At 60.0% G+C, this 47,017-nt stretch carries 43 protein-coding genes (1 of these 43 only partly in view); 13 read left to right on the top strand and 30 right to left on the bottom strand.

Translation table 11 applies throughout. The annotated features are described in order from the left end of the window. The coding region (locus WBQ96_RS00480) for a hypothetical protein (RefSeq protein ID WP_337035865.1) at positions 1-196 on the bottom strand (196 nt) is incomplete at its 3' end. Here WBQ96_RS00480 and WBQ96_RS00475 point away from each other — a divergent pair. The 5 genes from WBQ96_RS00475 to WBQ96_RS00455 all read left to right on the top strand — a co-directional run bounded on the left by WBQ96_RS00475 (position 150) and on the right by WBQ96_RS00455 (position 5,736). Next, on the top strand, positions 150-1,241 hold the full coding sequence (locus WBQ96_RS00475) for an ABC transporter ATP-binding protein (protein ID WP_336547160.1): 1,092 nt from the start codon (positions 150-152) through the stop codon (positions 1,239-1,241). The genes WBQ96_RS00480 and WBQ96_RS00475 overlap by 47 nt on opposite strands. Continuing rightward, the gene (locus WBQ96_RS00470; protein WP_165117665.1) at positions 1,238-2,137 is read left to right on the top strand and encodes an ABC transporter permease; all 900 of its coding nucleotides are present in this window, start codon (positions 1,238-1,240) and stop codon (positions 2,135-2,137) included. The genes WBQ96_RS00475 and WBQ96_RS00470 overlap by 4 nt, the downstream gene beginning before the upstream one ends. After that, positions 2,134-2,922 (top strand): ABC transporter permease, encoded by a 789-nt coding sequence (locus WBQ96_RS00465; protein WP_165117666.1) that lies wholly within the window; start codon positions 2,134-2,136, stop codon positions 2,920-2,922. The genes WBQ96_RS00470 and WBQ96_RS00465 overlap by 4 nt, the downstream gene beginning before the upstream one ends. A gap of 106 nt (positions 2,923-3,028) precedes the next feature. After that, complete coding sequence (locus tag WBQ96_RS00460) at positions 3,029-4,066, top strand: extracellular solute-binding protein (protein WP_165117667.1); 1,038 nt, start codon at positions 3,029-3,031, stop codon at positions 4,064-4,066. A 62-nt stretch (positions 4,067-4,128) separates the two neighbouring features. Then, complete coding sequence (locus WBQ96_RS00455) at positions 4,129-5,736, top strand: GMC family oxidoreductase (protein WP_165117668.1); 1,608 nt, start codon at positions 4,129-4,131, stop codon at positions 5,734-5,736. A 312-nt stretch (positions 5,737-6,048) separates the two neighbouring features. Here the strand turns inward: WBQ96_RS00455 and WBQ96_RS00450 are convergent, their stop codons facing one another. The 10 genes from WBQ96_RS00450 to WBQ96_RS00405 form a co-directional block, all read right to left on the bottom strand. Next, complete coding sequence (locus tag WBQ96_RS00450) at positions 6,049-6,291, bottom strand: aminotransferase class I/II-fold pyridoxal phosphate-dependent enzyme (protein ID WP_337035863.1); 243 nt, start codon at positions 6,289-6,291, stop codon at positions 6,049-6,051. A 145-nt stretch (positions 6,292-6,436) separates the two neighbouring features. Continuing rightward, entirely contained in the window at positions 6,437-8,023 is a 1,587-nt protein-coding gene (locus tag WBQ96_RS00445) for a GMC family oxidoreductase (RefSeq protein WP_165117669.1), read from the bottom strand. Between the two features lie 21 nt (positions 8,024-8,044). Next, entirely contained in the window at positions 8,045-9,472 is a 1,428-nt protein-coding gene (locus WBQ96_RS00440) for an NAD-dependent succinate-semialdehyde dehydrogenase (RefSeq protein WP_336547161.1), read from the bottom strand. A 95-nt stretch (positions 9,473-9,567) separates the two neighbouring features. Next, on the bottom strand, positions 9,568-9,900 hold the full coding sequence (locus WBQ96_RS00435; protein WP_165117671.1) for a cupin domain-containing protein: 333 nt from the start codon (positions 9,898-9,900) through the stop codon (positions 9,568-9,570). A gap of 4 nt (positions 9,901-9,904) precedes the next feature. Further along, positions 9,905-10,669 carry an HpcH/HpaI aldolase family protein gene (locus tag WBQ96_RS00430; protein WP_165117673.1) on the bottom strand — a complete coding sequence of 255 codons (765 nt, stop codon included), beginning with the start codon at positions 10,667-10,669 and terminating at the stop codon, positions 9,905-9,907. A gap of 1 nt (position 10,670) precedes the next feature. Then, positions 10,671-11,591, bottom strand: coding sequence for a DUF6282 family protein (locus tag WBQ96_RS00425; RefSeq protein WP_336547163.1), 921 nt, complete (start codon positions 11,589-11,591; stop codon positions 10,671-10,673). A gap of 14 nt (positions 11,592-11,605) precedes the next feature. Beyond that, a complete protein-coding gene (locus WBQ96_RS00420) occupies positions 11,606-12,670 on the bottom strand; it encodes a hypothetical protein (protein WP_336547165.1) in 1,065 nt (354 codons plus the stop codon). Positions 12,671-12,848: 178 nt separating this feature from the next. Further along, on the bottom strand, positions 12,849-13,856 hold the full coding sequence (locus WBQ96_RS00415) for a TRAP transporter substrate-binding protein (RefSeq protein ID WP_165117679.1): 1,008 nt from the start codon (positions 13,854-13,856) through the stop codon (positions 12,849-12,851). Positions 13,857-13,998: 142 nt separating this feature from the next. Continuing rightward, the gene (locus tag WBQ96_RS00410; RefSeq protein ID WP_336547167.1) at positions 13,999-15,276 is read right to left on the bottom strand and encodes a TRAP transporter large permease; all 1,278 of its coding nucleotides are present in this window, start codon (positions 15,274-15,276) and stop codon (positions 13,999-14,001) included. Then, on the bottom strand, positions 15,273-15,794 hold the full coding sequence (locus WBQ96_RS00405; protein ID WP_165117682.1) for a TRAP transporter small permease: 522 nt from the start codon (positions 15,792-15,794) through the stop codon (positions 15,273-15,275). The genes WBQ96_RS00410 and WBQ96_RS00405 overlap by 4 nt, the downstream gene beginning before the upstream one ends. A 342-nt stretch (positions 15,795-16,136) precedes the next feature. Here WBQ96_RS00405 and WBQ96_RS00400 point away from each other — a divergent pair, with 342 nt between their 5' ends. Then, on the top strand, positions 16,137-16,928 hold the full coding sequence (locus WBQ96_RS00400; RefSeq protein WP_165117684.1) for an IclR family transcriptional regulator: 792 nt from the start codon (positions 16,137-16,139) through the stop codon (positions 16,926-16,928). A gap of 346 nt (positions 16,929-17,274) precedes the next feature. Here the strand turns inward: WBQ96_RS00400 and WBQ96_RS00395 are convergent, their stop codons facing one another. From WBQ96_RS00395 to WBQ96_RS00350, 10 genes are all read right to left on the bottom strand, one after another. After that, positions 17,275-18,639: a Xaa-Pro aminopeptidase gene (locus WBQ96_RS00395; protein WP_337035850.1), complete on the bottom strand. Its 1,365-nt coding sequence runs from the start codon at positions 18,637-18,639 to the stop codon at positions 17,275-17,277. 77 nt (positions 18,640-18,716) lie between these two features. Next, complete coding sequence (locus WBQ96_RS00390) at positions 18,717-19,775, bottom strand: ABC transporter ATP-binding protein (protein ID WP_336547170.1); 1,059 nt, start codon at positions 19,773-19,775, stop codon at positions 18,717-18,719. Continuing rightward, entirely contained in the window at positions 19,776-20,795 is a 1,020-nt protein-coding gene (locus WBQ96_RS00385) for a dimethylarginine dimethylaminohydrolase family protein (protein WP_336547171.1), read from the bottom strand. A 31-nt stretch (positions 20,796-20,826) separates the two neighbouring features. Then, a complete protein-coding gene (locus tag WBQ96_RS00380; protein WP_165117692.1) occupies positions 20,827-21,651 on the bottom strand; it encodes an ABC transporter permease in 825 nt (274 codons plus the stop codon). Further along, positions 21,648-22,487, bottom strand: a complete 840-nt coding sequence (locus tag WBQ96_RS00375; protein WP_336547172.1) for an ABC transporter permease — start codon at positions 22,485-22,487, stop codon at positions 21,648-21,650. Before WBQ96_RS00375 ends, WBQ96_RS00380 begins: the two co-directional genes overlap by 4 nt. A gap of 48 nt (positions 22,488-22,535) precedes the next feature. Further along, positions 22,536-23,555 (bottom strand): ABC transporter substrate-binding protein, encoded by a 1,020-nt coding sequence (locus WBQ96_RS00370; RefSeq protein ID WP_336547173.1) that lies wholly within the window; start codon positions 23,553-23,555, stop codon positions 22,536-22,538. A 181-nt stretch (positions 23,556-23,736) separates the two neighbouring features. Then, the gene (locus tag WBQ96_RS00365) at positions 23,737-24,771 is read right to left on the bottom strand and encodes a LacI family DNA-binding transcriptional regulator (protein ID WP_336547174.1); all 1,035 of its coding nucleotides are present in this window, start codon (positions 24,769-24,771) and stop codon (positions 23,737-23,739) included. 119 nt (positions 24,772-24,890) lie between these two features. Beyond that, positions 24,891-25,604: a GntR family transcriptional regulator gene (locus WBQ96_RS00360; protein WP_336547175.1), complete on the bottom strand. Its 714-nt coding sequence runs from the start codon at positions 25,602-25,604 to the stop codon at positions 24,891-24,893. A gap of 77 nt (positions 25,605-25,681) precedes the next feature. Further along, positions 25,682-26,611, bottom strand: coding sequence for an NAD(P)-dependent oxidoreductase (locus WBQ96_RS00355; RefSeq protein WP_336547176.1), 930 nt, complete (start codon positions 26,609-26,611; stop codon positions 25,682-25,684). 3 nt (positions 26,612-26,614) lie between these two features. Continuing rightward, positions 26,615-27,382: a class II aldolase/adducin family protein gene (locus WBQ96_RS00350; protein WP_337035862.1), complete on the bottom strand. Its 768-nt coding sequence runs from the start codon at positions 27,380-27,382 to the stop codon at positions 26,615-26,617. A gap of 419 nt (positions 27,383-27,801) precedes the next feature. Between WBQ96_RS00350 and WBQ96_RS00345 the strand changes: the two genes are divergently transcribed. Beyond that, positions 27,802-28,887, top strand: coding sequence for a sugar ABC transporter substrate-binding protein (locus tag WBQ96_RS00345; protein ID WP_337035849.1), 1,086 nt, complete (start codon positions 27,802-27,804; stop codon positions 28,885-28,887). A gap of 30 nt (positions 28,888-28,917) precedes the next feature. Here WBQ96_RS00345 and WBQ96_RS00340 read toward each other — a convergent pair whose 3' ends face one another. Next, positions 28,918-30,726 (bottom strand): ABC transporter substrate-binding protein, encoded by a 1,809-nt coding sequence (locus WBQ96_RS00340; RefSeq protein WP_336547178.1) that lies wholly within the window; start codon positions 30,724-30,726, stop codon positions 28,918-28,920. A 145-nt stretch (positions 30,727-30,871) separates the two neighbouring features. Between WBQ96_RS00340 and qhpR the strand changes: the two genes are divergently transcribed. The 3 genes from qhpR to WBQ96_RS00325 all read left to right on the top strand — a co-directional run bounded on the left by qhpR (position 30,872) and on the right by WBQ96_RS00325 (position 33,571). Then, positions 30,872-32,014, top strand: a complete 1,143-nt coding sequence (qhpR, locus tag WBQ96_RS00335) for an AraC-like transcriptional regulator QhpR (protein WP_337035848.1) — start codon at positions 30,872-30,874, stop codon at positions 32,012-32,014. A gap of 79 nt (positions 32,015-32,093) precedes the next feature. After that, positions 32,094-32,816, top strand: a complete 723-nt coding sequence (locus WBQ96_RS00330) for an SDR family NAD(P)-dependent oxidoreductase (protein ID WP_336547180.1) — start codon at positions 32,094-32,096, stop codon at positions 32,814-32,816. Between the two features lie 8 nt (positions 32,817-32,824). Next, positions 32,825-33,571 (top strand): SDR family NAD(P)-dependent oxidoreductase, encoded by a 747-nt coding sequence (locus WBQ96_RS00325; protein ID WP_165117712.1) that lies wholly within the window; start codon positions 32,825-32,827, stop codon positions 33,569-33,571. A gap of 166 nt (positions 33,572-33,737) precedes the next feature. Here the strand turns inward: WBQ96_RS00325 and WBQ96_RS00320 are convergent, their stop codons facing one another. The 8 genes from WBQ96_RS00320 to WBQ96_RS00285 all read right to left on the bottom strand — a co-directional run bounded on the left by WBQ96_RS00320 (position 33,738) and on the right by WBQ96_RS00285 (position 44,131). Next, on the bottom strand, positions 33,738-36,095 hold the full coding sequence (locus WBQ96_RS00320; protein ID WP_337035847.1) for a penicillin acylase family protein: 2,358 nt from the start codon (positions 36,093-36,095) through the stop codon (positions 33,738-33,740). 79 nt (positions 36,096-36,174) lie between these two features. Further along, complete coding sequence (locus WBQ96_RS00315) at positions 36,175-37,044, bottom strand: polysaccharide deacetylase family protein (RefSeq protein WP_165117716.1); 870 nt, start codon at positions 37,042-37,044, stop codon at positions 36,175-36,177. A gap of 29 nt (positions 37,045-37,073) precedes the next feature. Beyond that, positions 37,074-38,060 (bottom strand): ABC transporter permease, encoded by a 987-nt coding sequence (locus WBQ96_RS00310; RefSeq protein WP_336547182.1) that lies wholly within the window; start codon positions 38,058-38,060, stop codon positions 37,074-37,076. Between the two features lies 1 nt (position 38,061). Next, positions 38,062-39,672, bottom strand: coding sequence for a sugar ABC transporter ATP-binding protein (locus tag WBQ96_RS00305; RefSeq protein WP_336547183.1), 1,611 nt, complete (start codon positions 39,670-39,672; stop codon positions 38,062-38,064). Then, positions 39,656-40,705, bottom strand: a complete 1,050-nt coding sequence (locus WBQ96_RS00300) for a sugar ABC transporter substrate-binding protein (RefSeq protein ID WP_336547184.1) — start codon at positions 40,703-40,705, stop codon at positions 39,656-39,658. Before WBQ96_RS00300 ends, WBQ96_RS00305 begins: the two co-directional genes overlap by 17 nt. 113 nt (positions 40,706-40,818) lie before the next feature. Continuing rightward, positions 40,819-41,595 (bottom strand): ethanolamine ammonia-lyase subunit EutC, encoded by a 777-nt coding sequence (gene eutC, locus WBQ96_RS00295; RefSeq protein ID WP_336547185.1) that lies wholly within the window; start codon positions 41,593-41,595, stop codon positions 40,819-40,821. Next, entirely contained in the window at positions 41,592-42,992 is a 1,401-nt protein-coding gene (locus WBQ96_RS00290) for an ethanolamine ammonia-lyase subunit EutB (RefSeq protein WP_336547186.1), read from the bottom strand. Before WBQ96_RS00290 ends, eutC begins: the two co-directional genes overlap by 4 nt. Before the next feature lie 224 nt (positions 42,993-43,216). After that, complete coding sequence (locus tag WBQ96_RS00285; RefSeq protein WP_336547187.1) at positions 43,217-44,131, bottom strand: LysR family transcriptional regulator; 915 nt, start codon at positions 44,129-44,131, stop codon at positions 43,217-43,219. Positions 44,132-44,372: 241 nt separating this feature from the next. Between WBQ96_RS00285 and WBQ96_RS00280 the strand changes: the two genes are divergently transcribed. The 3 genes in view from WBQ96_RS00280 to WBQ96_RS00270 are tightly spaced (at most 12 nt apart) and all read left to right on the top strand, a layout consistent with a single transcriptional unit that may run on beyond the window. Beyond that, positions 44,373-45,965 carry an ABC transporter substrate-binding protein gene (locus tag WBQ96_RS00280; RefSeq protein ID WP_336547188.1) on the top strand — a complete coding sequence of 531 codons (1,593 nt, stop codon included), beginning with the start codon at positions 44,373-44,375 and terminating at the stop codon, positions 45,963-45,965. A gap of 4 nt (positions 45,966-45,969) precedes the next feature. Beyond that, positions 45,970-46,947, top strand: coding sequence for an ABC transporter permease (locus tag WBQ96_RS00275; RefSeq protein ID WP_336547189.1), 978 nt, complete (start codon positions 45,970-45,972; stop codon positions 46,945-46,947). Between the two features lie 12 nt (positions 46,948-46,959). After that, positions 46,960-47,017: the 5' portion of an ABC transporter permease gene (locus WBQ96_RS00270; protein WP_165117730.1), read on the top strand. It continues 818 nt past the right edge of the window; the window shows 58 of its 876 coding nt (coding positions 1-58); it begins with the start codon at positions 46,960-46,962; its stop codon lies off the right edge, out of view.

The raw sequence follows: 47,017 nt of genomic DNA, 5'->3' as shown, positions 1-47,017 counted from the left end.
TGTGTTGTTTAAGATCGCCGGTTCTGTTGCACGCAAAGGCAGGTGGGAAAAGATGGACTAAAAAACTTTGTGTTTTTCCTCTCCTCCCTTCGGTCGCCTCGGCATCGTTTTGGCAAGATGCCGAATAGTCCCGCGCCGGAGCATTGCCCATGACCGACAGCAGTTTGCACAAGCCAGGAAAGGCGGTGGAGATCAAAGGGGTCTCCAAGATTTTCGGCAACTATCAGGCGCTGAGGCCTGTCACCTTCGACATCTATGAAAATGAGTTCTTTACGCTGCTCGGACCGAGCGGCTGCGGCAAGACCACCCTGTTGCGGATGATTGCCGGCTTCGAACAGCCTTCCACGGGCGAGATTTCGCTGCACGGCGCAGATATCCAGCGCCTTCCGCCGCACAAACGGCGGGTCAATACCGTCTTCCAGAGTTACGCCCTCTTCCCGCATATGACGCTCGAGCAGAACATCGCTTTCGGGCTGGAAAATCTCGGCTGGGCGAAAGACCGCCGCGAGGCGCGCGTCACTGAGATGCTGCGTCTCGTGCATATGGACAAGTTCGCAGCGCGCAAGCCGCAGCAGTTGTCCGGCGGCCAGCGGCAACGCATCGCGCTGGCACGGGCGCTGGCGCCGGAGCCCGAGGTGCTTCTGCTCGATGAGCCGCTTTCGGCACTGGATCTCAAGCTCCGGCAAGCCATGCGCGACGAGCTCCGCACCCTGCAGCGCCAGACTGGCATCACCTTCGTATTCGTGACCCACGATCAGGAAGAAGCGCTCGATATGTCGGATCGCGTCTGTGTGCTGGGCGACGGCGAAATCCAGCAACTGGGAACGCCCTCGGCGATCTATGAAGAGCCGTCTAACCGTTTCGTGGCCGATTTCATCGGCGAAACCAATTTCTTCGAAGTCGATGTGATTTCGCTTGATGGCGAGCGCGCAACCGTTTCGATCCCGCAAGGAATGAAGTTTACTGCGCCGCAAAAGCAGGCTTTGGTTGGCCGGAAGGCGACCATGTCGATCCGGCCGGAGAAGATCAGTCTTCCAGCGCTGGCCGACCAGATTCCGATCGACGGAACGATCGTCGGCACGAACTATCTCGGCGGTTACACCTATTATCTCGTCGAAACCGGCGTCGCCAAACTGCGCGTTTCCAAGCGCAACAGCGTCACCAGAAGCGAGATGTTCGAGGTCGGCCAGCCTATCAGCGTGAGTTTCGCGGCGGAATCTGCAAGGATACTGGGCGCATGACGCGGCGCGTCAAGATCCCGGGCTGGAATGTTCTGGGGCTGTTGCCGACGCATGTGATCATGCTTCTCACGCTGATCATACCGGTCGGCATCATCATCCTCGTATCGTTCTCGACACGCGGACCTTATGGCGGTTTCGAGTATGTCTTTACCACCGCCCCTTACAAGCAGATCCTGTTCAATGAGGGCTGGACGGGCGAGCTTGAATTCAATCCGCAATATCTGATCGTCATCGCCAGAACGCTTTTGCTGTCGGCTATAACGACGGTGATTTGCCTGCTGCTCAGCTTCCCCGTCGCCTATTTCATCTCGCTGCAGAAGCCGTCGCTCAAGATCGCGTTGATCTATCTCGTGACCCTACCGTTCTGGGTTTCGATGATCGTGCGCGTCTACTCCTGGATCATCATTCTCGGCAAGGAAGGCGTTATCGAAAAGACGTTACGCGCGCTCGGCCTGATCGACAGCATGGACAGTCTGCTGTTCGGCGACACGGCGATGCTGATCGGTCTCGTCTACAGCTACATTCCGCTGATGATCCTGCCGATCTTCGCATCGATCGAGAAACTCGACCCGGCGCTTGTCGAGGCATCCCACGATCTTTACGGAAGCCGTCTCGTCACGCTGCGCCGCGTCATCCTGCCTCTTTGCCAGCCGGGCATGCTTGCCGGGGCAATTTTGGTGTTCGTTCCCTGCCTCGGCGCGGTGCTTGAGCCAACGCTGCTTGGCGGCGGCAAGACGATGATGATGGGCAATCTGATCCAGCTGCAGTTCGGCGCCGCGCGCAACTGGCCGCTGGGCGCCGCCATCTCGCTGGTATTGATGGCCGCGGTACTGATCTTCCTGGTTGCGAGAGGGCTGCGGTCCGTGCGCAAGGAGACGAGGGAGTTGACGCTATGAAAAGCGGTTCCGACGTCAGGCGCTATCCCGGTTTTGGCCTCTTCAGCATTCTTTTCTTCGTCTATCTCTACCTGCCGATATCGGTGGTGATTTTCTACTCATTCAACGCCAATCGCATCGTCTCCAACTGGGGCGGTTTTTCGCTGCATTGGTACACGACAGCTCTGTCGAATTCGGCGCTGGTCTCGGCTGTGAAGACGTCCCTCCTGATCGCCGTCATCGCGACGACAATCTCGACGATCGTGGCGTTGATGGCCGCACTCGTCATCGTTCGCGGCAGAGATGTTCGCTTCCGGCGCATTTCCGAAACGATCGTCAACCTGCCCTTGCTCCTGCCCGAAATCGTCGTCGCGGTGGCGTCGCTGATCCTGTTTTCCCAGCTCGGCCTCGTCAACGGCATCATGAAGCTGGCCATCGCGCACACGACCTTCTGCATCCCGTTCGCGTTCCTGCCCATACGTGCCCGCCTGCAAGGCATGGACGCCAATCTGGAAGAAGCCGCGCGCGATCTCTACGCTTCGGCCTGGGTCGCGTTCCGCCGCGTCACGCTGCCGCTCATTCTGCCGGGGGTATTCAGCGGCGCGATGCTCGCCTTCGTCATTTCCATGGACGACTTCATCACCAGCAATCTTTTGAATTCCGGCGGCGCAACCACCCTGCCCGTCTACATCTTCTCGCTGATCAAGCAAGGCGTTTCGCCGCAGTTAAACGCGATATCGACGTTGATAATGCTGGCCTCCGTGGCATTGGCGACGATCGCCTTTCTCGTACAGCGGCAGAAATAGCGAAGCGAGTTTTTACCTAATCACCGCATCGGGGAATTCAAATTTATCGCCGGGGGATGTCGGCTATCGTCACCCTCGGGAGAACAAAAGATCAAAGGGGAATATCATGTCCACGAATCCGCGTATCGCATCACTCATCGCAGCCAGCGCGCTAAGTCTGGTTTTCAGCGTCTCGGCCCACGCCGAGGGCAAGCTTTCCATCTATGCATGGGCGGATTCCATCGCCCCTGACGTCGTCGCGAAATTCGAGAAGGAAAGCGGCATCGACGTCACCGTCGATGCGTTCTCTTCAAACGAGGATCTGCTCACCAAGCTTCAGGCCGGATCTGCGGGTTACGACATCGTCACGCCGTCGCAGCATTTCGTGAAGATCATGGTCGACAGCGGCCTGCTCGAGGATTTCGGAGCCAGCAGCCTGCCGGCCTATCAGCAGGTACTGCCTGAATGGCAGAAGCAGTGGTGGGACCCGACGGGCAACTACTCCGTGCCCATGGCCTTCGGCAATGCCGGCTTCACCGTCAACCGCGACGTCTACAAGGGACCGGTCGACAGCTGGAAGATCTACTTCGAGCCATCGGCAGAACTGCAGGGCAAGATCGCCAGCCTTGCACAGCCCGACGAGGTCATCCCGGCGGCACAGAATTATCTCGGCATCAAATATTGCAGCGAAGACCCGCAGGAAATGAAGCGCGTGCTCGACCTTCTGGTGGCGCAGAAGCCTTATGTTGCGGCCTATTCCAGCGACAACATCGAAAACCGCATCGGCAGCGGCGAAGTGGCCGCCCATTTCTGGTGGGACGGCAATACGATGCGCGTGCGCCGCAATGACAAGGCGAATGTCGAATACGCGATGCCGAAGGAAGGCCTGGTCGGCTGGCTCGACTCCTATGCCGTGCCGAAGAATGCGCCGAACCTCGAGAATGCGAAGAAGTTCATCGACTTCATGACCAAGATCGAAAACGCGACGGCGCAGTACAATTATTATGGCCACTCCTCGCCGGTGAAGATCGACGAGAAGGAAGCGATCTACACGAAGGAAAACGCCCCGGAATTGTTCCCGACCGTTCCGGTGAAAATGGGCGAAGCCTGTTCGCCTGCAGCGCAGGAACTCGTCACGAAAGTCTGGACACAGCTCCTCCAGTAAGTTCGGCGGGCCGGAATCGCTCAAGGATTCCGGCCCGTTTCATTTCTTCGAAAGGGCTGTGAATGTCGGCTGATACTTATGATTACGTTGTGGTTGGCGCAGGTTCGGCTGGCTGCGTCGTTGCCAATCGCCTGAGCGCGAACCCCTCCGTGCGGGTCTGCCTGATCGAGGGCGGCGGAAGCGACAGCAGCGTGCGGGTGAAGGTGCCGGCGGGAATTCTCTCGCTCTACGGCAATCCGAACTACGACTACCGCTATGTCGGCGTGCCGCAGCCGCATTTGAACAACCGCAGAATTCCCGTCAACCGCGGCAAGGCCCTGGGCGGTTCTTCGTCGATCAACTCGATGGTCTACATTCGAGGCGCAGCCAGCGACTACGACGAGTGGGCGCGGCTCGGTTGTGCCGGCTGGGGCTATGAAGACGTGCTTCCCGTATTCAAGAAGCTGGAGCGTAATCGGCTGGGGCAGAACCAGCACTATCACGGCACCGACGGGGAACTGCTGGTCGACAATCCGCGCGATCCGAACATCCTCTCGAAAATGTTCGTCAAGGCCGGCCGGAATGCGGACCTGCCCAGCAACGACGATTTCAACGCTGCAAGCCAGCTTGGCCTTGGAATCTATAATGTCACGCAGGATCGCGGGCAGCGCTTCAGCAGCTACTCGGCGTTCATTCGCCCGGTACTCGATCGCAAGAACCTAACTGTTTTGAGCGAATGCGAAGTGCTCGACCTCGTCATTTCCGAAGGCCGCGTGACCGGCCTGCGAACGCTGCGCAACGGCGAACGGAAAACCATCAACGTCAACCGCGAGATCGTACTGTCGGCCGGAGCGATCAATTCCCCCAAGATTCTGATGGAATCGGGCATCGGTGAAGCAGAAGCTCTTCGCCAGCAGGGAATAGAGCCCATCATAGATCTTCCCGGTGTCGGCAAGAACCTGCAGGATCATGTCGACGGAATGATCACCGTCCGCTCCTCGAGCGCCAAGACGCTCGGCCTTTCAGTGGCGAACCTGCCGCGCATGCTGGCTGCTCCGTACCAGTATTTCGTGAATCGCAAAGGCATGCTCACCACGAACTATGTGGAAGCCGGTGGATTTGCCCGCACGAAATATGCCGGTGAATTGCCCGACGTCCAGTTTCACTTCGTGCCGGGCTACCGAAGCCATCGCGGGAAGCTGGTCGAATATGGCCATGGCTATGCTATTCACACCTGCGTGCTTCGGCCAAAAAGCGTCGGCGAAATCAAGCTGACGACCGATGGCTCACGTCGCGACGTATTGATCGACCATCGCTTCTTCTCGGACGAACGGGACGCCGCGGTTCTGGTCGAAGGAATCAGGATCGCTCGCAGCATCTTTGCGTCGCCGGAATTCGACGGTGTTCGCGGAGAAGAAATGCTGCCGGGCAAAAACGTCCGCAGCGACGATGAAATTCTCGCCTATCTGCGGGCCGAGGCGCTTACGGTCTATCACCCCGTCGGAACCTGCAAGATGGGAACCGACGCCATGTCGGTCGTCGATCCGCAGACACTCAAGGTCAATGGCGTCGAAGGTTTGCGCGTGGCGGATGCCTCGGTCATGCCTACCCTGATAGGCGGCAACACCAACGCACCGAGCATGATGATCGGAGAGCGCGCAGCAAGAATGATTTTGAATACGCCACACTAGGTCTGTGGCCGATTAGAGTCGGCTTTGTCGCAAACTTGCCAATTGGATGAACAAGCTGATCAGATGCGGTATTCAGGCAGCGAGGCTTTCAAATTGCTCGGCGAGCGATGGTGTCGGATTGCAGGCGTACCTCGACCGCGCGCAGATCATCACCCGCTTTTCCGCTCCACAGCGCCAGACGGGAAACCGCGTCCTCCAATGTCGCCAACTCCTTGGCGAAGCAGAACCGAACGTGGGTCGCAACCTCCCGATTCTCGTAAAAAAAAGGACATCGGAACGGTTGCTACACCGGCCTCCATTGTCATTCGGCGACTATACCAGGTCATCCTCGCCAAACCGGTTCTCACTGATATCAGCCACGGCAAAATAGGTAGCGGACACGTCCACTACCTTGAATCCGGCGGTGCGCAGGCCGCCGAGCAAAAAGTTGCGACGCTGTTCGAGACGTTCGCGCAGGGCACTGAAGTAGCCGTCAGGCATGCCAAGCCCTACGGCAACGGCTGCCTGAAGCGCCGGGGGCGTCGAAAAGTTCACATACTGATGAGCACGCGATATCGGACGCAGGAGCCTGTTATCGGCTGTGACATAGCCGACTTTCCAAAAACATATTCACCGCCTGCAGGCCATGGCGGAATGGAAAGCCGTGACCGTGGTCAACTGACGTCAGCGGCCGCAGATCTAAACGCGTTCATATGCAGAATCATCCCTGCGCTAGAATGAAATCTGCGCAGCGCTCGCCGATCATTATCGACGGTGCATTGGTATTGCCGCTGACCAGGGTTGGCATGACGGAGGCATCGGCGACCCGCAGGCGGGGAACTCCGCGGACCCGCAGCTTGGCATCGACGACAGCATTGTCGTCGGAGCCCATCCGGCACGTGCCCGAGGGATGGAAAACCGTCTTGGCGAACTGACGACAGTGATTCTCAATCGCTGAACGATCGAGAATATCCGCCTCTCCCGGCGCGAGTTCTTTAGCGATCAGCTTCTTGAGTGAAGGAGCACGAAGAATCCTTCGGCAGAGTTCGACGCCGCGTACCAGCGTATCGATGTCCTGTTGCGTCGCCAGGTTGTTGGCGTGGATCGCCAACGGCGTTGCCGGATCGCGATCCTTGAGGCTGATCGTTCCGCGCGAGGTGGGCCGCAAGACACATGGATTTAGTGAAATGCCATGAATTTGCGGTGGGGCGCGATCTGCGTCGCCGACAAGTGCGGGCACGACATGCAGTTGAACATCCGGCCGCCCTGATCCTGATGTATCGACGAAAGCGCCGCTTTCCACGACATTCGAAGTGAGCAAGCCGGTGCGCCATAGAAGATACTGTAAACCGTTGCGCGCAGCGCGTAGGCCCTTATCGTTACCGAACAGGCTGATCGGATCTTTCGTCGCACCATAAACGGAAGCGCTGATGTGATCCTGGAAATTCTCGCCGACGCCGGGAAGATCGCGAATGACCGGAATGCCAAACCGGCTTAGTTGTTCGGCAGGACCGATTCCGGACAGAAGCAACACCTTGGGCGAGCCGATGCCACCGGACGAGACGATGACCTCTTCACGGACACGGGCGCTTTTCACTTCGCCATTGGCATGGCGGTAGAGCACGCCGGACGCTGCACCGTTTTCCAGGATGAGGCCTTCTACCATCGCCTGTGTATGCAGTGTCAGCAGTGGGCTCGATTTGACCCCAGCGAGAAAAGTCGCCGCCGTCGAGCCACGACGCCCGTTGAATGTCGTGGTCTGGTAAAAGCCGGCGCCTGCTTGTTCCGCACCATTGAAATCGTCGTTGTAGTCGATGCCGGTTTCCTGTGCGGCGCGCAAGAAGGCATAGCTCAGCGGGTGGCGATAGTGCGTATCCGAAACGCGAAGCGGTCCGTCTGTTCCATGATAAAACCCGGCCAGGCGCTGGTTGGCCTCGGAACGCCGGAATACGGGCAGGACATCCTCATAGCCCCATCCTGGGCAGCCGGCATCGCGCCATGCATCATAGTCCTCCGCCTGTCCGCGAATATAGATCATGGCATTGACGGACGAGCTTCCGCCAAGCGTCTTGCCCTGCGGCACATGCATGACGCGACCGTTTGCGCCCGGCTCCGGCTCGGTTTTGTAGTTCCAAGTGCGCTTCGTTCCAAGGACCCGAACGAAGGTGGCGGGAATATGGATGAACGGCGTGTTGTCGGCATGTCCCGCCTCGAGCAGAAGAACGCTCTTGCCGGCCCGGATCAGCCGGTTGACGATCACACAACCTGCCGAACCAGCGCCAACGACGATATAATCATAGCTGTTCATTTGTCCGCCCGACCTGTCATGTCAGGCGTTCAACTGGCTGACGAACTTCGTCGTCAGATAGGCCTGGATACCTTCGCTCCCGCCTTCGCTGCCATGGCCGGAGTCCTTAATGCCGCCGAAGGGCGTTTCAGGTGCTGCAAGACCGAAGTGATTGATCGACATCATGCCGGTCTCAATGCCGCGCATGAGGCGGTCGGTGCGGTCGGTGCGCTTCGAGAACGCGAAGGCGGCAAGGCCGTAAGGCAAGCGGTTTGCCTCGGCGATGGCGTCTTCCAGATCATTGAAACGGTTGACGACCGCGATCGGGCCGAACGGTTCCTCGTTCATGACGCGGGCGGAAAGCGGCACATCAGCCAGAACGGTCGGTTCAAAGAAGAAACCTTCATTGCCGATGCGGCTTCCGCCTGTCTTCAGCTCGGCGCCCTTCTCAACCGCATCACGCACAAAGCCTTCCATAGCGTCGAGCCGGCGGGCATGGGCGACTGGTCCCATCTGGACGCCTTCCGCAGAACCCTCCCCAACCTTGAGATTCTTTGCGCCGGAAACGAACGCATCGAGGAACGCGTCATAAATACCGTCCTGTACGAGGAAGCGCGTCGGCGAGGCGCAGACCTGGCCGGCATTGCGGAATTTGAGGGCGACGCCGAGACCCGCAATTGCGGCGATATCGACATCGTCACAAACGATAAACGGGGCGTGGCCGCCGAGTTCCATCGTCGTGCGTTTGAGGTGCTGGGCCGAGAGAGCGCCCAGGTGGCGACCGACGGGGACCGAGCCTGTAAATGACACCTTGCGGATGATGGGAGACGTAATGAGATGCTCTGAAATCTCGGACGGAACCCCGAAAACGAGGTTGACGACACCCGCCGGAACGCCGGCCCGTTCAAAGCACTCGACGAGCTTGATGGCGCAGGTCGGCGTTTCTTCCGGCGCTTTTGCGATCACCGAGCAACCGGCCGCCAGAGCACCCGCGATCTTTCGTACAAGCTGGCCGATCGGGAAATTCCAAGGGCTGAACGCTGCCACAGGACCGACGGGCTCAAAAAGCACCATCTGTTGCGTGCTCGGCATACGGGCGGGAATGACACGACCATAGGTGCGCCGCGCTTCTTCGGCATACCAGTCGATATGGTCACCTGCGCTGCCTGCTTCCATCCGCGCTTCCGCGAGCGGCTTGCCCTGTTCGCGTGTGATGGCTTCGGCAATGGCGCCGGCATGCTGGCGGGCAAGATCCGCCGCCTTGCGCAAAATCCTCGAGCGTTCATAGGCCGAGGTCTGGCTCCAGACCCTGAAACCCGCTTCCGCAGCAGTGAGCGCTGCATTGAGGTCTGCCTTTTCAGCAAACGCGACTTCGCCGATCTCAGCCCCGGTGGACGGGTTGAGGAGCTTGCCCCGGCGGGTTCCCGTTCCTTCGGTCCATTTTCCGTTGATAAATAGGCTTGCGGTCATGAGTTCGTTCCAGTCTAGTGCGAGGGGCGATGCCAAAGGGATCTGTGGGAGCGTGGCAGAAGCGCGATCCCCGGTTCAAACAATCGTCGGAAAGGTCAGGCGTATTCGGGACGCGACGGCGTGAAGACGTCGAGATTGAGCGCCGGCTCATTACCGACGACGACAGCATGGTGCATGACCATAGACGGAACGACGGCGAGGCCGCCTGGGCCGAGACGCACGACTTCTTCGCCGATATGGAAATCTACGGTTCCGGCAAGGATGTAGACGATCTGCTCGTGAACATGGTTATGCGGCTTCGGCTCATGATCCGGCTGCAGGCGATGCAGCGCCACCGTCGCTCCTGCGCCGGAAAATGCCTTGCGATCGACGCCATGGCGAACCGGCGTCCATTCGATCGCTTCCCAGTCGATGCTGTGTATGTTCATTGCTTCATCCTTTCGGTTCCGGGCCGTTTGCGGCGGCCTTGATCTGTCGTGCCCCTGCCAGGATCATCGACTGGTCCGATCCGCAGACGAAAATGCTGATGCCTTTGGCCGTGCAGGCCGCAATCTGGTCGCTGCGTCCAACGAAGATCGCCACCGGCTTCGAATGGCGCCTGCCTGCCGCAGCGATGCGGTCAATCGCGTCTGCGAGCGCCGCGTCAGTGGGGCCGCAGCCAAGCGAAAGCGCCAGATCGGCGGGGCCGATGAACAAGGCGTCTATTTCGGGGATTGAAGCGATCGCATCGAGATGGTCGAGCGCCTCCGCATCCTCGATCTGCACCATCAGAACGCTGCCGTCGTCGGCACGTTTGCGGTAGGCGGCGGGATCGTCGGTTCCATAAAGGCCCGCCCGCGCCGACGGCGAAAACCCACGTTCGCCGGCGGCATATTTGGCGGCCTTCACAATGGCCATTGCCTCGTCGACATTGCGCACATGCGGCACCAATACGCCTTCCGCCCCGACATCGAGGCTTGATGCGATCGACACCGGCTCATTCGACGGGATGCGCACCAGCAGCGGCAGTCCGACACCGCGCGCCGTAGCGACGAGCATATCGAGCGCCTCGATGCCTATGGGCGCGTGCTCGCGGTCAGCTACGGCGAAGTCGAGCCCACCCAGACCCAACAGTTCCACGACATGCGGCGCTGGCGTCTTGATGAAGGTACCGACAATCGTTTCGCCCGCGCGGATACGGGCACGCAGGCTCTGCATCTTATTGAAGACCCACGAAGTCGGATGCGTTGGTCGACACCATCTTGCGGATGTCGTCGACGCTGTAATCGAGATCGAGCAGCAGCTCGATCATCAGCCTGAAGCCCTCGACGGGGGTCGGGTTGTTGTTCTGCCCGAGGTCCGATCCGAAGAAAGTGTTGTCGACGCCGGCAGCGGCGATTGCCGCCTTCAGATGTTCCTTGTCGAACAGATAGAAAGTGGAAGGCACGAACATGCAGATCGAATGCTCCATCTTCACACCCATGCTGACGAGGCGGCTGATGTCCTGGAACGAGCCTTCGTTGACATAGGTCGGGTGGTTCAGGAACAGCCGCGTGACGCCACGCTTCTTGGCTTCCTCATAGAAGGGATAGAGTTCATCGATGTGATGATGCCCGCCGGATACGGCGGCATCGGCCTGCGCTATGAGATCGAGGATCAGCTTGACGTCGTCGGTCACTACTCCCTTGCCGTCGACGAGCGATGCCGGGATCGGCTGCACGGTCTTCTTGCTGTTGACCGGGAACTTGTTCTTGAAATCGGCGTCCTTCTTGTCGTGGTCGATGTGATTGCGCGCATGCGCCGTCGCCATCCAGACGATGCGCGCACCCTGCTTCAGCGCATAGTCGACAGCACTTGGATTGAGGCCGCCGACAGGATTGTTGAGCACAATGGCGCCCAATGTCTCGACGGGCAGGTCGAGATGCTTGTTGAGCAGATGTGCGATCGGCATCGTCGGGTAGTAGTGATCCTTCAGAAGGACCGCCTTCATGCCTGCATCCGCGGCCTGCCTGACGACCTCGATATGGTCGACCTTGCGCGGCATCAGCGACGGACCGCTGTGGACGTGAAGGTCGACAGTGCCTTTCATGAGATCGGCTACGATGGTTTCGCGTTCGCTGGGCTTGTTGGCGACGTTCATGACGTCCTCCTGCTTTATTGATTTTCCGGAAGCGCGGCGGGAGTGAATTTCCGCCAGTGATTGTCGAGCGGCGGCATATCGGCAAACGACTTGCGCCGGTCGGCGGCGATGCCGACGAGATCGGATGCGTTCATCTGCTTCTCGCGGCAATAGGTTTCCAGTTCGGCGATGCTGTCCGTGATGAACTGGAATCCGCGCATCATCACGGCCGACGACAGACCGACCGCCGATGCGCCCGCCAGCATCATACGGGCGACGTCGCGGCCGCTCGCCGCACCGTTGATGCCTATAAGACTGCGTTCCGACCCGAGCTGGCGGCGGGTAAGCGCAAGCCAGTGGCATGTCAGCGGCAGGTTCCAGAAGCCGCCGATGCCGCAGCTCGTGCCGAGCACCGGCGCCTGCGTTTCGAGATCCGGAACAAGGCCAAGAAGCCGCCCAGCCATGACTACGCTTTCAGCACCGGCGTCGAAGGCTGCCTGGGCTAGATCGGCTACGCGCTCACTCTGCCCGGTGACCTTGATCCAGAACGGGGTCGAAATCGCCGCGCGCAGGGTTTGCGTGATCATCGCGACGCGATCGGGCGATAGTTCGGTGCTGACGGCGCCTTTGGCGGCCTGACTGGCATAGGGCGTGCCGATATTGAATTCGAACGCCCGGAAGCCGGCCTGTTCGATCGCCTTCGCCATCAAGACTGCGTCATCGAGACCTGCCAGAATGAGGCTCGGCACGAGCAGGCAGTCATGCTGCTTCGCCAGCATGTCCATCCGCAGGTTCTGTTCGATCCATTCCTCGAAGCCCAGCGGCGTCAGTCCCGAGCGCGTCACCAGCGTGGCGTCGCGCGGAGCATCGGGGCCCCACTCGACCGGTTCCCAGTCATTGCCGAGCGCCACATATTCGGCGCGCAGCAACTGGTCTTTCGCAGCCTGGGACTCGTTCGTCGACTTGACCACCACAGCACCCGCCCCAGCGACGATCGCCGAGCGGATACCAGCCTCGTCGATCATATGCTCGCCCGAGGCCGCAATGACCGGGTTCTTCAGGCGCAGGCTGCCGACATTGGTTTCAAGACTGATGGTCATTTGGATATGTCCTACGCCTGCTCTTTGATGACAGGCGCCAAAAGAAAGTGACCCGGCCTCACGGCCGCATGATATTCGCATTCCAAAAGGGATGAGTCGCGAATGTCCGCGACGATCGGCTCGGATAATGCATTGCACGGGGTCGGCCGCACTTTAGGCGCGGCCGGTGTTACCTGGATCAGTTCGCCGGCTTGCCGGCGTGAATGGCCTGAGCCTCTTTGACGAAGTCCGCAATCAGCGGGTTCTTTGAAGCGTAGCTATCGACAACCGGTTTCATGGCTGCGGAGAGATCCTGCTTGAACTGGGCGTCCGGTTCGATGACGTTCACGCCGCGACCCTTGAGGTCCTCGATGATCTGCTTGTCGAGGGCGGCAACGGCCATCACCTGCGGTTCGACTATTTCATCGGCGGCCTGACGGATTGCCGTCTGCTGCTCGGGCGTGAGGCCCTCCAGCTTTGCCTTGTTTATCAAGAGGAAGCTCGGCCAGAAGTAGTGTCCTGTCAGCGTGATGTTCTTGGCGATCTCGTAATATTTCTCGCTCTCGATCGAAGTCAGATTGATCTCGACCGCGTCGAGCGTACCGGTCTCAAGAGCAGGATAGACTTCGCCATAGGCCATTGGCGTGGGGCTCACGCCGACGGCTGACCAGACGTCCAGGAACAGCCGGACCGGCGCGACGCGCGTCTTCATACCCTGAAGATCCGCCATCTTCTCGACCGGCTTCTTCACCGTGAGGAAGTGACGCTGACCACCGTCATAGAGACCGAGAGCGACTATCCCCTGGTTATCGAGCGTTGCCATGATCGCCTTGGCGGCCGGAGAAACGGCAAGCTTGGCGAACTCCTCGTAGCTGCCGATCACACCCGGAAGCTGAAATGCGTCGATGGATGGCTCGACGGTCGCAAGGGCCGAAGAAGAGTTGACAGTCATATCGACCGTGCCGAACTCGACGCCTTCCATCAATTCCTTGACGTCACCGAGCTGGCGTGACGGAAAGATGTCGACCTTCACGCTGCCCTTCGAGATTCGTTCAACCGCCTCTTTGAAACGTACGGCAGTGTCGTGATTCGGGTGCTTCTCGAAAACCGCATGTCCCAGGCGAAGCGTAACGTCTTCCGCCTTGGCACTCGTTGCAGCCACCAGAGCCAGCACGATTGCAAATCCAAGAACTTTAGAAACTTTCATGATCCTCCCCTTGTTCTCTCTGTAAGAACGATGTTCTCATTCTTGATTGTCCCGCAGAAATTGTCAAGCCGCCTTGGCGGCCTGACAATCCGTATTGGGCGTTTTCCGAAAAGGCTGCGAAAGCAGCCGAGCCACCCTACCTTTACGGCATCAGCAAGCGAGGAAGGAAAAGGCTGACCTCAGGGACCAGCGTCACAAGCGCGAGCACGATCAGGGTGACCCCGATCATCGGAAGCGCCTCCCAGGCCACGGCTTCCACCTTTCGTTTGGTGACGCTTGCGACCACGTAGAGACACAGCCCGACCGGCGGATGAACGAAGCCGATCACCACATTGGTGACAACCATGACGCCGAGTTGAACCGGGTCCATGCCGATTGCATTTCCGATCGCCATGAGCGCCGGCACGGTCAGGATGAGGATGCCTGTCGCTTCAAGGAACATGCCGAGAACCAGCAGGATGATGTTGACCAGCAACAACAGAACATACTTGTTGTCGGTCAAGGTGGTCAGAAGTTCCACCGTATGCTTGGGAAGCTGCTCCATCGCGAAGATCAGTGCGGCGATATTGGCCATGCCGATCAACAGATAGATCACCGTGCTCATGATCGCCGTTGCCAGAAGCGCTCGTCGCATATGGCTCCAGCTCAAGACGCGATAGTAGAAGGCCGCGACCAGCAGGGCATAGACAACAGCTATCCCTGAAGCTTCTGTCGCCGTGAAGATGCCGCCTCGGATGCCGAAGATGATGATCACCGGCAGCAGCAGGACCGGAAGACTGGCCCAGGCCGAGCGCGCGAATTCCCTAAGCCCGACGGGGGCAAGCTTGGGATAGCCGCGCCTGTGAGCGACATAGACGGCATAGGCAGACAAGCCGATCGCAATCAGGAACCCAGGGACAATGCCGGCAATGAACAGTTGTGAGATCGAGGTGCTGCTCAGCGAGCCGTAGATGATCATGGTAATGCTGGGCGGCACCAGAGGATCCATAACGGAGGACGTCGCGATCAGTGCCGCCGAATAGTCGGGATCGTATCCCTCCTTCTCCATGTCGGGGACCATGATGCTGCTGAGTGCTGCGGCCTGTGCTGCTGCCGAACCGCTGACGCCGCCAAACAGGAAACTCCCCCAGACCGCGGTCAGGGAAAGCCCGCCACGGAATCGCCCGACAATGGAATTGGCGAACACAATCAAACGGTTGGTGAGTCCGCCGACCTCCATCAGGTTGCCGGCAAGCACGAACATTGGAATAGCCAGGAGGACGAACTGGTCCATACCGGCAAACATTCGCTGCGGAAGAGTGATGAGAAACTGCGTCTGTCCCGTGAACAGGAAATAGCTGAGAGCACTGATGACCAGCACGAAAACGATCGGCATGCCCAACAGCAGGGTAGTCACAAAAACCGAGCCAAGCCAGATCACTGAACCAACTCCACAGGCGTTTCGAGATAAGGCTGGATCGGCGCCAGCCATTTATGGAGTGCGACATGAAAGATCAGAAGCACGCACCCCACCGGAATGGAGACATGAACCCAAAACAGGGAAATGTTCAGGGCGATCATCGACTGGTGGCGTGTTCGCCATGCGAATTCGAAGCCATAACGGGCAAGCGCTATGAGCGTCAGGACGATAAGGACCGCCATGATGATGTCGATGATGCGAACCAGTCCGGCCGGAAACAGTTCCAGAAGGAGGCGCATCGCCGGCAGTTCACCTTGCGTGTAAGCCAGGCCCGCCATAAGGAACGCCGTCCAGATCATCAGCGACTTGGTGACCTCGTCCGCCCAATAGAGCGAGAAGCCGAGAATGTAGCGGCAGCCCACCTGCGCTACGATGATGCTGACCAGAGCAGCCATGGTGAGAATGCCGAGGGTCTCGACGACCTTCACATATCCGAGATAGGCTCTGGCAGCCCGATTTGGTTCCGCAGATTTATTCATAATTCCTCCGCTCAGACTCCCAAGAACGTCAATGGCGGCGTACAGAGAATCGACAGCCGGGATCGCGATATCGCTGATCCCCCTCCCGGTGTTCCTGTAGCTCCACCCAAAACAGCTATAGGCTGCGAGCCAGCCTTACTAAAAAAAATGTTCTCTATGAAAGAACGTTGTTCTCAATTCTCGCAATTATGTTACATATGTCAAGCGGATTGCGTTCAATCGGCCACGTTGGCGCAGACCGTCAATGTCCTGGCATGTCGCAGAGGCGCGTTCGCGAGCGATATAGGTGTCGACACGATCGGCATCGGACGACTATGAGAATTAGACGGGGTTCAGAGCGATATGGAAAAAAACGATAAAAAACTTTCGGTCACGGAGGGGGTCAAAGCAGCTGATACGACGCTCCATATTCTGGAGAAGGTTGCGTTCGCCCAGGAGCCATTAGGCGTGACCCAGATCGCCTCAGATATCGGAATAGCCAAGAGCGCCGTTTTCAAGCACCTCCATACGCTCTCCGAGCGTGGCTATCTCACTCAGGATCCGATTTCCACGCGCTACAAGCTTGGCCCGAAAGCATGGCTCATTTCCAAGCTTGCCCCCTCAACAGACGATATCACAGCCCTCACCGAGCCTCTTATGCGCGAGGCACGCACGAATACAGGGCTGGCAGTGGTTCTCAGCACCCCCACGCCGAAAAGCGCTTTCGTGCTGGCGACATTTCCTGGCAATAAATCCATAGAGATCGGGGTTCGTCCTGGCAGCGAACTCGAATTGCACGCCTCGGCCCAGGGCAAGATTTTCCTGGCCTATGGGCCGAAGTCGATGACGGACAGCCTGGCGAAAAGAAAGTTGCAGGCTCTGACAAGCTGCACCATCACCTCTTTCGAGGAATTGCTCGATCAGATTGGCGAAGTCAGAAAGAGAGGTTACGCCTCAGCACCCGAGGAATCGCTGCTCGGCGTCAACGCGATCGCAGCACCTATCTATGATTACCGGGACAATCTCGTCGCCAGTGTCGGCCTTGTCGGCTCGATTCAGCATTTGCCGAAAGAGGACAATCCCCAAACGGTGAAGACTATCCTCGACCTTGCAGCCTCGATCTCAAAAGTCCTCGGCAATGGCATGATGTCGTGAGCGACGCGATGCACCAGCCTGTATAGATCAGGCTTTCGCTTCCAGCGGGAATGCGCCTGATAAAGCGGAGACTCCAGGAAAATCACTGGCCGTGCGAAGCCCCGCCAATTTCCCAGAATTTGCTCGAAACCGTCCATGACGGGGGATTTCCTGGCGAGGCGGCGCTTGCCACCAGTCTTCGCGACACGCTCGCGTAATCTTCTGAAACTCCCCGAGATACTCCTGTCGGTTTTGCGCAAGCCAATGGGATATGCTGTTGTTGATCACGGCGATTTGAGAAAACTGAGCCGCGTCCTGTCCCGCGCGCGACGGTCTGCTCATACCCAAGAGACCTGGATGACGGTTCTCAGTCACGGCCTAGAAGCTTGCCGCTGGCAAGCCAGAAGGGCGGCAGGCAGAGTGGAATGGCCGACAGCAGCAGGATATCCTCCTTCACCGTGATACCGATCCGCTCGGCGACAAACCGGCGGCGCGCCTCAAACCGCTGCGACAGCGCCGGATGACGCTCCGCGATCTCAGCACGCAGGCCAGCATCGGCGAAGGTCACCGCGTCCTCGCAATTGAGCGTCCATCCATCAGGCATCGGCACGGGTATGATGTCGACCTGGAACGGCATGCCGGAAACGATGCGCTCGGTCGAGCCAGGACGGATCGGCGAGTTCATCCACTCGTCGAGGCCGACAAGATGGCCGGGATTGAGGGCTGGGCGCAGCTTGCTGCGCGCCAGGGTCGAAACCACTGCCTCGTGGATCGCACCACCCTCGGTGCCAATGCCAGCCGTCTCGTACCAGGCAATCAGCCCACGGAAATAGGCCTTGGCCACGTCAAGAAAAGTGTCGTCATGCTCGGCGATCAGGCCGCCACGGGCCGTCAATCCGCCCCAGTAGCCGACCGCAGTGGTAGCGCCATCGCCACGCTTCGGCACACGAGCCGTAGGGCTGCGCAGGCCGATCACCTGGCCGGACGCGTCATTGGTCGCCAGCATCGGATGGCAGTTCATCGGCTCACCGGCATAACCCATGCGCGAGGCCGCCAACAGTTCGGTGTCGCCGAGCGTGAAGCCGCTGAGGATACGCCACACGGCCATTGAAGACCGGGCCGCACCCCATTCGGCCTCGGCGATCTGATCGGCATCGACGACGGCGCGCAACCCGTCTGTCTGGTGCATGAGTACCGGCGTCGCATCGACGATGGACGACGCGGACACGATCGAAGCGATCGCATCGACGATAAGGGCCGGCACAAGGAAGGCCGGACGCCCCGCGGGCCACTCTTCCTTCTCAAGATACTTCCAGCCCACCAGGCCGACACTGTCACCTGAAGCGATTCCGGCTTCGCGCAGCACGGCCACGAGGTTCGGCTTCTGTGTGCGGTCCTGCGCCATCAGGCTGAGCGACTGCGCCAGCAGGGTGACGATGCCCGGCAGTCCGGCGATGGGCGTGTAGCCGAGATTCTCGTTGCCGGTGACGATGATGCGCTGGCCCGACCTGCCGAGTAGCAGGACCGCCTCCTCGAAACGCGGTTCGAAGCCGGTCAGGAAGGCAATGTTGGCGGCATGCTCGCGGTCGGCGTAGACAGCGAGCCAGTCCGTTCCGGCGCGTGTCAGCGCCTTGGCGCAGCGTGCCTCATAGGTCGCGGCCGGAATGGCGGGGCGCTCGACGGGAAGTCCGAAGTCGGGAATGTCGATGGTGCGAAGGCTGATGTTCATCATGTCTCTCAATCTGTCAGTGAGTGCGTATTTCGGCCGAAGCCGGCAGTCGATTGGATGCGCCGGCGATGTATGCCGTCCTATTCCTCAGCAAGAAAGCCGATGCTCGCGGGCAGCACGCTGCAGGTGACCTTGCCACCAGCAGTGATGTCGCGGGCCGCCGCCGAGGATGCCAGGACCAGCAGTTCCTGGTTGTCCGGGGTGGATACGGTCACGCGCTCGGAAGAGCCGACGAAGGAAACGTCGGCCACGGTGACGGGAAAGGCGATGGCGCCAGGCTGCGGCTCGCCGATAGCGATGTCTTCCGGCCGCATCCAGATCGTGAGCGCCGATAGCCCATGTCGCGATGCATCATAGCCGCCGGGCATCGGCGCCTTTGCCCCGAACAGCTCGATCCCGCCGTCGGTGACACGCGCCGAAACGATGTTGTTGCCGCCGAGGAAGCCCGCGACGAAACGCGAAGCGGGTGCGCGGTAGATGTCGCGCGGGGTACCGACCTGGACGATTCCGCCATTGTGGAAGACCGCTATGCGATCCGACATGGCGTAGGCTTCCTCCTGGTCATGGGTAACATAGACGAAGGTCACGCCGGTTTCCTGATGCAATCGCTTGAGCTCGCGCTGCATGGTGTCGCGCAGCGTGCGGTCGAGCGCCGACAGCGGTTCGTCGAGCAGCAGTATCTTCGGCCCGAAGGCGAGCGCGCGGCCGATCGCCACGCGCTGTTGCTGGCCGCCCGACAGTTCACGCGGCCTGCGCGCCGCCAGTTTGTCTAATCCGACGAGTTTCATGACCTCCTCGACCCTGGCGGCGATCCTGGCCTTGTTCCATTTGCGAACCCGCAAGGGGAAGGCGATGTTGTCCGCCACGTTAAGGTGGGGAAACAGCGCATAGCCCTGAAAGACAAGTCCGAAATTCCGGTCCTCCGGATCCACGCGCGTGATGTCGGCGCCATCCAGCAGGATGGCGCCTTCGTCAGGCTTGGTGAAGCCGGCGACCGACATCAGAAGCGTCGTCTTGCCCGACCCCGAGGGGCCGAGCAAGGTGACGAACTCCCCCGCCTCGATCGACAGGTCGATGCCGTCTAGCGCGACGGCGGAACCGTAGGTCTTGCGGAGGTTTCGGACGTCTAGAAAGGACATTCAGATCGGATCCCGGGCAAGCGGACCTGTCGAGCAGTGGATGCCGCCACCGTTCAGTTCGATGCATTCATAGTCCAGCGTCAAGATCTCGATGCCGGCGGCGTCGAGACGGTCGGCCAGGCGCGGCGTGCGGGTGGCGTGCATGACGACCCGGCCGGGCCCAATGGCCAGGCAGTTGAGCGAGAAGGCGTTGTCTTCCGGCGGCAGCTCGATCAGCTTCATGCCGCGCTTGTTCAGATAGTCGATGAAGACATAAGGCAGTTCGTTGATGTTGATAATCGCGGTCTCGCGGTCGATCATCATGAAGCTGCCGTCGATGTGGATACGGTATCCGGGCATCGGTACCTTGATCAGCTCGACGCCAAGGCTGTGGAGGATCATCTCGACCTGGCGGACGCCTTCGGGATTGCAGGCGACGGACACCGAGCAGACGGCCGTCTTGTCGTCGATCAGCGCAAAGCCGCCGCCCTCGAACACTGCCTCGCCATGCAGTGTGCCGAGGATCGGGCAGCCGGCCTTGGCCAGCGCCTGAGTGACCATCAGCTCCTCGCCGCGGCGCGCGCGGCGGGCAAGGCGGGTGACGATCGCGCCGCCCTTCACGCCGATGACGCTGTCGCGGCAGAAGGTCGACTTGAGGGCGCCGGGCGCCGCCTTCTCGGTCAGGATGACGTCGACGCCCTCGGACCGCAGCAGCTTGGTGAAGGCATCGTGGGCGGCCTGCATGGCGGCAAGATCCGGCGGGGTCTTGCCCATGAAGTACCAGCCCTTCTCCGGATCGCCGAAACCGCCGATCTCGGGCATCGGCTTGTTCTTGTCGACAACATTGATTTCCTCGCCGGGCCTATGCATCAGCACGGCGCGCAGCTTGCCGACATCACTGGTGCAACCCCAAGGTCGGCCCCAGACGCGGGTCTGTTCTTCGGGGTCGTGGAAAGCCGGCGTTGGGACGGAGCCAAAAGTCTGGAAGAACTTGGCCTCGCGGTATTCGTGCTCGCTCATTGCGGCGCTGTGGGCAGTCATGTCTTCGATTTCCTTTCTGAAACAAGCGAAGCTATTGAAAGTCGTGTCGTGACCGACGCTGGGCGATACGGTCCCAGACGGTCATGCGCAGGATGAGGCCGACGATGGTCACCGCCAGCATGACGGTCGCGATCGCGGCCAGCGCGGGGTCGACGGCATCTGCGATGCTCGTCCAGATCTTGCGTGGCAGGGTGACGATGCCTCGGCTGGTGATGAACAGCGTCACGGTGATCTCGTCCCAGGAGACGATGAAGGCGAGGATCGCTCCGGCGACCGTGCCCGGAACGATGTTGGGCAGGATGACGCGGCCGAAGATGGTCGCCGGACGGGCGCCGAGCGAGCGGGCCGCCTGCACCAGCCTCGGATCGAGGTTCGACAGCGAAGCGCCGATCGCCAGCACCGCCAGTGGCATGGCGAGGATGACGTGGACGATGGTGACGCCAAGCCATGTGTCGAGAAGCCCCAGCTTCGACCAAAGCCTCACCATGCCGACCGCATAGATGATCGGCGGCACGATCAGCGGCGAAAGCAGGATGACGCGCAGGATCGACGGCCAGCGTCCGACATAGACCCAGGCGCCGATGGCGAAGGCCGCCGAGACGGCCGTCGCAATGACGGCCGAGGCCATGGCGATGCCGAGGCTGGTGAGTATGCTCGGCATCCAGCCGGCGCGCCAGTTCGCCAGGGCGGCGAAATGGTCGAACGAAATGCCGTTGTTGGGCAAGGACAGATAGTCCCGGTCGGTCAGCGCCACGGGAATGACCACGAGCACGGGAACGAACAGGAAGGCGAGCAGCAGCCAGGCGACAAGCTTGGGCAGCCCGCGTTCGAGCAGGCGTCGGCTGCGCGGCGTCATTTGCGGCCCCCTTCAAAGGCGGCGCGCAGAGCCGGGCTGCGCATGGCGAGCGCGATCAGGATGCCAACGACGAGCAGCAGCATGGTCGACAGCGCCGTCGCCACGCCCCAGCGCAGCGTCGAGGATATCTGCACGGAGATGTATTCTGCGACCATCAGCACCCGACCGGCACCAAGGATCGCCGGCGTAACCAGGAAGCCGAGTGAGAAGATGACGATGAACAGGCCGGCGATCGCTAGGCCGGGCATGGAGAGCGGCAGCCAGACGCGGAAGAAGATGGTGACCGGGCGGGCGCCAAGCGATCTGGCTGCCTGAATGATCCTGAGGTCGATCTCCGACAGATTGGCGTAGAGCAGCATGATGGCGAAGGGCATCATGTAATGCACCATGCCGACGATGACACCGAACTGGTTGTACACCAGTTCGAGCGGCTGGCTGACGGCTCCACTGCCGACGAGGGCCGAGTTAAGCACGCCATTGCGGCGCAGGATGGTGATCCAGGCAAAGGCTCGCACCAGCACCGATATCCAGAACGGCACCATGACCATGAACAGCGCGACGCGACGCGTGGCCGGCGGCATATGAACCAGCGCAAAGGCCACCGCGTAGCTCATGACGATAGTGAGCACGGTCGTCACAGCCGAGACGAACACGGTCGTGCGCACGACGCGGCCGATCGCGGCGTTCTGGAACAGGGCCACATAATTGCCGAGGCCAACGGTCGGCTCGGTGAAACTGAGCGCCAGCACCTGAAGGATGGGCAGCACATAGAGACACAGGGTCAAAAGCGCTGCCGGCACCGTCAGGCAGCAGGCCCAACGCTGGAATGAGGTCATGATCTTTCGAACCACCACCGGCCGTTGGCCGGTGGTGGTCTCCGATGGTTAGCGTGAGATGAAGTCGAGGAACTTGTTCTGCAGCTCGGCCTCGTTGTCGGCATAGTATTGCGCCGAGATCGGCAGGCCGGTCTTGGCGTTCTCGGGAGCCAGCGAATAGACCGCCTTGTCCTCGTCGGTCATCAGTGCCAGCGCCTTCGGGTTCGAGGGGCCGTTGCCCATGAGGCGCAACAGCGTCACCTGGCTCTCCGGATCTAACGACGAGTTGATGAAGTCGAAGACCTTCTTGCCGGCGGGGTTGCCCTTCGGCACAGACCAGGCGCTGGCGAACATCAGGTTCTGGTTCCAGGTCCAGGTGTAGTCCGGATTCTCCTTGCGCAGCAGGTTGGCACGCGTGTGCCAGATATTGCCCATGACCACCTCTCCGTCACGGAAGAGCTGCTGGCTCTGCGCGCCGGACTCCCAGAAGATCAGCTGCGGTAGCAGCGGCTCGAGCTTCTTGAAGGCCCGGTCGACGTCGAGCGGATACATCTCCTCCGGCTTGACGCCATCGGCAAGCAACACGGCTTCGAGCTGACCCTGAATCCACTTGCACATGGTGCGCTTGCCGGGAAACTTCTCGAGATCGAAGAAGTCGTTCCAGCTCGAAGGAGCAGTGGCGCCGACCTTCTTGGCGTCATATGCCAGCACGTTTGAGTAGGTGTAGTTGCAGATGCCGAACTCGGCCGCGAGGCCTTTGCCGACAAGAGACTTGTCGACGATGGAATAGTCGATCGGCTCGACATAGCCGCCCTTGCCGAGCACGACGGCGTCCACCATGCCGCCGTCCGTGGCATCCCAGGTGACGTTCTTGGAATCGACCATGGCGCGGATCGCGCCGGTCGCCGGGCCGGCGCCGTCGATGACGACCTCCATGCCGGACTTGGCCTTGAACGGCTCGCCATAGGCCTTCTGAAAGGCTTCGAGGGCAGCGCCGCCCCAGTTGCAGACGACGATTTCCGACGCCTCGGCGGAAGCCGGTCCCGGCTTGAAAGCGACTGCGATGCCAAGCCCGGCCATGGCGGTCATAAAGCCTCGGCGATCGATCTTCCCATTTCTAAATTTATCAAGCGCAATCAACGCTGCGTCTTGACCAAAGTGATTGATGGACATGTGTGTTCCCCTTTCACGTCCGCGGTCTAATTTCTTTCTCTCCCTCCCTGGCCTGCACCGGGAACCCATCAGAGCTTCCGGAGCCGGTATGCGCGATCTAACGTCCAGATGGACGGCGGTGTGGCGGCGCCACCGAACTGCGTATGACGAGTTCGACGCCGACCCGTTCAGTCACCGTTTCGGATTTCCGGCCGGCGATGAAATCGAGCAGCATGTTGACGCCGCGCGTACCGAACTCAGCTGCCGACTGACGCACCGTGGTCAGCGCCGGCGCGAGCAGGTCCGCATTGCGGATATCGTCGAAGCTGACGAGCGAAATGTCGTCGGGAATGCGGATACCGGCGTGCCGCGCGGCCCGCATCGCACCGGTGGCCAGCATGTCACCGAAGGTGAAGATCGCGGTGGGCGGATCGTCCTGTTCCATAAGATCGAGAAACGCAATCGAGGCAGGCGCCTCCTCATATGCGCAGAACCTTAGCAGCGCGGGATCGGCATCGAGACCGGCCTCCGCGAGCGCCCGCGTGAAGCCATCGAGACGTTCTGTGGTGCTGAGAAGCCCTCGCGGCCCTCCGATAGCGGCGATACGGGTATGGCCGCGCGATATCAGATGACGTGTCGCCAGGAGCCCGCCATGGACGTTGTCGGCGAACAGGCGCGGCGCCTTCGCGCCTGGCACATCCTCGTCGAGAAGCACGACGCTTCCGGTCTCGTTGATCCGCCGCAAAAGCCGGCCGTCATCATGATGGTTGGTGAGAAGCAATATGCCATCGACCTGCCGGTCTTCGATACGCGACAGGAAGGAGACTTCCTTCTCCACCAGGTTCCGGCTGTTGAACATCAGGAGGTTGTAGCCATGCCTTGCGGCCTCGGCCTCCGACGCGCTGGCGATCTCGGCAAACAGCGGATAGGCGATGTCGGCGGTGATGAGACCGAGCGTCTCGCTCTTGCCGCTGCTCAGTCTGCGGGCGATCGCATTGGGCCGGTAGCCTAGCCGCTCCGCTGCCCGCTGGATGCGGCTCGCCGTCGCCTCCGGCAGGCTGATCTGCCCGTTGAGATGGCGGGAAACGGACGTGACGGACACGCCGGCAGCCCGGGCGACGTCGCGAATGGTGGTTTTCAATCTTCCCGACAAGCGGCCCCACTCCCGCGAGACATGTGCAGACAACCGTTTAAGTAAACCGGTTTCACAAATGACCGAAAAAAAATCTCGCACGCCATCCGCAACCGAGGAAGAGCGAATGACGGCGGTGCTCACGAGGGATCTCCGGCTCGGAAGAATTCCTGGTGCTCGAGCTTCAAGCTCACCTGATCCAAATCGGCATTGCGGATGTGCGCCGCCATGAGCCGTGCGGCCTCGCCCATATTGCCGGCCCGAACCTCGTCGAAAATGGCACGGTGCTCGGCGATGATCGAGCGGATATGATCCGGCTTCATGCCGATCAGGAACTGGATGCGCATCATGTCGGCCGAAACGTGCTGGCACGCCGTCCACGCCCGCGGATGTGCGAAAGCCCCAAGTAGACCTGCATGGAAGGCCATGTCGGCACGGTGCAGGGCGCCCATGTCATCGCCGTGAACAAGACGTTCTTGCGCCCGAAGCGATAGCTCGATCTCGTCCAGCATGGCCGGATCGGGCCGGATGCCGCTGTTGGCTACGACTGCACTTTCAAGCGTGGAGCGAATGAACACCGCCTCACGGACACGCGCCATGTCGATCAGCGAGACGCGGGTGCCAGTTTGGGGTGAAATCTCGATCAGACCCTCATCGAAGAGCCGCGTGAAAGCCTCACGCACAGGGGTGCGGCTGATGCCGAGCGACTGAGCGACGTCTGTTTCCGAAATATTAGCACCGGGTGCGATGCGTGCGGTGATGATCGCCTCACGCAGCTCGACATAGGCCTTCGCCGAGATCGTGTTTCTACGCTCGTTCTGATCGGCCAGTAGTGAGGTGCTTAGGTTCAGCATGGCTGTATGCTGGCATTCAGGGTCGTTTCGAGTCAAGCGCATTTCTTGTGCAGATGCAAAATTGGCTCAATTTTCGATCAGCTTCCCGGCCTGACCAGCCCGGGAGGTGCGCGACCTTGTTCCAGCGCCGCAGCGACGGCTGCAATGGAGGCCGCAGCGCCCAGCGGCGTCGGCAGGCCGGCACGATGAGGCGTCAGCCGGATCCGTTCGTGCCGCCAGAACCAATGCTCGGGCGGCAGGGGCTCGACAGGAAAGACGTCCAACCACGCAGCGCCGAGTTGACCCCGATCGAGCGCAGCGCGCAGCGCCTCCTCGTCGAGGTGATCGCCGCGGCCGAGATTGACGACATAGGCGCCGGGCGCGAGGCGGGAAAACAGCCGGTCCGACAATATGCCCTTCGTTTCCGGCCTGGAGGGCAGGAGATTGACCACCACGTCGGCGCCGTCGACACAGGCGCTGAGCCCATCATCGCCATGCAGACAAGCGACGCCGTCGATGCTGCGGGGAGTTCGCGACCAGGCAGACACCGGGAAACCGGCTGCCGAAAGCCCTTGCGCGACATGCAGACCGAGCGGACCCAGCCCAAGGACGGCCACGCGCAGTGATCCGCGTGTCCGGTTCTGTTGATCTGGCAAGCGCCAGAAGCGGTCCTGCTGGTCCGCCCTGACAACGACGTCATCTTGCAGGAGCGCGAAGACCGCGTGCGTCGCATAGTCCAGCAGTTGCTCGGCCTGGCCTTGATCCTGCAGGCGTGCGATCGGAACATCGCCCGGGATGCGGGGATCATCGAGAAGTTGGTCCGTCCCCGCGCCGAAACAGAAGACGGCACGCAGCGATGGCGGCAACGCCGTCATATCCTTCGGCAAATGCCAGGCAACCAGCAAATCATAGTCGGCGCCCTCCGGCAGATCAGGCCATCGGACGAAGTCCGCCGACGGAAGCGCGTCGCGCAGCGCGCGCTCGAAGGGGTCGCTGTAGGCAAGCGGATCGGCGATGACGATCCGCATCGATCAATGTCCCTCGATGGGCATTCCCGCAAGCCGGCGCAGCGCCAGCCATTCCAGTTCCGCCGCGCCATCCGGATCCGCCTCATACTGCCTGGCGGTGCGCTCGCACACCTCCTTGCTCGGCAGGTGGATGGGACGCCCGCTACCGAGCGCCGAAAGCTGGATGCGGCATGCCCGCTCGAGGTTGTACATCAGGGAAAAAGCCTCTCCGATGGATCGCCCCACAGTCAACAGCCCATGGTTTCTCAGGATCATGGCGCGATTGGTGCCGAGATCGGCAACGAGGCGTTCCTGCTCGCCGGGATCGAGCGCGATGCCCTCGAACTCATGATAGCCGACCTGCCCATAAAACAGCAGCGATGTCTGGTTGAGCGGCAGAAGCCCCTCCTCAAGGCAACTGACCGCGACACCGGCGGCGGTATGAGTATGCATCACGCAGACCGCGTCCGGGCGCGCGGCATGGACCGCCGTGTGAATGACGATGCCCGCCGTGTTGATCGGCGCCTGCTGGCCGCGCATCTGCTGGCCATGGTGATCGATCACCGCCAACGATTCCGGCGTCACCTCTCGAAAAAGATCGCCGTAGCGGTTGATCAGCAGGAGTTCCGGCTCTTCGGGCAGACGCGCGGATATGTGCGTATGGATGATGTCATCCATCCCAAACCGGGCGATCAGCCGATACGCCGCCGCCAGATCTTCGCGCATAGCCATTTCAGCAGTCGAAATCATACCGGATCGTCCTTTCTGTTGATCATTTTCGAATACTTGAATTCCTGTATACAGTCAACGAGCTGGACGGGACCTGCAGCCCACAACGGCGACCAACTCTCCATGGTTTTCACATAAAGTAGGTTGGATCAGATCAGAGCGGCCGATGTCCATGCGAGGTCGCGGCGATCTGGTATGCGGAATCGAAGGATACCAGCGCCTGGGTGGAAAAAGCTTCCTGCGGAAATTTGACGGCCAGTTGGGTTGACGATGGCCGTCTGCGAAATGACTAAACGGCGCTTAAGATCAGAGCCGCGATTATCTTCGCCGGGCCACGCAGATAAAGAACATCTGGGTTCGTTACGGCGAATGAACGGCCTTTCAGCCGATTTAAACAGTTCTCAAAACTGGGTTGCTTGTATCCAAATGATAAGGCTGTCCGTCCGGCCTGACAGCATGCTCACTCCTGTAATCGCGCTCTTTTGCGCGTAAAGAAAGGGAACAGCACAATGATGAAAAAATCTACGCGCCGCGTAGCCACTTCACATTTGAACGGTCTTATTGCAGGTCTCATTGTCACTTGCGCCGCCGCGACATCGGCCCTTGCGCAAGAAAGTGCTTGCAAGCCATCCAAGATCGATCTCGGCGACGGCAAATTCATCGAATCAAACTGCGAGCCACTGAAAATCGCGTTTCTGACAGCAGCCACGAACAACACACATCTGCAGGCCGGCATTAAGGGCGCGCAGGACGCTGCCAAGGAAATTGGCGCAACACTCGACGTGTTCGACCCGAACTGGAGCCCGACGGTTCAGTACAACCAGGCCCAGAATGTCATTTCCAGCGGCAAGTACAATGCGATTGTAGCCGAGATGAACGACGGCAACCAAGCCTGTAAGATTCTAACTGAAGATGCTCCGAAGGCCGGCGTTCTGGTGGCAGTTGCCAATCTACCGCTCTGCAACCGCGCCAGCAACGAGGGTGATGAGCTCTGGTCGCCCGGCACGCTGAATTTCGTCGGAGGCTCACAGGGCCGCGAGGCATTCCGCAGTTGGATCATGTCGATTGCCGAAGCCAACCCCGGTCCCCAGAAGGTTGCCGTCCTGACCGGACCGGACCTCAACGCCAACACGATCAACACCGAACTTGCACTTAAGGACGTCCAAGAGAAATATCCGGATTTCAAGGTCGGTGCCGTGGTCAAGACCGACTATTCGGTTCTGCAAGGCAATCAGAAGACCTTGCCCCTCTTCCAGGCCAATCCCGACCTGACAATCTTCATCTCCAATTATTCAGACATGACGCGCGGCGCCGTCCAAGCGGCCCGCCAAGTCGGCCTTAACCGCAAGATGAAGATCTATGACAATGGCGGCAACATCTGGTCGTTCCAGGCCGTACGCGAGGACCTGATCGATAGCACCAGGACTCTTCTGCCCTATACCGAGATGTATGAAGCGGTCAAAGCGCTTGGCCAAGCCTGGAAGGGCGAGAAAACCCCACGCTTCGTGCCGCTTGCAGCCTACAACATCGATAAGGAAACGGTCGCCAAGTACGAACCGCAATACTGACGCGCAATAGGCCGGTCCTGGAGACCGGCCTTACGCTCCCAGTTTCTTGCGTCGAAGCCAGGGCGGTAACATGAAGGCCGATTGACCGTAGGGCGCAGGCGAAAGAATGCGCTGTTCGCCATGCTGGATCTGGTAGATCAAATGGGCCTGACTGATAGAGGGATCGACCGACGTATCCGGATAGGACTGGGCGCACTGGCCCACATTGTCGAAGAAGTAGGCGCCATTCACACCCCGATGGATCACCGAGCGGATTTCGGGAATGACCTTGTCGAAGGCGCGGGGATTGTTGGCGCGCGTCCACGCCGTGGCGAGAATATTGACCCTGTCATAGGCAAGGCCTGCATGGGAATGACCGGGCTTCTGGCCATGCATGCGCTCGTAGCGCTCGGCAAAACCTATCGCTAACTGGTCGGAATACAAACCCGTCGTCGTCGCCCAGATTACACCTTCAGCACTGTGGCCGAGCTGCTGCCTATAGGCGGGGATAGAGGGTCCGTAAAGCGTATAGACAAGCGCATTCGCCGGGCGGCTCAGGAAATGCTGCAGGAAGGAAATACTTTCCTCGGGAAAATAGTAGGCAAGGAATATCGCGGCAGGATCGCTGCGATGCAGCTTGTCCATTACTCCATTCCAGTCGATGTTTCGGAACGGCAGATCTTCCAGAAGATCGACCTTGAAGCCGGCCTTGCGGGCCATCCGCTCCAAGGTCATGAAGCCGATATCCATGCGCGACCAACGCGGCTGAATCACCACCACGCGCCGCGACTGCGGGATCCACTTGCGGCTTTTTTCGAGCTCGGACAGGAACTGGATGAATCGCGGGCCGTAGTTGATGTCGCTCGGACAAAGCTGGAACACGTTGCGCAGTCGATGACGGTCCTGCCGCACGCGATCAACCATGGCCTCCATGGTGGCACAGTGAAGATAGGGCGCGCCATATTCGGCCAGCACGTCCTGCACACTCTCTTCGGCGCAACTATAGCCGGAGGTAATTGCGTCGACCTCGGCATCGACCAGCGACTTCACCGCCCGGACGACGTCAGCCTCATCGCCCACATCGCATTCGGCGATCTTAAGCTCGATCCGGCGGCCGGAAACACCGCCGCGGCGGTTGATTTCGTCCACGGCCAGCCGCGCGCCGTTCAACATCTCATAGGCATCAGCTGAGGCGAGCCCCTGGGTGGAAAGGGGCGTACCGATGAGAATTGGTCGTCTGTCCAATGAAGAGCTGACGAAGGAACGCACGGTGTCGTGCGGCAGCGGCACACGGCTGTCGACTAGGCCGGCGGTGAGCGGCATGAGGTTGCGCCCGCCACCCGGTGTAGGCAGGCGCAGTAGCCCGAGATCGGTGGCAAGGGTCGCTGCGCCGGTCCGGCTGACCTGTCCGAGCTTGACGAGAATCCGTTCGTTGTGGGTCGTCACGGTCCGCTGGCTGGTCTCCAGACAGGCGGCGATGTCCTGGTTGGAAAGACCACCCGCAATCAGCGTGAGCACGTCGAGTTCACGCAACGTCAACCCGAAGGGCGGCTCGATGGGTTTGGCGATCAGGTTGCTGCGTTGCTCGCCCGAAGCGGTGACATCAAGCTCGATCCGCACCGCAAACCAGCGCTTGTCGCTGTCGATCCAGACGAAGCGGACGAGGTCGCGGCCGCTTCCCGCGAGGCCTTTGGCAAAATTCTTGAGCTCGGGCCGCGCGGCGAAGAAGCGGTTGGCGCTTTCGCTCTCGGTCGCGTCTATCAGTCCTTCCCCATTGATCGACGCGCGGAAATAGCCCGCGGAATCCGAACCGGAAAACCATGATGTTTCTCGGTTCTGAACAACCAATCTCACACTCATTTCATGCTCCGATCACCGCTCCGTGCAGTTTGTCGACGGGAAGTTCGCGTGCCGCGTCGGTAGGTTTACGTATTTCGCCTCCCTACCGTTTTCTTCACCTTCCACGGACCGGCCGTGAGATCGGTTAACCGGTACTCTTATCAAAATGCACGCAAAAGATGCATTCCTCACCAGAGCGGAACCGTACATAATGGAAGCTTCAAGCACAATTGCATGGAGACGAGATTCATCAAATCCTCAGTTTCGGGCGCCGGCCAAGATTCTATCCTGCGCGGCAAACGGCATCGCACAGTTCATTTCCAGGCACGGAACGAGCGCTCATGAAATTCTGTGGTCCGTCGGGATGGATGAGGCCGATACGCGCAAGGAGCGCGAAATCCTGGATCTGGGAGCATATTGCGAGCTGCTCGAAACGGCGTCTCGCAAAACCCAGAACGACAACTTCGGTCTTCACTACGGCCGCGACTTCACGCCGGACAGGCTGGGCCTGATCGGAGAAATCGCCGTTTCATCGCCGACCCTTGCAGACGCACTCGGCAATCTGGTCAAGTATTTCCCCTACCACCAGCAGAACACCTTGGTCGCCTTCCATCGGCGAGAGGAGCTCTGGCATCTCGAATACCGGATTCTCGACGGCTTCATCCTGCAGCGGCGGCAAGATGCCGAGCTGACGATCGGAATGTATCTGAACATCATTCGCCGGGTCATGAACGCAGCGTGGTCGCCGGACGAAGTGCATTTCGAACATCCGCGACCGGAAAACTGGCGCGAGCATGAGACCGTGTTCAATGCGCCAGTCTATTTCAACATGAAGACCAATGCATTGGTCTTTCGCGAAAAGTCGATCGCACGGACGGCAGCAGACTGGGATACGGGCCGCATGCATGCGCTCTGCGAAGCGCTGATGCAACTGACCGGCGGCACAGGGACACTCGGGTTGAACCGACGGGTGGTTGGGGAAATCCGGGCGCAATTGCCCTCCGGCTATCCCCATATCGAAGATGTGGCCGAAGCGCTCAAGATGCCGCGCTGGACGCTGCAGCGTCGGCTGGCGGCCGAGGGACAAATCTTTTCCGCGCTCGTGGAGGAGACACGTCGTCGCCTTGCCCTGCTCTATCTTGCTCAGACGCATCTCATGATTAACGATATCGCCAACATCCTTGGCTATTCGGAGCTTAGCGCCTTCAGCCGCGCCTGCGCGCGATGGTTCGACGCCTCCCCCTCAAAGATGCGGGCAATGAGCGTACAAGCCGCGACGACCAGAAGATTGGCGCCGTGTCTAAACTGAGTGCTCAATTGTCAAACTCAGGATTGAGTATCCGACTACAATCAGCCCCAGCGATAATCCGCCACGATGGGGAGTGGAGATGAAATTACAAGGTAAGCTGGCGCTGGTGACTGGCGCCTATCGCGGCATCGGGAGAGCCTGTGCCGAAGCGATCGCCCGCGAAGGGGCGCGCGTGATCGCAACGGACATATTTACCGAAGCACCGTCCTACGACACCGATATTCTCTATCGCCAATGCGATGTCGGCTCGGAAACTGACTGGGAACGGATCGGTCGGGAGATTGATGCCGGGGATGGGAAAATCGACATTCTGGTGAATGCCGCCGGCGTTGCGCCAACGAAAGACGGCGTTCATGACGTCACCATGGCCGATTGGGATTTTATCCTGCGGGTGAACCAGACCGGCGTGATGCTCGGCATGCGCATGGCAACCGCCCGCATGCTCGGCAAGGGATCGCTTTCCATCGTCAACATCTCGTCGATCTGGGGACAGGTCGCCGGTACCGGGCAGATCGCCTACCATGCCAGCAAGGGAGCGGTCATCAACATGACACGCAACGTAGCGGTCACCTATGCCAAGCAGGGAATCCGCGCCAACGTCATCCTGCCGGGTCTCATCGATACCGAGATGGTGCGCGCCCAGAAACCGGAAATGAATGCGGCGACACTCGCACTCACACCCATGGGCCGTATCGGACGGCCTGAGGAAATCGCTGACGGAGCCGTATTCCTTGCCAGCGACGCATCCTCTTTCGTGACTGGCGCCGTCCTGCCGATCGACGGCGGATTTACTGCACAATAGGAAATATCATGAACAACAATACGGATTATCATCCGCTTGCCGGGCGGACTGCACTGGTCACAGGTGCCGCCCGAGGCATTGGAGCAGCCATTGCTCAACGGCTCGCCAGTGAAGGTGCCCTTGTATATCTCGGCGACATCCTGGAAGGCGAAGGTGAAAAAACGGCCGCGCACCTGGACAGGACGGGCGTGTTCCAACCTCTCGATGTGACGTCTGAAGCACAGTGGGCCGCCATGATGGAGCGGATTGCCCGCGACGTCGGCCGCCTCGACATTCTCGTCAACAATGCCGGAATCTACGGGCCGGCCTCGCTGCAGGACGAGACGGCTGATGGCTTCCGACGCATGTTCGAGATCAACCAGTTTTCGATCTTCTGGGGTATGAAATGTGCCGTGCCCCTTATGTCGCTGGGCGGCTCCATCATCAATCTTTCATCGATTGGAGGCATGGTCGGCTACAAGGGCACATTTGCTTATGCCGGCGCGAAATGGGCCGTGCGCGGCATGACGAGGTCGGCAGCCCGCGAGCTCGCGCCCCTGAAAATCCGCGTCAACACCGTTTGCCCAGGCGTGATCGACACACCAATGTTCTATGAAAACGACCCCGCACAGCTGTCGCAGTTCCTGCAGTCCGTGCCGCTCGGCGCCCTGGGACTGCCGAAGGACATTGCATCCGCGGTCGCCTATCTGGCTTCGGACGAAGCGCGCTACATCACTGGTTCCGACATCCTCGTCGACGGCGGCATGCTCGCCTGAGCTTCCCCCCAGAGGACCTGACAGGTCCAATTCCTGTCGTATTGCGCTTTGAACTCTCTGTTTCAAGGGGCTTTTTGGACTGCAATACAACTGCCGCAACCGGAAGCAAAAGCCGGTGAGCCTCGACAGCTCACCGGTTCACGAAGCCAAGTTTCACGCCCGCAGGTCATCTGCCCGGCGTAAGCACGATCCGTTGTTCGGTCGCCTCATCCACACGCCCCTGCGAATACAGGAGCGGCACGAATTCGCCACGCGACCACTTTTCGGCGAGATCGCCATAATGTTTGGAGGAGGGATTTCCGGATTGGCCGGGTGCGTTGATGCAGAGACTGTTGTCCCACGCGCCGACATCGACGACGACTCGGACGGATGCGCCGAGCGTGACGCGGAAATCCGATATCCGGTACGACGCATTCATGGGGCTAGAATCGCTCCCGCCCTTCTCAAGGGGTCCAACGTCACCGTTCAGGCGCAACTTCTCCTTGTATATATTGCTCGTCGCATGAATGAAATGCGCCTGGTGCAAAGTCCCCCAACGCCAGCCGGAGGGAACAACGCCGAGCATATCGCGGCACTCCACCAAGGCCGTTTCGAGCGTGGAGGCGAGGAGCGCGTCGCGCGCTGCCACAGGGTCCGTTCCCAGTCGATGATCCGGCTTCTCCATTAGGGCGAGCACAGCCTCCGGATCTCCGGGTAGCAGGAGCGTCCGGACGGACGGGTTATCGGTGATCAGCCGGAACAGTCCGGGCCGCAGATGCTTGCTCCACCAGACTTCGAACAGGGCGGCACTGGCACTGTCGGCATCTAAACGGTGATTCCAACCTTCAAAAATAGCCTGGGCCTCGGCCACGCTGGCCGCCGTCGATGCGTCCAGCATTCTGAGAAGCCTAACCAGTCGACGTGCTGCAAGCGAAGTGCTGTCTGCCTGCAAGGCCCCGGAGGAGCGGATACTATGCCTGCTGTCACCGGACAGCACCTCCGATATGCGATCGGCACGCGAACGTTCCAGCCACTCGTATCCGATCTGCTTTTCGCTTTGATCCCATTCAGCCGGCAGATTGGGTTCGTTGGCGGTTGCAAGGAAGCCAGTCTCCGGGTTGCTGACGGCCGGCAGTTCAGCTGCCGCGAAATAGCCGTTCCACTCGTAGCGCCCGTCCCCGGGTACGGGCAAGAGGCCGTCCCAATTGGGCCGTACCGGGCTGAAGCCGGCGACGACCCAGCCGATCGTTCCGCCCTTATCGGCGTAGACCTGATTGGTCGCGGGCACGCCCCACCTTGCCATCGTGTCGCGAAAATCGGCAAAGCACTTTGTGCGCATCGAGGCGATCGACGCGAAATAGGGTGCTGTGCCCGGATCGAACCAGACCGACTTGATCGCATAGGCCCGGTTGAGCGATGCATCCTCATAAACCACCGGTCCATGACGGGTGAAACGCAACGTGAGCGCGGTCGAAGAGCCGTCCCTGAGCGCGATATGCTCCTGAAGCACCACCATTCGCTCCCAGTTGCCGCCATAGCGATAGAGATCCCGGTCTTCAGGCGAGATTTCGTAGACATAGACGTCTTCCTGGTCATGGCCGAAAAACAGCGTAAGGCCGAATGCGCTGTTGCCGTTGTGGCCAATACATATGCCCGGCAGGCAAGGTTCACCGGCGCCTATGACGTCGAATTCCGGGCAGGTCAGATGCACGAGATAACGCAATGAAGGAATAGCATGGGTGCGGTGCGGATCATTGGCCAGGATCGGTCGGCCGCTCTCGGTGCGGCTGCCATGGATAACCCAGTTGTTGGATCCTTGCGCTGACGCGTCTCGCACCACCTCGCCGGTCCCGGCAACCTTTCGCCACAAACCGGCCTCGTCCAGCTGTGCCGACAGCCGCTGCTCTTCGAAAGTGACAGCGGCGAGTGCAAGCTTGAACGTGTCAGTCACCTCCAGCGGGATTTCATCCAGTATTATGCCGTCCGCGACAAATGGATCCTTGGCGGGCACGAGCGCCTGGCGCAACTCATCTATGCCGGCGTCGGTGCGGCTCATGACATTGGCGCGGATTACCTCGGAAAGGGCGTTGCGCATGAGGGAATGGCTGCGGATGCGCACCACATCCTCGGCCTTCCACCGGGCGGGAGACGTACCGAAAAGAGAAAATTCCGGCGGCAGTTCAGCATCGCCCCTATCGATCAGATCAACATAGGCATTGATGCCTTGGACGAACGTGGTGGCGATTTCCTCTGCATCCTCGCAATAGGCATCCCATTCCGTCTGCATGTCGCCACGGTAGAGGAACAGGCGCGCGGCACGATCCTGTTCGAGATAGCCGGGGCCAAAATCGGCAGCCAACAGGCCAAGGCCGCGCTTGCGCCAGAGATCGATCTGCCAAAGCCTGTCGCGGGCGGCGTTGTATCCTTGCGCGAAAAACAGGTCACGTTTGTTTTTTGCACGGATGTGGGAGATGCCCCACTGGTCGATGTAAATGGACACGTCGTCCGCAAGACCGGAAAGAACTATCGCGTCTGGCGTCATCATTTCGTCCTGGCCTGCACGGCCGCCCGCTGAATTGGAAACGGGAGGTGCCGTGACCGGCACCTCCCTGTGAAGTTCTGGATCAGGATTCGGCAGTGTCTGCCGGCAGGGACGGTGTCTTGCCCTGCTTCCAGTGCCGTACATAGTCACCCATGCGGGTGAAGCTCACCCCTGGCTTGTCCTTCACGTAGTCGATGAACTGTTCGAGGACCAGCATTCGATGACCCCGGCCGATCGTCTGCGGATGCATCGTCGCGATGAAGACGCCTTCGCCGATCCGGTCGTAGAGGAAATCGAACTCGTCCTTCCACATCTGCAGGAGGTCACGCGGCGTAATCACGCCCTGGTTGGTGCTGGATTTGCCGACGACATATTCGAATTGCGGGAAATCGTCGAGGTGCCACGCCACCGGCATTTCCACGAGATCGACTGGCTTGCCGAAGACATAGGGGCCATCCTTGGTCCAGCTGTCGCCAACGCGGCACCAGTAGGGCTGGAAGTCGCTGCCCATCATGCTGCTTTCGTATTCGAAGCCGTGTTCGAGAAGCAGCGGCACGGTCTGCGGGCTGTTGTCCCAGGCAGGGGAACGATAGCCGGTCGGACGGATGCCGGCGACCTTGTCCAGCGCCTCGAAGCCCTTTTCGAGAATCCAGCGCTCCTTGTCGGCGGAGACCGAGGCCGGGTTTTCATGGACCCAGCCATGATGGCCGATTTCATGACCGGCTGCGGCGACCGCCTCTACCGTCTTCGGGAACGCATAGGCCGTATGCCCCGGAATGTAGAAGGTCGCGGGGATCTTCTCGGCTTCGAGCGAAGCCAGGATGCGGCGCACGCCGACCGGTCCGAACTCCCCGCGTGACAGCATGCTCGGCGAATTGGAATCGAAAGTGCCAATCCAAAGCGAATAGGCATCGAAGTCGAAGGTAAGGGCGATTCTGACGTCTTTCTTCATACTGCTGACTCTCTCTTTTCGTTGAACTGTTAGGTCCGCATCTTGCGGGCATAGATGTCGAGGGCGACAGCCGCGATTACGATGAGGCCCTTGGCGACGAGCTGGTAGTTCGTATTGATGGCGAGCGAATCGAAGACGTTGGTCAGCGTCGCGATGATCAGAAGGCCGACGGCCGTCCGCCACAGGGCCCCTTCCCCGCCGAGCAGCGAGGTTCCGCCGATGACGACGATGGCGATCGCATCGAGTGCCAGGCTACCGCCCATATCGGCCTGCCCAACGCCGAGGCGCGACGACAGAATCATACCGCCTACACCCGAGCAGATCGCCGTCAGCACATAGGTGCTGGCCCGGTAGAGATCGACGGGAATGCCCGATAGGCGGGCCGCTTCCTCATTGCCGCCCAGGGCATAAATCGACCGGCCGTAGACGCTCCTGGAGAGGATCGCGGCACCCACCGCGAACGTGATGAACAATATCCAGATGGAGATCGGCCAACCGAACCAGGAGCCCGTTCCCAGATCGCCGAAATTGAAATCGTTCGGCACCTGCGGGGCGGAGTTGGAATAGATGTAGGCGAGCCCGCCGAAAACCGAGCCGGAACCAAGCGTGGCGACGAAGGCATTAACCTTCAGCCGGGTCACGATCAGCCCGTTGATGATGCCACATATGGCACTGACGGTGACCACCGCCGCTGCAGCGCCCCAGAGGCCGAACACATCCGCGCGGTTTGCGAACACCACTGCGCCAAGCGCGAAGATCGCCGCAACGGACAGATCGAACCCACCGCCGATGATTACGAATGTCATGCCCACCGCCACGATGCCCACCGGAGCGGACTGGCTGAGGATGTTCTGGATGTTCTGAAGCTCGAACACGCGCGGATAGAGAAAGGCGCTGACGATGAGGAGCAGCAAGAATGCCCACAAGACACCGTATTGGAGCATCACATCCCGGCTGAAGAACCGCATTTCCTTGGGGGTGGTGCTGACGTTGATGGCAGAGTTCTGTGCGTTCATCTTAATGGACCCTGAAAGCGGCGTGCAGGATATCGCCGACTGCAACGGTTGACCGAGACTGATCGAGTTCGGCGACGGCCTGGCCCTCGGACATGACAACGATCCGGTCGCTGATCGCGATGACCTCCTCGAGGTCCGAGGAAACGACGATGATGCCGACCCCTTCATCTGCGAGGGCTCTGAGCGTGTTCATGATCTCGTCCTTGGCACCGATATCGATACCGCGCGTCGGCTCGTCCACAAGCAGGATGGAGGGAGAACAGAAACGCACTTTGCCCAGCAGCACTTTCTGCTGGTTGCCACCCGAAAGGTGCCGGACAATGGTTTCGAGGCGAGTTTCGGGGTAGCCGAATTCACGCGCGATCTTGCGGGACTTTTCCCGGATCATGGTGTTGGACAGGAAGCCCATGCGGGAGACCTGCTTCATGTCGGCCATGACAACATTGTCCATGGCGCGCATGCCAAGCACGAGGCCTTGCGCCTTGCGGTCTTCGGGCACCAGAGCGATGCCCGCACCCAGCGCCCGCCGCGGATCATTGGGCCAGGGACATGCCTCGCCGTTGATGACAAGCGTGCCGGTGCTGCGCGGCTCGAGACCAGCCAGAGCTCGCAGTAGGCTGGTCCGGCCAGAGCCGACGAGACCACCAATGCCGAGGATCTCACCGCGTTTCAGCGTGATGCTGACATTCTCGATCGCGCCCGGCACGGTGACCTTGTCGGCCTGCAACAGGAACGGCATGCCTGCAGGAACCGGCGGCCGCTCGACGCGACGGTTCTCTACCACGTCATGGCCGACCATGGCGCGGATAAGCGAAGGCTTGTCCCAGTCGGAACGGTCGCCGCTCGCTGAAAGCGATCCGTCGCGGAAAACCGTGACCGTATCGGATATGTCCAGCACTTCCTCAAGATTGTGGCTGACGAACATCATCGTCGTACCGTGATCCTTGAGCTGCCGCATGATCTTGAACAGCGCTTCGCGCTCGGGCGGGGCAAGCGACGTGGTCGGCTCGTCGAACAACAACAGCCGCGCCTCGGACTGGATGCCTCGCATGATCTCCAGCATCTGCTGGTCGGCAACCGAAAGCGTTCCGGCCAACACATCCGGACGGATGCGAACATCAAGTCTCTCACACAGCGTGTCAAAATCACGGCGCATCGACTTTTCATCGAGCATGCCAGACCGGGAGATCGGCTGGCCGAGGAAGACGTTCGCCACGGCAGACAGACGCGGAACAATCGTCAGTTCCTGATAGATCGCCGTGATGCCCAGACGCCGCGCCTGCCGCGGCTGGCCAAAGACGTGCGGCTGACCGAAGATGCTGACATTCCCGGCGCTGGGAACGACACGACCGGCGATTACCCCGAGAAAGGTGGATTTCCCTGCGCCGTTCTCACCAATCAGCGCATGGATACTACCGGCCTTGGCCTCCAGGCTTACGCCCTTGAGCGCCATGGTGCCACCATAGCGCATCTGGACGCCATCTGCGCGCAACGCAATGGGACTGGAGGCGCTTGGGCCAGCCGATGCCACTGCGCCGGCAGCGGTGTTCACGTCGAACATTAGACTCGCCCCGTAGCTCGCCGCGCCTGAATGATCAGTATTGCGGTTCATTGTTCTTGACGGTCTCCGCATCGATCTTGATCGACTTGGTGGGCGTAAATCGTGCAACCGGCGTGCCTGTCCATGCGTCTCCGAGCTGCTTCACGGCGAGATAGGTTTCGGTATAGGGCTCGATCGTCCGGGTGCTGGTGATCTGCCCGGCTGCGACCGCCTTGAAGGCCCAGTCATTGCCGCCGCTGTCATAGACCTTGAGCTTGTCGAGCAACCCCACCTGCCGGGCTGCCTGGACCGCGCCGCGCGTCATATCGGAATAGTTGGAAATGAAGATTGTGAGATCAGGATTGGCTTGGAAGAGCGGAAGGGTCTTCTGGTTTCCCTGCACCACAGAATAATCCGTGCGCACGACTGCAATGACCTTGAACTCAGGGTACTTTTCCTGGACATCCTTGAGGGCGAGATCGGTGTTGATCGTGTTGGAGTTCAGATCCGGACCGGTGACCACGGCAACCTGCTGCGGCCCCGGATTTTCCTCTGCAATGGACATGATCCAGTCGCGGAACGCCGTGCGGCCCTGCGAGCCACCGACAAAATTCAGCGTGCCCGGAGCCCAGAGCTCGTCACCCTCGTTGGTGCCGCGGTTGCAAAGGGGCTGATTGGTGACTGCAACGAGGACGCCGGCTGCCCGCGCTGTATCGGTCATGATGCCGCAGGCCTGGTTGCCGTCGTTCATTTCGGCAAGGACGGCATTGTACTGGCCGCCGGAAATGATGTTCTGCGCCTGGTTGAATTGGGTCGTCGGGCTCCAGTTCGGATCGAAAACGTCCAACGTGGCGCCGATTTCCTTTGCGGCATCCTGCGCTCCTTTGATCTGCGCCTGGAGATGGGTATTGTTGGTCGCAGCGATCATAAAGGCGATCTTGAGCGGCTCGCAGCCGCCCATCACCGACTTGCCGTCGCCGAGATCTATGGCATGCCGCTCGCAAGCGACCTGAGCTCGTGCCGGAACCACCGTCGTAACCGTCGAGGCCAAAAGAAGGCCAGCCGTGACCGGCAGGATGCTGCCGAGTGAGAACATTCTGATCATGCTGCGAACCCCTTTATTGTAACTGGCAGACACCAGATTTTTAATGGGGACATTATTCACAGGCTGAGAGGTTTCGACTTAACACTTCAGCACATTCTCAATCGGCAATGCCATCAGGTCGAAAAGCCGTATCCGTCTATCCCCGTTGACACGGCGCCATGCTCGATGACGCCCTCGACCATCTCATCCTTAAGGGTGACGCCGGTTTGCCCAATCTTGCGGGCCTGCTTCAGAAGCCAGGCGATCTTCGCCGCAGCCTGGGCATGGCTGAGGCCTCCATTGGCATGAATGTTGGAAATGCAGTTGCGGTCGGAATCCATTCGCCCGATAGCTGGCTTGCGGGTGATATAGACGCCAAGGCTGTCGGAAACGCTCAAACCCGGTCGCTCGCCGATCAGGACGACGCAAAATTCGGCCCCGAGACAGGCCCCGATCTCATCGCCAATCGCTACCCGTGCCTGGCTGGCAATGACCACCGGGCCGACGGACCAGCCTTCCAATCGCTCGACTGCTAATTTCAGAACGGGCGCCACATGTTGCTCGACCGCGCGCGCGGAAAGCCCGTCGGCGACCACGAAGACTACATCACAGCCGATCGCGGGAAGGTCGATCAGGCATTCAGCATGCAGCCGGCGACCCAGGTCGGGGCGCCTGAGATACGTGCCGCGATCCGGCGTCTGGCTACGGACGAGGCGGCTGGGTAGCGGCGCGACCGCTCGCGCGATGCCCGCCGCATCCAGCGGCTCATGAATGGCGTCCCGGGCCAGGGCATAAGCCTGCTGGAAATCGAGTACGCTCCTGGTGGGGGCGGTGCCGTCTGCTGTTGCAACGCCGACGCGCGATGGCGTCAGGGTACGGAGATTTCCGAAAAGATTGGCAGGAGTGCTCATGATGCGAGGCCCACCGCATCGACCATTCCCAGCATCCGGTCGCGCGGATAGTTCGGCAATGCCCGCCCGCCGGAGAGCCGGATCAAATCCATCTCCAGCAGCCACGTCTCAAACTCCGGCGCGGGGCGAACGCCAAGATTCTTTCTGAGAAAGGTGAGATCTTCGAAAGAGGCGCTTTGATAGCTCAGCATGACATCGTCGGAGCCCGGCACCGTGATGATGAAATTCACGCCGGCAACGGTCAAAAGCGTGATCAGGGTATCGATATCGTCCTGATCTGTCTCGGAATGGTTGGTGTAGCAGGCGTCGCAACCCATCGGCAAACCGAGCAGCTTGCCGCAGAACAAGTCCTCGAGACCGGCGCGAATGATCTGCTTTCCATCGTAGAGATATTCCGGCCCGATAAAACCCACGACCGTGTTGACCAGAAGGGGCTGGAAATGCCGTGCCACGGCATAGGCACGCGCCTCCATGGTCTGCTGGTCGACCCCATGATGCGCGTTGGCCGACAGGGCCGCACCTTGGCCGGTTTCGAAATACATCACGTCGTTGCCGACGGTGCCTCTTCCCAACGACAGGGCTGCCTCCTGGGCCTCCTTCAGAATAGACAGGCTGATGCCGAAGCCTTCATTGGCTGTCTGACTGCCGGCGACCGACTGGAAGACAAGATCGACAGGCGCCCCCATCTCGATCAAGCGTATCGTGTTGGTGACATGGGTCAGAACGCAGGACTGGGTCGGCATCCGATAGGCTTGGCGAAGCTCATCAAGCATTCCGATCAGCCGTGCGCTGTTTTGCATATTGTCCGTCGCCGGATTGATCCCGATGACGGCGTCACCAGCACCATTCAGCAATCCGTCAAGGATGGCGACAGCAATGCCTTTCAAATCGTCGGTCGGATGGTTTGGCTGCAGCCGCGTCCCAAGGCGGCCCTGGAGACCAAGCGTATTGCGAAAGGTCGAAATGACTGTGCACTTTCGGGAGACTGCAATCAGGTCCTGGTTGCGCATGAGCTTGGAGACAGCTGCAATCATTTCTGGCGTAAAGCCGCGCGCTCCCGCCTTGAGCGTATGAGCATCGGCCTCGAACGATAGCAACCAGTCGCGAAATCCCCCGACCGTCATTGTGGAGAAGGGAGCGAATGCCTCGGCGTCATGAGTGTCCGCAATGAGCCGCGTCACCTCGTCCGTCTCGTACGGAACAACGTTTTCGGCTAGAAAGCTTGCCAAAGGCAGGTCGGCCAGAGCATACCGCGCGGCCACGCGCTCAGTGTCGCTCTGCGCTGCAAGGCAAGCCAGTTCATCACCGGAGCGCCTCGGCGAGGCTGCTGCGAGCAGGGACGAGAGACCTGAAAACCTATAGCTCTGCCCGCCTGCCGATGCTCTGTAAGTCGCCATCTCGCCAATTCCAACTGTTGCACCGCACAATGATATCCCGCAACCGGCGCCGCCATTTGACAGTGCAGCACATTCCGTTTTGTCGCTGATTCAAGTAACGGACCTCGACGGATCGTGGTCTTAGGGTTTCCGCCTTCGAGAACGTAGTGCTGCCGCAGACGGGGCGTTGCAACATCCACTGGATACGGGGACTCGCGCGCGTGACGGCGTAGAAATGCAAGCGTTCAAGTAGGCAATTTGCCGATACTAATTATGGCGTCGACTAACTTCTCCCGCTGCGGATTCCTTGCGCCGCCCCGTCGCCAAAAAACGACATATTCATAGGTCGCCGGGGGATGAAAGGGCACAACTTTCAAGTTGAACAGTGCGCACTGTCGAGCGATGAATTCGTTCGCGATTGAAATTCCCAAACCTTCTGCCACATACCCAGCGACAAAACCGACAGCGTCGGTCCGAACTTTTATGACCGGGTCGCTTCCCTCGTAGAGCAATGCGTTCAATCCGGTTTGATGAGATGCGAACTCCCGTTCCAAAATTATCAGACGTTCCCCAGAGAGGTCATCGACGGTGACCTTGTCCTTGTCCGCCAATGGATGCTCTGGGGGAACGAGACAGACACTCTTGCTCATTGCAATTGTACGCCATTCAAAAAAGCGATCATCAAGGGGCAGCCGCGAAATCCCGATGTCGGCCTCCTGCGTTAATATGCTCTGTGCGATCTGATCGTACCCCTGAGCGCGGACATAGAAATCCAGCGAAGGTTCTGTTCGATCGAATTCCTTGATCAGCCTGGGAACAAGCGACAGGCAAACCAGATGAGGCGCCGCAATCGTCATACTGCCCCTCACGGTGCCGAAGGATCCAGTTATCTCCTTTTCTATTCGAATCAACGTTTCAAAATAGCGGTCGATCTTGTTGTAGATTTCAATCGCGCGCGTTGTGGGAATGAGGCCACGCCGATCCCTCACAAACAGCTTTTCGCCCACCATTTCCTCGAACAGCTTCAGCTGTTGGCTGACGGCCGATTGCGTGACCCGCAGAGCTTTTGCGGCACTGCGCGTCGAGCCACATCTTATGATCTCCCGAAACGCTCGGGCCCGCCTGAAGCCGAACCCGGCATCGTCATCCAATTCGTCCATCGTCTTCTCCGCAGCGAGCATCCAACTTCGGGATGCTGCTCAATGCCTATATTAGCCACCCTAATAGGGCAGCACGAAAACTTAATAAATTGACGGTCCCCACCGATTTTCTAATCCTTGGTTGGCAAGCAATTCGATGAGGTCATCGTCGGGACGCCGCAGGGGACATAGCGCCTCCTTTGACGCTCGAGGTGCTCGGCGATGTCGAGGAATGCCTCACAAAAGAAAAGGGGAACCCTGAATGAAATTTCCGACCTGTCTTCGATTCACAGGCATCCGTACAGTGGCTGCGGTGTTGGCACTTTTCACCGCGACCGCATTGCCGGCCGCAGCGCAGGAGCTGCGTGTTGCGACATCCTACAAGCTGATGACGCTCGATCCTCACTATTCGACATTGAACGAGAACAGCTCGCTGCTCTCACATATCTACGAGCGGCTCGTCTACCAGGACGAGCACTTGAATCTGCAGCCCGGTCTGGCCACCTCGTGGCGGCGCTTGTCGGACACCAGTTGGGAGTTCAAACTTCGGGAAAATGTGCGCTTCCACGACGGGTCGCCCTTCACCTCCGACGACGTCGTGTACACGATCGAGCGCATCCGCAATTTTCTCAAACCACCCAGCGGTGGCTTCCAAGCCTACACCAAGGGAATTGCCTCCGTCTCCGCTCCGGATCCCTTGACCGTCATCATCGACACAGATGGAAGTCAACCGACCCTGCCCCTGTCGCTTTCCGCGATCTTTATCATGCACCGCGACGCGAGTGGTTTTGCAACGACCGAGGCTCTCAATGCCGGTACCGCGCTTGTTGGCACCGGGCCTTACAAATTCAAAAGCTGGCGTTCCGGAGAGATTCTGGAGCTTACCAGAAACGAAGATTACTGGGGCGGTCGCCCGTCCTGGTCGGAAGTCAAATTTCGCATCGTCGAGAGCCCTGCGGCCCGCGTGGCAGCTCTCTCCACGGGAGACGTCGATATCGCGGATTTCCTGCCCGCGCGCGACGTCGAAGCCATCAAGCAGCGTGGCGCAAAGGTGGAGAGCGTGCCAGCCGCTCGGCTGAACTTCCTGCAGTTCGAGCTTGCCAAGGAAGCCGCACCGGGCGTTACCGACAAATCGGGAAATACCATCCCGAACCCGTTTCGCGATCAAAAAGTTCGACAGGCCCTTTCGATGGCGATCGACCGCGGGATTCTCGTGGAGAAGATCCTATCGGGCTTTGGCACGGCTGCGGCGCAGTTCTTCCCGAACGGGCTGGCGGGCACATCTTCCAACCTTACCGCACAACCGCCGCGTTACGATGAGGCGAAGGCGCTGTTGGCGGAGGTCGGCTTCCCCGACGGTTTCAAACTGGTCCTCAGCGGGCCGACGGGCCGCTATCCCGGTGATGGGGAGACATTGCAGGCTGTCGCGCAAAGTTGGGCGCGCATCGGGGTCAGCGTGCAGCCGGTCGCGGTCCCGTTCTCAGTGTTCAACACCAAGCGGGGAGCCGGTGAATATGGCGTCTGGTACGGGGGCTGTTCGGGCGAGTCGGTGGATGTGTGCCTGGAGGCGGTTCTGGCTTCACCCGATGCAGAAAGTGGAGCGGGAGCGCTGAACTACGGCCAGTACAGGAATACTGCGTTCGACGGGATGCTTAAGAAGGCGCGGGCCCTGGACGTCGGTCCCGCCCGCGACAAAGCCCTCGCCGACGTGACGGATTTCGTGATGAAGGATCAGCCGATCGCGCCGCTCTATCACTTCCACCACATTTTTGGATATGGCGAGCGGGTCGGCTCCTATGTCATGCATCCGCGCGGCTGGACCACAGCGATGCAAGCATCGCCGGCTGCGAAGTAAGACCATGGCTTTGCTGACAACGATCACGGGAAGGCTATCTCAAGCCTTCCTGCTCCTCCTCGTCATGTCGTTGATCGGGTTTATCGGCATTCACAGCGTCGGGAACCCGGTCTACAACGTCGTCAACATTGAAACCGCAACGCCCGAAGACATACGGCGCGCAACCGAGATGCTCGGTCTCGATCAGCCTTTGTGGCGCCAGTATGTGGTTTTCGTCCAGAACCTCGCCACCGGCAGTTTCGGCACGTCCTACATCTACCATTTGCCGGCATTTGACCTGGTTCTGAGCAAGCTCCCCGCGACGCTCGAGCTTGCCGTCGGTGCGATTGTCATCGCCACGATCGCAGGTACTGGCCTGGGACTTCTTGCGGGTACACGCCCGGGCACCCTTGTCGATCGCATTGTCGTCACGGCGACGGTCTATGCGCTCAGCGTTCCATCGTTCTGGCTGAGCATGATGCTCATACTGGCGGGCGCGGTGATGACCGGATGGTTTCCGCCTGGAGGCAGGGGCGAAGCCGTTGAAGTGCTGGGCGGCGATTGGAGCTTTCTCACGGCCGACGGGCTGAAGCATCTGGTCCTTCCCACCCTGGCGCTCGCAATCCCAAATGTAGCGCTGATCGCGCGCCTTGCCCGCGCCGGCACGGTCGAGGCCAAAAAAACAGATTTCGTCCGGTTCTGCATCGCCAAGGGGCTTTCCGGTCGGCGCATCCTGTTTCGTCATGCCCTGCCGAACATCAGCCTTCCGATCATCACGATCGTCGGGTTGCAATTCGGCGGCATGCTCGCCTTTGCCGTGGTGGTCGAAACCATCTTCGCCTGGCCGGGTGTGGGCAAGCTGCTGATCGATTCCATCCAGCTTCTGGATCGACCGGTCGTGATGGCGACACTGACATTCATCTCGATCGCTTTCGTCGCACTGAATGCTCTCGTCGATCTCCTTTATGCCGTGCTCGACCCGCGCGTGCGAATTTCAGCTTAGGGAGGATCGGAAATGACACACCAGCCTTCTACCACTCTCAAGCGCCGTCCATCTCGTCGCGTCTGTACCC

The sequence above is a fragment of the Mesorhizobium sp. CCNWLY176 genome, assembly GCF_037153935.1.
Lineage (GTDB): Bacteria > Pseudomonadota > Alphaproteobacteria > Rhizobiales > Rhizobiaceae > Mesorhizobium_M > Mesorhizobium_M zhangyense.
Note: the sequence above shows the minus strand (reverse complement) of the source record. Positions and strands in the feature narration are given on the sequence as shown.

Bases quoted from the DNA above. Each gene is read 5' to 3' on its own strand.
- WBQ96_RS00420 (WP_336547165.1), bottom strand. From the start codon at position 12,670: ATGACCATCAGTCTTGAAACCAATGTCGGCAGCCTGCGCCTGAAGAAC.
- WBQ96_RS00330 (WP_336547180.1), top strand. From the start codon at position 32,094: ATGAAATTACAAGGTAAGCTGGCGCTGGTGACTGGCGCCTATCGCGGC.
- WBQ96_RS00275 (WP_336547189.1), top strand. From the start codon at position 45,970: ATGGCTTTGCTGACAACGATCACGGGAAGGCTATCTCAAGCCTTCCTG.
- WBQ96_RS00470 (WP_165117665.1), top strand. From the start codon at position 1,238: ATGACGCGGCGCGTCAAGATCCCGGGCTGGAATGTTCTGGGGCTGTTG.
- WBQ96_RS00415 (WP_165117679.1), bottom strand. From the start codon at position 13,856: ATGAAAGTTTCTAAAGTTCTTGGATTTGCAATCGTGCTGGCTCTGGTG.
- qhpR (WP_337035848.1), top strand. From the start codon at position 30,872: ATGCACGCAAAAGATGCATTCCTCACCAGAGCGGAACCGTACATAATG.
- WBQ96_RS00355 (WP_336547176.1), bottom strand. From the start codon at position 26,611: ATGCGGATCGTCATCGCCGATCCGCTTGCCTACAGCGACCCCTTCGAG.
- WBQ96_RS00280 (WP_336547188.1), top strand. From the start codon at position 44,373: ATGAAATTTCCGACCTGTCTTCGATTCACAGGCATCCGTACAGTGGCT.
- WBQ96_RS00400 (WP_165117684.1), top strand. From the start codon at position 16,137: ATGGAAAAAAACGATAAAAAACTTTCGGTCACGGAGGGGGTCAAAGCA.
- WBQ96_RS00290 (WP_336547186.1), bottom strand. From the start codon at position 42,992: ATGGCGACTTACAGAGCATCGGCAGGCGGGCAGAGCTATAGGTTTTCA.
- WBQ96_RS00475 (WP_336547160.1), top strand. From the start codon at position 150: ATGACCGACAGCAGTTTGCACAAGCCAGGAAAGGCGGTGGAGATCAAA.
- WBQ96_RS00440 (WP_336547161.1), bottom strand. From the start codon at position 9,472: ATGACCGCAAGCCTATTTATCAACGGAAAATGGACCGAAGGAACGGGA.
- WBQ96_RS00310 (WP_336547182.1), bottom strand. From the start codon at position 38,060: ATGAACGCACAGAACTCTGCCATCAACGTCAGCACCACCCCCAAGGAA.
- WBQ96_RS00340 (WP_336547178.1), bottom strand. From the start codon at position 30,726: ATGAGTGTGAGATTGGTTGTTCAGAACCGAGAAACATCATGGTTTTCC.
- WBQ96_RS00390 (WP_336547170.1), bottom strand. From the start codon at position 19,775: ATGTCCTTTCTAGACGTCCGAAACCTCCGCAAGACCTACGGTTCCGCC.
- WBQ96_RS00375 (WP_336547172.1), bottom strand. From the start codon at position 22,487: ATGACCTCATTCCAGCGTTGGGCCTGCTGCCTGACGGTGCCGGCAGCG.
- WBQ96_RS00435 (WP_165117671.1), bottom strand. From the start codon at position 9,900: ATGAACATACACAGCATCGACTGGGAAGCGATCGAATGGACGCCGGTT.
- WBQ96_RS00385 (WP_336547171.1), bottom strand. From the start codon at position 20,795: ATGACTGCCCACAGCGCCGCAATGAGCGAGCACGAATACCGCGAGGCC.
- WBQ96_RS00425 (WP_336547163.1), bottom strand. From the start codon at position 11,591: ATGAACGTCGCCAACAAGCCCAGCGAACGCGAAACCATCGTAGCCGAT.
- WBQ96_RS00405 (WP_165117682.1), bottom strand. From the start codon at position 15,794: ATGAATAAATCTGCGGAACCAAATCGGGCTGCCAGAGCCTATCTCGGA.
- eutC (WP_336547185.1), bottom strand. From the start codon at position 41,595: ATGAGCACTCCTGCCAATCTTTTCGGAAATCTCCGTACCCTGACGCCA.
- WBQ96_RS00460 (WP_165117667.1), top strand. From the start codon at position 3,029: ATGTCCACGAATCCGCGTATCGCATCACTCATCGCAGCCAGCGCGCTA.
- WBQ96_RS00430 (WP_165117673.1), bottom strand. From the start codon at position 10,669: ATGCAGAGCCTGCGTGCCCGTATCCGCGCGGGCGAAACGATTGTCGGT.
- WBQ96_RS00285 (WP_336547187.1), bottom strand. From the start codon at position 44,131: ATGGACGAATTGGATGACGATGCCGGGTTCGGCTTCAGGCGGGCCCGA.
- WBQ96_RS00380 (WP_165117692.1), bottom strand. From the start codon at position 21,651: ATGACGCCGCGCAGCCGACGCCTGCTCGAACGCGGGCTGCCCAAGCTT.
- WBQ96_RS00370 (WP_336547173.1), bottom strand. From the start codon at position 23,555: ATGACCGCCATGGCCGGGCTTGGCATCGCAGTCGCTTTCAAGCCGGGA.
- WBQ96_RS00320 (WP_337035847.1), bottom strand. From the start codon at position 36,095: ATGATGACGCCAGACGCGATAGTTCTTTCCGGTCTTGCGGACGACGTG.
- WBQ96_RS00395 (WP_337035850.1), bottom strand. From the start codon at position 18,639: ATGATGAACATCAGCCTTCGCACCATCGACATTCCCGACTTCGGACTT.
- WBQ96_RS00455 (WP_165117668.1), top strand. From the start codon at position 4,129: ATGTCGGCTGATACTTATGATTACGTTGTGGTTGGCGCAGGTTCGGCT.
- WBQ96_RS00305 (WP_336547183.1), bottom strand. From the start codon at position 39,672: ATGAACCGCAATACTGATCATTCAGGCGCGGCGAGCTACGGGGCGAGT.
- WBQ96_RS00300 (WP_336547184.1), bottom strand. From the start codon at position 40,705: ATGATCAGAATGTTCTCACTCGGCAGCATCCTGCCGGTCACGGCTGGC.
- WBQ96_RS00325 (WP_165117712.1), top strand. From the start codon at position 32,825: ATGAACAACAATACGGATTATCATCCGCTTGCCGGGCGGACTGCACTG.
- WBQ96_RS00360 (WP_336547175.1), bottom strand. From the start codon at position 25,604: ATGCTGAACCTAAGCACCTCACTACTGGCCGATCAGAACGAGCGTAGA.
- WBQ96_RS00315 (WP_165117716.1), bottom strand. From the start codon at position 37,044: ATGAAGAAAGACGTCAGAATCGCCCTTACCTTCGACTTCGATGCCTAT.
- WBQ96_RS00445 (WP_165117669.1), bottom strand. From the start codon at position 8,023: ATGAACAGCTATGATTATATCGTCGTTGGCGCTGGTTCGGCAGGTTGT.
- WBQ96_RS00465 (WP_165117666.1), top strand. From the start codon at position 2,134: ATGAAAAGCGGTTCCGACGTCAGGCGCTATCCCGGTTTTGGCCTCTTC.